Annotated in this window: 46 protein-coding genes and 1 tRNA gene (1 of these 47 cut by a window edge); 10 read left to right on the forward strand and 37 right to left on the reverse strand. The window is 73.1% G+C overall.

What is annotated here, in order from left to right; all coding sequences use genetic code 11:
• The 10 genes from nrdE to ABD254_RS01080 all read right to left on the reverse strand — a co-directional run.
• The coding region (gene nrdE / locus ABD254_RS01035; RefSeq protein WP_344245230.1) for a class 1b ribonucleoside-diphosphate reductase subunit alpha at window positions 1-1661 on the reverse strand (1661 nt) is incomplete at its 3' end.
• A gap of 98 nt (window positions 1662-1759) precedes the next feature.
• Window positions 1760-2191, reverse strand: coding sequence for a class Ib ribonucleoside-diphosphate reductase assembly flavoprotein NrdI (gene nrdI, locus ABD254_RS01040; protein ID WP_344244763.1), 432 nt, complete (start codon window positions 2189-2191; stop codon window positions 1760-1762).
• 133 nt (window positions 2192-2324) lie between these two features.
• Complete coding sequence (nrdH, locus tag ABD254_RS01045; protein ID WP_344244765.1) at window positions 2325-2564, reverse strand: glutaredoxin-like protein NrdH; 240 nt, start codon at window positions 2562-2564, stop codon at window positions 2325-2327.
• Window positions 2565-3161: 597 nt separating this feature from the next.
• Entirely contained in the window at window positions 3162-4589 is a 1428-nt protein-coding gene (locus tag ABD254_RS01050) for a serine hydrolase domain-containing protein (RefSeq protein ID WP_344244767.1), read from the reverse strand.
• Window positions 4590-4646: 57 nt separating this feature from the next.
• A complete protein-coding gene (locus ABD254_RS01055; protein ID WP_344244769.1) occupies window positions 4647-6125 on the reverse strand; it encodes a GH1 family beta-glucosidase in 1479 nt (492 codons plus the stop codon).
• 130 nt (window positions 6126-6255) lie between these two features.
• Entirely contained in the window at window positions 6256-8562 is a 2307-nt protein-coding gene (yicI, locus tag ABD254_RS01060) for an alpha-xylosidase (RefSeq protein WP_344244771.1), read from the reverse strand.
• Between the two features lie 58 nt (window positions 8563-8620).
• Complete coding sequence (locus ABD254_RS01065; RefSeq protein ID WP_344244773.1) at window positions 8621-9538, reverse strand: carbohydrate ABC transporter permease; 918 nt, start codon at window positions 9536-9538, stop codon at window positions 8621-8623.
• On the reverse strand, window positions 9538-10497 hold the full coding sequence (locus ABD254_RS01070; protein ID WP_344244775.1) for a carbohydrate ABC transporter permease: 960 nt from the start codon (window positions 10495-10497) through the stop codon (window positions 9538-9540). Before ABD254_RS01070 ends, ABD254_RS01065 begins: the two co-directional genes overlap by 1 nt.
• Window positions 10498-10592: 95 nt before the next feature.
• Window positions 10593-11924 (reverse strand): ABC transporter substrate-binding protein, encoded by a 1332-nt coding sequence (locus ABD254_RS01075; RefSeq protein ID WP_344244777.1) that lies wholly within the window; start codon window positions 11922-11924, stop codon window positions 10593-10595.
• Window positions 11925-12018: 94 nt separating this feature from the next.
• Window positions 12019-13077, reverse strand: a complete 1059-nt coding sequence (locus ABD254_RS01080) for a LacI family DNA-binding transcriptional regulator (protein WP_344244779.1) — start codon at window positions 13075-13077, stop codon at window positions 12019-12021.
• A 376-nt stretch (window positions 13078-13453) separates the two neighbouring features.
• Here ABD254_RS01080 and ABD254_RS01085 point away from each other — a divergent pair, with 376 nt between their 5' ends.
• Both ABD254_RS01085 and ABD254_RS01090 read left to right on the forward strand, forming a co-directional pair.
• Window positions 13454-16516, forward strand: a complete 3063-nt coding sequence (locus ABD254_RS01085) for a glycoside hydrolase family 3 protein (protein WP_344244781.1) — start codon at window positions 13454-13456, stop codon at window positions 16514-16516.
• 94 nt (window positions 16517-16610) lie between these two features.
• Entirely contained in the window at window positions 16611-18053 is a 1443-nt protein-coding gene (locus ABD254_RS01090) for a sulfatase family protein (RefSeq protein ID WP_344244783.1), read from the forward strand.
• Window positions 18054-18155: 102 nt separating this feature from the next.
• On the opposite strand, the gene ABD254_RS01095 is transcribed toward ABD254_RS01090, so the two are convergent.
• From ABD254_RS01095 to argS, 23 genes are all read right to left on the reverse strand, one after another.
• Window positions 18156-19436 carry an N-acetylglucosamine-6-phosphate deacetylase gene (locus tag ABD254_RS01095; protein WP_344244785.1) on the reverse strand — a complete coding sequence of 427 codons (1281 nt, stop codon included), beginning with the start codon at window positions 19434-19436 and terminating at the stop codon, window positions 18156-18158.
• 72 nt (window positions 19437-19508) lie between these two features.
• Entirely contained in the window at window positions 19509-20204 is a 696-nt protein-coding gene (gene nucS / locus ABD254_RS01100; protein ID WP_344244787.1) for an endonuclease NucS, read from the reverse strand.
• A 58-nt stretch (window positions 20205-20262) separates the two neighbouring features.
• Window positions 20263-20682 (reverse strand): DUF2550 domain-containing protein, encoded by a 420-nt coding sequence (locus tag ABD254_RS01105; RefSeq protein ID WP_344244789.1) that lies wholly within the window; start codon window positions 20680-20682, stop codon window positions 20263-20265.
• Window positions 20683-20693: 11 nt separating this feature from the next.
• The gene (locus ABD254_RS01110; RefSeq protein WP_344244791.1) at window positions 20694-20978 is read right to left on the reverse strand and encodes a F0F1 ATP synthase subunit epsilon; all 285 of its coding nucleotides are present in this window, start codon (window positions 20976-20978) and stop codon (window positions 20694-20696) included.
• Between the two features lie 116 nt (window positions 20979-21094).
• Window positions 21095-22576, reverse strand: a complete 1482-nt coding sequence (gene atpD, locus ABD254_RS01115) for a F0F1 ATP synthase subunit beta (protein WP_344244793.1) — start codon at window positions 22574-22576, stop codon at window positions 21095-21097.
• A gap of 67 nt (window positions 22577-22643) precedes the next feature.
• Complete coding sequence (locus ABD254_RS01120) at window positions 22644-23543, reverse strand: F0F1 ATP synthase subunit gamma (RefSeq protein ID WP_344244795.1); 900 nt, start codon at window positions 23541-23543, stop codon at window positions 22644-22646.
• A 2-nt stretch (window positions 23544-23545) separates the two neighbouring features.
• A complete protein-coding gene (gene atpA, locus ABD254_RS01125; protein ID WP_344244797.1) occupies window positions 23546-25174 on the reverse strand; it encodes a F0F1 ATP synthase subunit alpha in 1629 nt (542 codons plus the stop codon).
• 84 nt (window positions 25175-25258) lie between these two features.
• Window positions 25259-26074 (reverse strand): F0F1 ATP synthase subunit delta, encoded by an 816-nt coding sequence (locus ABD254_RS01130; protein ID WP_344244799.1) that lies wholly within the window; start codon window positions 26072-26074, stop codon window positions 25259-25261.
• Window positions 26074-26688, reverse strand: coding sequence for a F0F1 ATP synthase subunit B (locus ABD254_RS01135; RefSeq protein WP_344245232.1), 615 nt, complete (start codon window positions 26686-26688; stop codon window positions 26074-26076). The genes ABD254_RS01130 and ABD254_RS01135 overlap by 1 nt, the downstream gene beginning before the upstream one ends.
• Before the next feature lie 2 nt (window positions 26689-26690).
• The gene (locus tag ABD254_RS01140) at window positions 26691-26921 is read right to left on the reverse strand and encodes an ATP synthase F0 subunit C (RefSeq protein WP_344244801.1); all 231 of its coding nucleotides are present in this window, start codon (window positions 26919-26921) and stop codon (window positions 26691-26693) included.
• 103 nt (window positions 26922-27024) lie between these two features.
• A complete protein-coding gene (gene atpB, locus ABD254_RS01145; RefSeq protein ID WP_344244803.1) occupies window positions 27025-27816 on the reverse strand; it encodes a F0F1 ATP synthase subunit A in 792 nt (263 codons plus the stop codon).
• Between the two features lie 260 nt (window positions 27817-28076).
• The gene (locus ABD254_RS01150; RefSeq protein WP_344244804.1) at window positions 28077-28544 is read right to left on the reverse strand and encodes a Cg1360 family ATP-synthase-associated protein; all 468 of its coding nucleotides are present in this window, start codon (window positions 28542-28544) and stop codon (window positions 28077-28079) included.
• Complete coding sequence (locus tag ABD254_RS01155; protein ID WP_344244805.1) at window positions 28541-29761, reverse strand: glycosyltransferase family 4 protein; 1221 nt, start codon at window positions 29759-29761, stop codon at window positions 28541-28543. The genes ABD254_RS01150 and ABD254_RS01155 overlap by 4 nt, the downstream gene beginning before the upstream one ends.
• Window positions 29758-30561, reverse strand: coding sequence for an L-threonylcarbamoyladenylate synthase (locus tag ABD254_RS01160; protein WP_425553603.1), 804 nt, complete (start codon window positions 30559-30561; stop codon window positions 29758-29760). Before ABD254_RS01160 ends, ABD254_RS01155 begins: the two co-directional genes overlap by 4 nt.
• The gene (gene prmC / locus ABD254_RS01165; protein ID WP_344244807.1) at window positions 30558-31679 is read right to left on the reverse strand and encodes a peptide chain release factor N(5)-glutamine methyltransferase; all 1122 of its coding nucleotides are present in this window, start codon (window positions 31677-31679) and stop codon (window positions 30558-30560) included. Before prmC ends, ABD254_RS01160 begins: the two co-directional genes overlap by 4 nt.
• On the reverse strand, window positions 31672-32763 hold the full coding sequence (prfA, locus tag ABD254_RS01170; protein ID WP_344244809.1) for a peptide chain release factor 1: 1092 nt from the start codon (window positions 32761-32763) through the stop codon (window positions 31672-31674). The genes prmC and prfA overlap by 8 nt, the downstream gene beginning before the upstream one ends.
• Window positions 32764-32893: 130 nt before the next feature.
• The gene (gene rpmE / locus ABD254_RS01175) at window positions 32894-33109 is read right to left on the reverse strand and encodes a 50S ribosomal protein L31 (RefSeq protein ID WP_344244811.1); all 216 of its coding nucleotides are present in this window, start codon (window positions 33107-33109) and stop codon (window positions 32894-32896) included.
• A gap of 169 nt (window positions 33110-33278) precedes the next feature.
• Window positions 33279-35330: a transcription termination factor Rho gene (rho, locus tag ABD254_RS01180; protein ID WP_344244813.1), complete on the reverse strand. Its 2052-nt coding sequence runs from the start codon at window positions 35328-35330 to the stop codon at window positions 33279-33281.
• A gap of 262 nt (window positions 35331-35592) precedes the next feature.
• On the reverse strand, window positions 35593-36552 hold the full coding sequence (gene thrB, locus ABD254_RS01185; protein WP_344244815.1) for a homoserine kinase: 960 nt from the start codon (window positions 36550-36552) through the stop codon (window positions 35593-35595).
• Between the two features lie 25 nt (window positions 36553-36577).
• Window positions 36578-37672, reverse strand: coding sequence for a threonine synthase (gene thrC / locus ABD254_RS01190; RefSeq protein WP_344244817.1), 1095 nt, complete (start codon window positions 37670-37672; stop codon window positions 36578-36580).
• Between the two features lie 2 nt (window positions 37673-37674).
• Window positions 37675-38970 carry a homoserine dehydrogenase gene (locus tag ABD254_RS01195; RefSeq protein ID WP_344245236.1) on the reverse strand — a complete coding sequence of 432 codons (1296 nt, stop codon included), beginning with the start codon at window positions 38968-38970 and terminating at the stop codon, window positions 37675-37677.
• A 151-nt stretch (window positions 38971-39121) separates the two neighbouring features.
• The gene (lysA, locus tag ABD254_RS01200; protein ID WP_344244819.1) at window positions 39122-40528 is read right to left on the reverse strand and encodes a diaminopimelate decarboxylase; all 1407 of its coding nucleotides are present in this window, start codon (window positions 40526-40528) and stop codon (window positions 39122-39124) included.
• Complete coding sequence (gene argS, locus ABD254_RS01205) at window positions 40525-42192, reverse strand: arginine--tRNA ligase (RefSeq protein ID WP_344244821.1); 1668 nt, start codon at window positions 42190-42192, stop codon at window positions 40525-40527. Before argS ends, lysA begins: the two co-directional genes overlap by 4 nt.
• 101 nt (window positions 42193-42293) lie before the next feature.
• Between argS and ABD254_RS01210 the strand changes: the two genes are divergently transcribed.
• Window positions 42294-42369 (forward strand) — tRNA-Arg (locus ABD254_RS01210).
• Between the two features lie 101 nt (window positions 42370-42470).
• Here the strand turns inward: ABD254_RS01210 and ABD254_RS01215 are convergent.
• Window positions 42471-43994, reverse strand: a complete 1524-nt coding sequence (locus ABD254_RS01215; protein WP_425553604.1) for an MFS transporter — start codon at window positions 43992-43994, stop codon at window positions 42471-42473.
• Window positions 43995-44388: 394 nt separating this feature from the next.
• Here ABD254_RS01215 and ABD254_RS01220 point away from each other — a divergent pair, with 394 nt between their 5' ends.
• The 4 genes from ABD254_RS01220 (at window position 44389) to ABD254_RS01235 (ending at window position 48783) form a co-directional block, all read left to right on the forward strand.
• Window positions 44389-45906, forward strand: coding sequence for an MmgE/PrpD family protein (locus ABD254_RS01220; RefSeq protein WP_344244825.1), 1518 nt, complete (start codon window positions 44389-44391; stop codon window positions 45904-45906).
• A gap of 11 nt (window positions 45907-45917) precedes the next feature.
• Window positions 45918-46853: a methylisocitrate lyase gene (gene prpB, locus ABD254_RS01225; RefSeq protein WP_344244827.1), complete on the forward strand. Its 936-nt coding sequence runs from the start codon at window positions 45918-45920 to the stop codon at window positions 46851-46853.
• A gap of 75 nt (window positions 46854-46928) precedes the next feature.
• Complete coding sequence (locus ABD254_RS01230) at window positions 46929-48095, forward strand: bifunctional 2-methylcitrate synthase/citrate synthase (protein ID WP_344244829.1); 1167 nt, start codon at window positions 46929-46931, stop codon at window positions 48093-48095.
• Window positions 48096-48141: 46 nt separating this feature from the next.
• The gene (locus ABD254_RS01235; protein ID WP_344244831.1) at window positions 48142-48783 is read left to right on the forward strand and encodes a CYTH domain-containing protein; all 642 of its coding nucleotides are present in this window, start codon (window positions 48142-48144) and stop codon (window positions 48781-48783) included.
• 42 nt (window positions 48784-48825) lie between these two features.
• Here ABD254_RS01235 and ABD254_RS01240 read toward each other — a convergent pair whose 3' ends face one another.
• From ABD254_RS01240 to ABD254_RS01250, 3 genes are all read right to left on the reverse strand, one after another.
• A complete protein-coding gene (locus tag ABD254_RS01240; protein WP_344244833.1) occupies window positions 48826-49518 on the reverse strand; it encodes a M15 family metallopeptidase in 693 nt (230 codons plus the stop codon).
• 368 nt (window positions 49519-49886) lie between these two features.
• Window positions 49887-50930: a hemolysin family protein gene (locus ABD254_RS01245; protein WP_344244835.1), complete on the reverse strand. Its 1044-nt coding sequence runs from the start codon at window positions 50928-50930 to the stop codon at window positions 49887-49889.
• Complete coding sequence (locus ABD254_RS01250) at window positions 50927-52279, reverse strand: hemolysin family protein (RefSeq protein ID WP_344244837.1); 1353 nt, start codon at window positions 52277-52279, stop codon at window positions 50927-50929. The genes ABD254_RS01245 and ABD254_RS01250 overlap by 4 nt, the downstream gene beginning before the upstream one ends.
• A gap of 214 nt (window positions 52280-52493) precedes the next feature.
• Between ABD254_RS01250 and ABD254_RS01255 the strand changes: the two genes are divergently transcribed.
• The 3 genes from ABD254_RS01255 to ABD254_RS01265 all read left to right on the forward strand — a co-directional run.
• The gene (locus tag ABD254_RS01255) at window positions 52494-53267 is read left to right on the forward strand and encodes a response regulator transcription factor (protein WP_344244839.1); all 774 of its coding nucleotides are present in this window, start codon (window positions 52494-52496) and stop codon (window positions 53265-53267) included.
• A gap of 1 nt (window position 53268) precedes the next feature.
• Window positions 53269-54363: a sensor histidine kinase gene (locus ABD254_RS01260; protein WP_344244841.1), complete on the forward strand. Its 1095-nt coding sequence runs from the start codon at window positions 53269-53271 to the stop codon at window positions 54361-54363.
• A gap of 334 nt (window positions 54364-54697) precedes the next feature.
• Window positions 54698-57671, forward strand: the 5' portion of a protein-coding gene (locus tag ABD254_RS01265) for a multifunctional oxoglutarate decarboxylase/oxoglutarate dehydrogenase thiamine pyrophosphate-binding subunit/dihydrolipoyllysine-residue succinyltransferase subunit (protein ID WP_344244843.1). 803 nt of this gene lie beyond the right edge of the window; the window shows 2974 of its 3777 coding nt (coding positions 1-2974); its start codon is at window positions 54698-54700; the stop codon falls past the right edge of the window.

Here is a 57671-nt window from a genome sequence, read left to right on the forward strand (position 1 = left end):
TCCATGACGGACGCCTTGAGCGCGCGCCAGTCGTCCCGCGTGGGGATGCGCACCCCGGCGTCGGCGAACAGCTGCGCGACCCGCTCGGTCGCCGGCGCCCACTCGCGCTCGGTGTACTTGTCGAAGTACTCGCCGGTGGCGTACTTCGACGTCTCGAAGCTGCCGAACGCCCGGCCCCGCTCGATCGCGAGCCGGTTGGAGGCCGCGATCGCGTGGTACGCGACCGTGTAGAAGTAGAGGTTCGTGAAGTCGACGCCCTCGTCGGAGCCGTAGTAGATCCGCTCGCGCGCGAGGTAGCCGTGCAGGTTCATCTGCCCCAGGCCGATCGCGTGGCCGAGCTCGTTGGCCCGCTTGACCGACGGTACCGACTCGATGCTCGTCTGGTCGGAGACCGCCGTGAGCGCGCGGATCGACGTCTCGATGGTCTTGCCGAAGTCGGGCGAGTCCATCGTCCGCGCGATGTTCAGCGAACCCAGGTTGCACGAGATGTCGCGGCCCACGTGGTCGTAGGACAGGTCCTCGTTGAATGTGGACGGCGTCGAGACCTGCAGGATCTCCGAGCACAGGTTCGAGTGGGTGATGCGGCCCTCGATCGGGTTGGCCCGGTTCACCGTGTCCTCGAACATCACGTACGGGTAGCCCGACTCGAACTGCAGCTCCGCGATGGTCTGGAAGAAGTCGCGGGCCTTGATCGTGGTCTTGCGGATCCGGTCGTCTGCGACGAGCTCGTCGTACTTCTCGCTGATGGAGACGTCCGCGAACGGCTTGCCGTAGACGCGCTCGACGTCGTACGGGCTGAACAGGTGCATGTCCGCGTTCTTCTTGGCGAGCTCGAACGTCACGTCCGGGATCACCACGCCGAGCGAGAGCGTCTTGATGCGGATCTTCTCGTCCGCGTTCTCCCGCTTGGTGTCGAGGAACCGCATGATGTCGGGGTGGTGCGCGTGCAGGTACACCGCGCCGGCGCCCTGGCGCGCCCCGAGCTGGTTGGCGTAGGAGAAGGAGTCCTCGAGCAGCTTCATCACGGGGATGACGCCGGACGACTGGTTCTCGATGTGCTTGATCGGCGCGCCGTGCTCGCGGATGTTGCTGAGCAGCAGGGCCACGCCGCCGCCCCGCTTGGACAGCTGGAGGGCGGAGTTGATGGAGCGCGCGATCGACTCCATGTTGTCCTCGATGCGCAGCAGGAAGCAGGACACGGGCTCGCCGCGCTGCGCCTTGCCGACGTTGAGGAAGGTCGGGGTGGCGGGCTGGAACCGGCCGGAGATGATCTCGGCGACGATGTCGCGCGCCGTCTGCTCGTCGCCGTCCGCGAGGCCGAGCGCGACCATCGAGACGCGGTCCTCGAAGCGCTCGAGGTACTTCTTCCCGTCGAACGTCTTGAGCGTGTACGACGTGTAGTACTTGAACGCGCCGAGGAAAGAGTCGAACTGGAAGTCCGCCGCGTAGGCGAGCTGGAACAGCTCCTTGACGAAGGCACGGGAGTACTTGGCCAGGACCGTCGGGTCGTAGTACTTGTTCTCGACGAGGTGGTCGAGCTTCGCATCGAGGGTGTCGAAGCCGATGGTGTTCGGCTCGACGTGCTGGCGGAAGTACTCGCGCGTGGCCTCGCGGTCCTTGTCGAACTGGATCTTGCCGTCCGGTCCGTACAGGTTGAGCATCGCGTTGAGCGCGTGGTAGTCGAGCTGCAGGCTCTGCAGCGGCACCGCGGTGGCCCCCGCGACCGGGCCTGCGCCCGCGTCGGTCGTACCAGCAGCGCTCACGCCGAGATCAGTGACTGTCGTTGCCAAAATCGTCCCAATCCGTCACGGACGCGGCGGGCGTCCTCAGCTGTCCCCAGAAGTTCGAAGGCGTACAGGTAGGGCACCTGGCACTTCGCGGAGATGATGTCGCCGGCGATGCAGTAGGCAGCGCCGAAGTTGGTGTTCCCCGCGGCGATCACGCCACGGACGAAGGACCGGTTGTGCGGGTCGTTCAGGAACTCGCGCACCCTGCGCGGCACCGCACCACCCTCGTTGCCCCCGCCATAGGTGGGAACCATGAGGACGTACGGTTCGTCGACCCGCAGCATGTCGTCCGACTTGCGCACGGGGATGCGGGAGACACCGATGCCCCGCTCCTCGAGGCCGAGGCGCTGGACGAAGCGGTGGGTGTTCTCCGACACGCTGGAGAAGTAGACGAGAGAACTCATGCTCCCCCTCCCCCGGATGCTGCTTGCGTGACCGGCGGCGACTGGTGCCGCCGGAGAAGGCACGGCGCCCCGGGTCGGGAATCGAAGCCCGGGGCGCCGGCTGCGTGGGGCGTGCGGACCGCGGCCCGCGACGTCAGGCCGAGACGGCCTGTGCCGCGACGGCGCTGATCTGGTCCGGACGGAAGCCCGACCAGTGCGTGTCGCCGGCGACGACCACGGGGGCCTGCAGGTAGCCGAGCCCACGGACCATCTCCAGCGCCTCGGCGTCCTGGGTGATGTCGACGACGGTGTACTCGACGCCCTTGCGGTCGAGGGCGCGGTAGGTCGCGTCGCACTGCACGCAGGCCGGCTTGCTGTAGACCGTGATGCTCATGTCCGTCTCTCCCCTTCTCCGCGCCCCGTGGGGGCGTCGTCCGAATCGCGGCCGGCCCTCGGACCGTGCCGCCGGCCAGTCCTCGAAAGGGGCCCGACCAGGCACGACACCCGTGGAACTACGCCGGTGTGCTTTACGTGGAGGCCTGCGCCCCTCGCGTGCTCCAAACACTACACCTAGTGGTCAGCGCTCGCGCGGCACCGACATGTTGTGGTTGACACGCGTGTCATTCGCCTCCGCGAGGACGCCGATCGACCTCCGGACGAGCCATGGAACCAGCCTCCCACGGGGGTCCGACACGACTGTCCACACCCCCCGTGCACGCCGCCGCCGCCGTCCCGCCGCGCCGTTCCGCGCCTCCCGCCGGATGTCCACAGGCGGTGGGCGACGGACGTCCACAGCGTGTGCGCGACCGGTCTCAAGCCCCGCCCGAGCCGGCCGGGGGCGCGGGCGGACCGCCCGCACCTGCCCGCCCCGGGCCCGAAGTTCGGACATTCCCGGCGATCCGCGATCGAGAATTCTCGTCATCCCTCGGCGTGTCGTGCCGCGCGGGCGTGTCGCACACGCCCGCAGACGCTGTGCGGGTCACCAGGCAGATCACCAGGCCGCGACCGGCCGCCAGCCGCGCCCGTCCACCCCTCCCGGGACCGCCGTCGCCGGGTCGTAGGGCGTGCGGGTGAGGTGGAACGTCCCGACGTCGAGCGCGACCGGTCCGCCCTCGGGGCCGACGGGCCGCAGCCGCTCGGCCCACCAGTACCCGCCCTCGACCCCGAACCAGTCCCCGCCGGCGCCGTCCGGCCGGGCGAACACCGTGCCCCGGCCCGTGTCTCCCGCCGTCCGCAGCACGAGCAGACCGTCGGGACGGACCGACACGACGTGCGGCATCGGCCCCCAGTACCAGGTCCCCGTCAGCGCGAGCGTCGAGTCCGGCACCTCGACGGGGCCCGCCACCGGCCTCCGGGGCGGCAGCACGTCGCGGAGCGGGGCGTCGTCCCCGAACCCGGCGGTCGAGCTGCCGCACACGGCGACGACGTCGCCCGTCACGGCGTCGGCACGCACGGTGGCGGTGAACCCCGGCACGGAGCCGCCGTGCCCGACCGTCTGCGTCGCGCTCCCGGGAGCGCCGACCGGGTCCGGCCGGCGCACCGAGACGCCGAGCGCCCAGGCCGACAGGGGCGCGCCCGGCTCGTCCACGACGACGCGCGGCGCGACCATCCGACGCCGCCACGCCATGGGGAGCGCGCGGTCGTCGTCGGCCCACGGCCCCGCGCCGACGAGCCACGAGCCGAACGCCACGAGGTCCGCCGGGGTCGACCAGACCTCGCCCGCGGGGCCCATCGCGCCGTAGCCGGCGACCGGCTCCACGAGGACGGCGTCGGCGTGCGGGTGCACGGCGTACCCGGTCGCCGTCGCACCCCCCGGCACGCGGCCCGTGCCCGACATGCCGAGCGGCTCCCACACCTCGTCGCGCAGGACCTCGTCCCACGGGCGGCCGTGGGCGGTCTCGACCAGGCGGCCCAGGACCGCGTACCCGACGTTCGAGTAGTGGTGCCGCTCCCCCGGCTCTGCGACGGGCAGCACGCCCGAGCCCACCAGCTCCTCCCAGGCGCCCGCGCCGTGCCGCTCCCACCACGGCCCCGGGGGCTCCGCCGGGAGCCCGGCCGTGTGCGTGAGGTGCTGCGCGACCGTGGCGGCCGGCGCGGGCGCGTCGGGCAGGTGCCTGCCCACCGGGTCGTCCAGCCCGACGCGCCCGGACGCCACGAGCCGCAGCACGGCGACCGCCGTCATCGGCTTGCTGATCGAGCCGACGCGGAAGGCGGTGGAGGTGGTGACGGGCACGGGGGCCGCGTCGTGCCCGAGGCGCGCGTCGCCCACGGCGTCGGCCCACGCGAGCACGCCGTCGCGCGCGACGGCGCCGGACAGCGCCGGGACGCGGCGCGCCCGTCGCAGGTCGTGCAGCGCGGCGCTCAGCGCCTCGCCGGTCCCGGGAGGCAGCGGCGACGGTCGGTCGGGTGCGGCGGTCATGGGCGCACGCTAGCGGCCGCCGCGGCCGGCAGGACGACACCGGACAGGCGGGTCAGGTCAGCCCTCGACGTCCGTCACGGCGGGCAGCGCGCCGGTCGTCACGAGCCGCCGGTACCAGCGGGCGGAGTCCTTCCAGGTGCGCTCGCCCGTCGCGTAGTCGACGTGCAGGATCCCGAACCGCTTGGAGTACCCGTAGCCCCACTCGAAGTTGTCCATGAGCGACCACGCGAAGTACCCGCGCACGTCGGCGCCGGCGTCGAGGGCCGCGCCCACCGCGTCGACGTGGTCGTGCAGGTAGGACACGCGGCGCTCGTCGTGCACGCGCCGCTCGCCGCCGGCGACCACCAGCTCGTCGTCGAAGGCCGCGCCGTTCTCGGTGACGGCCAGCGGCAGCCCCGGGTAGGTGCGGTGCACCTCGAGGAGCAGGTCGGTGAGGCCTGCCGGCTGGATGTTCCAGCCCATGGCCGTGTACGGGCCGGCCTGCTGCACGAACTCGACGTCGGTGACGCCGATCCACGGGCTGTGGGTGGACGCGCCGTGGCCGTCGTTCTCGGCCCGCTCGCCGTCGCCCGCGAAGTGCCGCACGGTGACGGTCGAGTAGTAGTTCACGCCCAGCACGTCGAGCGGCTGGCGGGTCAGCTCGAGGTCGCCGTCCCGCACGAAGGACCAGTCCGAGACGTGGGCCGTGTCGGCCAGCAGGTCGGCCGGGTACGCGCCGTCGAGCAGCGGGCCGAGGAACGCGCGGTTCGCGAGGGCCTCGATCTTGCGCACGGCGTCCGCGTCGGCGGCCGACGCCGGGTCGTCGGCGCGGACGACGTGCAGGTTCAGCGTGACGGAGACCTGCGCGCCGGGGACCACGTCCCGGATCGCGCGGGCGGCCAGCCCGTGCGCGAGGTTGAGGTGATGGACGGCGGCGAGCGCCGCGGCGGGCTCGGTCCGGCCCGGGGCGTGCACGCCGGAGCCGTAGCCGAGGTACGCGGAGCACCAGGGCTCGTTGAGCGTCGTCCAGGCCTCGACGCGGTCGCCGAGCTCGGTGGCCATGAGCCGCGCGTACTCCTCGAAGGCGAGGGCGGTCTCGCGGTTCGCCCAGCCGCCGGCGTCCTCGAGCTCCTGCGGCAGGTCCCAGTGGTACAGCGTGACGAACGGGCGGATGCCGCGCTCGCGCAGGGCGTCGAGCAGCGTGCGGTAGAAGGCGACGCCATCGGAGTTGAGCGGGCCGCGGCCGCCGGGCTGGACGCGGGGCCACGAGATCGACAGCCGGTAGGCGCCCACGCCGAGGCGGTCCAGGTGGTCGACGTCCTCCGACCAGCGGTGGTAGTGGTCGCACGCCACGTCGCCGGTGTCACCGCCCAGTGTGCGGCCCGGGGTGCGGGAGTAGGTGTCCCAGATCGAAGGGCCGCGGCCGCCCTCGGCGGCGGCCCCCTCGATCTGGTACGCAGCGGTCGCGGTGCCCCACAGGAAGTCGGTCGGGAAGGTGCGGGTGGACGAGGCGGCGGGCGCGGCGTCGCCGCGCGTGCGGGGCGTCGAGATGCTCACGTGAAGTCCTTCGGCGTTGCGGGCGGGAGTCCGGGTGGGAGCGCTCCCACGATCGGATCGGAAGTCTAGCGCCCCGCGCCCCGCCCCCGCTGGGGACGGGCGCGCGGCGGGGGGGGCGCGGGGATCGGTCTCAGACGGCGAGCGTCACGGCGCCTGCACCCTGGGCGGACGCCCACCGGTCGCCGGCGCGCACCGACCACGCGCCGGGCGCGTCGCGCGACGAGACCTCGACCTCGTCGCCGGTGCGCCGCACGCGGAACCGCGCGACGGACCCGTCCGCCTCCCCGGTGGGCACCTCCGTGACCGCGTCGTACCCGTCGGGCAGCCCGAACAGGCGCAGCTCGACGCCGTCGGCCCACGCGTAGTCGGGCCGGTCGGTGCGGGCGCCGACGGGCAGCACCGTGCCGGGCCGGACCAGGACCGGCAGCGAGTCGAAGCCGTGCGTCTCGGTGACCCAGCGCGGCCCGGTGACGGTGCGCTCGTGGCCGCCCGCGCCGTCGTCGAGCAGCCGGGTCCACGTGCCCTCGGGCACGTAGTACTCGACGATCCCGTCGGGCGTGAAGACCGGCGCGACGAGCAGCGCGTCGCCCAGCATGTACTGGGTGTCGACGCCGAACGTGCCGCGGTCGGCCGGGAACTCCAGCACCATGGACCGCATGATCGGCGTCCCGTCGCCGGTCGCCTGGCGGGCCGACGCCGCGAGGTACGGCATCAGCGACAGCTTGAGGTGCGTGAACCGGCGCGCGACGTCGACGGCCTCGGGGTCGAACGCCCACGGCACGCGGTACGAGCCGGACCCGTGCAGGCGCGAGTGGCTGGACAGCAGCCCGAAGGCGAGCCAGCGCTTGAAGACCCCGGCGTCCGGCGTGCCCTCGAAGCCGCCGATGTCGTGGCTCCAGTAGCCGAAGCCCGACATGCCGAGCGACAGGCCGCCGCGCAGCGACTCCGCCATCGACGCGTAGGTCGAGTCGCAGTCGCCGCCCCAGTGCACCGGCATCTGCTGCCCGCCGGCGGTCGCCGACCGGGCGAACAGCACCGCCTCGCCCCGCCCGCGGCGCCGCTCCAGCAGGCCGAACACGGCCTCGTTGTAGAGCTGGGCGTAGTAGTTGTGCATCTGGCGCGGGTCGGAACCGTCGTGCCAGACGACGCCCTCGACGGGGACGCGCTCGCCGAAGTCCGTCTTGAAGCAGTCGACGCCCTGGTCGAGCAGCCGCTCCAGGTGGCCCAGGTACCACGCCGTCGCGTCGGGGTTGGTGAAGTCGACCAGCCCCATCCCGGCCTGCCACAGGTCCCACTGCCACACGCCGCCGTCCGGGGTGCGCAGCAGGTAGCCCCGCGCGGAACCCTCCGCGAACAGCGGGGAACGCTGGCCGATGTACGGGTTGATCCACGCGCTGACCTTGAGCCCGCGCTCGTGCAGGCGGGCCAGCATCCCCTCCGGGTCGGGGAAGACGCGGGGGTCCCACTCGAAGTCGCACCACTGGTACTCGCGCATCCAGAAGCAGTCGAAGTGGAAGACGCTCAGCGGCAGGTCGCGCTCGGCCATCCCGTCGACGAAGGACGTCACGGTGGCCTCGTCGTAGTCGGTGGTGAACGACGTCGACAACCAGAGCCCGTACGACCAGGCCGGCACCGCCGGCGGGCGGCCCGTGAGGCCGGTGTACCGCCGCAGCACGTCCTTGGGCGTCGGGCCCGCGACGACGTAGTACTCCAGCGCCTGCCCCTCGACGGAGAACTGCACCCGTGTGTTCACCTCGGACGCGACCTCGAGCGAGACCTTCTCCGGGTGCGCGACGAAGACGCCGTAGCCCTTGCTCGTGAGGTAGAACGGCACGTTCTTGTACGCCTGCTCGCTCGACGTGCCGCCGTCCTCGTTCCAGACGTCGACGCTCTGGCCGTTCTTGACGAACGGGCCGAACCGCTCCCCCAACCCGTACACGTGCTCGCCCGGGTCGAGCGAGAGCTGCTCGTGCACCCACGCGCCGCCGGCGGCCGGCCCGGACGACGACGTCATCGCGCCCACCGACTTCGGCAGGCTGGAGGTGAGGACGCGCCCGTCCTGCTCGAAGTCGACGCGCCAGCGCCCGCCGCGGTGCACGCGGACGCTGAGCCCGCCCGACTCCAGGACGCCCGCGGCCTCGTCGACCTTCACCACCGGGCGGAAGCCGGCCTCGCCGGCGACGGCGAACTCCGGGCCGCGGCGCGCGGCGCCCGCGAAGTGCTCCACCCGCACCTTGACGACGCCCGGCGACGGCGAGGAGTACGTGACGGTGAGCATCGGCCGGTTGAGGGTGTCGCCGCGGCCACGGATCACGGCCGTCGGCGCGTACACCGTCATCGTGCCCGCCGCCTCGTCCACGCGGACGTCGTCGACCTGGACCGCGTACAGCGGGTCGATGCCGGGGCGGGTCTGCCAGTAGCCGTCGGTGAACTTCATGAGGTACCTCGTCGGGTCGGGGTCGGTCGGGCGGGGGCCGCGGGCGGCCGGAGGAGCGTCACTTCACGGCGCCCGCAGTCACCCCTCGCGTGAGCGTCCGCTGGAAGATCAGGAAGAAGACCAGCGCGGGGATCAGCGAGACGAGGGCGCCGGCGTTCGTCGTCGGCGCGTCCATCATCCGGTCGCCCTGGAGGGACGCGAGGGCGATGGGGATCGTCTGCGTGTCGTTCGTCGTCAGCATGACCAGCGGGATGAAGAACTCGTTCCAGGTCCAGATGAAGAAGAAGATCACGAGGACCATGAGCGTCGGCCGGACGATCGGGAAGACGACCTGCCACAGGATCCGCCAGCGCCCGGCGCCGTCGAGCGCCGCCGCCTCGAGCAGCGCGGGCGGGAACGTGCCGAGCACGGACGCCAGCAGGTAGGTGCCGAAGGCCGACTGGATGACCGTGAAGATGATGATGACCGACCACTGCGAGTTGGACAGTCCCACCTGGCGGGCCATGTCGAACAGCGGGTAGATCAGGGCCTCCTGCGGGAGCATGTTCGCGAGCAGGAAGAGCAGGACGATCCCCAGCCGCCCCTTGATGCGCCCGACGCCGATGGCGTACGCGTTGAGCAGGGACAGCACCGTGCCCGCGACCGCCACGACCGCCGAGATGAAGAACGAGTTCCACAGCTTCACCGGGAAGTCGACGCGGGTCCAGAAGTTGACCACGCCGTCGAAGTAGAGCGACGTGGGGATGCTCAGCGGGCCGTTCTGCGAGTAGTCGGTCGGGGACTTGAACGCGTTGAGCAGCATGATCAGCATCGGCGCGAGGATCACCAGCGCCACCACGACGGCGCCGGCGAGCACGAACCAGCGGGCGGCGCCGCGCCGGTGGCGGGCGTCGGGGCGCGAGCCGCGCGGGTCCGGGCCGGGCGGCGGGGCCGCGACGCCCCGGCCGGCGGGAAGGTTCTCGATTGTCGTGGACATCAGCTGCCCACCCCCTCACGGCGCTCGGCACGCGCCTGCAGCGCGAGGATGATCACGGCCACGGCGATGATGACGACGGTCAGCACGGTCGCGACGGCCGCGCCGTAGCCGACCCGGGACTTGTCGAAGAAGTTGAGGTACGAGTAGTAGCTCGGCACGAGCGTCGAGCTCTCCGGCCCGCCGCGGGTGAGCACGTAGATCGGCCCGAAGACCTTGAGCGCCGCGACCGTGCACGTGAGCGTCACGACGAACGTCTCGGGGCGGATCTGCGGGATCGTGATCGCGCGGAACCGCCGCCACCAGCCGGCGCCGTCGAGCTCCGCCGCCTCGTACAGCTCGGGGTCCACCCGCTGCAGGGCCGCCATGAAGATCACCACCGGGTAGCCGATCTGCACCCAGATCAGCACGAGCATGACGCTCGGCAGCGCGAACGTCGGGTCGCCGAGCCAGTTCGGCGGGTTCTCGACGCCGAACCCGCGCAGGATCTCGTTGAGGGCTCCCGTCTGGGCGTTGAGGATCCAGTTCCACAGCACGCCGGCGACGGCGACGGGCAGGATCTGCGGCAGGTAGTACGTGGCGCGCAGCACGGACGCGGCGCGCCCGCCGAACCGGCGCCCCAGGTAGTCGAACAGCACGGCCGCGAGGATGAGGCCGATCGCCGTCGGGACGATCACCATCGCGACGATCATCCAGATCGAGTTCTGGAACGAGGTCCAGAAGTCCGAGTCCTGCCACAGCTCCGCGTAGTTGTCGAAGCCCACCCACTCCAGCGGCGCGAGGCCGCCCCGCCAGGAGAACAGGCTGATGTACACGTTGGTGACCAGGGGGTACCCGATGACGACGACGAACAGGACCGCGCCGGGGATCAGGTACGGGAGGTAGCCGGGCCATCCTGACCCGGATGCGGAACGGGATGCGGGCCGGCGCCGTCGGGCGCGCAGAGGCGTGGTTGCGCTCATGAACAGCTCCTTGGGTGGGCCGGGTCGGGAGCGGCCCGATGGGGGCCGTGCCGGGGGCGGGCCGCCGACGCGTGGGACGGCGGCCCGGCACCCGGTCACTCACCGAGCAGGTCGGCCTTGCCGTCGACGTACGCGGACTCGAGGCCGTCGAGCACCTCGTCGGGCGACTTCGACTGGTTGATCAGCGACTGCAGCTCGCTCACGAGCACGTCGTAGTACCCCGGCACCGGCCAGTCGGGGTAGAAGGCGAGCCCGTCCTCGTCGAGGATCGCCTGGAAGTTCTCGGTGAGCTCCTTGGTCTTCGGGTCCTCGATCGTCGACGCGTCGCCCGCGACGGGCAGGCCGCCCGTCTGCGCGAGCACCTCCTGCACCTCCGGGCGCAGCGTCGTGTCGATGAACTCGGTGGCCAGCGACGGCGAGTCGGCGTTGGTGGGCACCACCCAGAGGTTGCCCGACGAGCCGGCGTGCAGCGTGTTGCCGGGGAAGTTGAACTGCCCCCACTCGTCCTGCATCTCGGCGACGACACGGCCGAACCACCACGAGCCGGAGACCATCATCGGGTAGTCGCCCTTCATGAAGGCCACCCCCATGTCCTCGGCGGTGAGGCCCGCCGAGTCGGACGCGACGTAGCCCTCCTTGATCCACGCGTCGAGCTGCTCGGTGGCGGCCGTCATCTCGGGGCCGTGGAAGTCGACGTCGCCGTCGAAGAGCTGGTAGGAGTCCACGAACTCGCGGTCCGCGTTCGCGAGCACGAGCTCGTACCAGAGCTGGCCCATCGGGTACTCCGCGCCGGCCTCGGCGAGCGGGGTGATCCCCTCGGCCTTGAAGGCCTTCATCACGGCCTCGAGCTCGTCGAGGGTCGTGGGCACCTCGAGGCCGAGGTCGTCGAACATCTTCTGGTTGTAGTAGACCCCGACGAACTCGCCGTAGTTGGGCACGCCGTACCACTCGCCGGAGCCCATGAGCCCGTTCTCGTCGTACGTGGCGGTGGTCGCCAGCGAGCCGGCGAGCTTGTCGGCCCAGCCGTTCTCCTCGGCGGCGTCGGTCAGCGGCGCCAGCAGGCCCTGCGACGCGAGCTGCCCCGCGGTCGCGTTGCCCTTGTTGTACTCCATGACGTCGGGCACGTCGTCACCGGTGAGCACGATCTTGGCGTTCTTCTGGATCTGCTCGAACGTCTGCTTCTCGACCTCGACGGTGACGTCCGGGTGCTCGTCCTCGAAGATCTCGATGGCCTTCGCCCACGCCTGGCCCATGGCGGAGTCGTCGTTCTCGTAGTGCCAGATCGTCAGGGTCTGGTCGTCGGCGTCGCCACCGCCCTCCGCGGTGCTGCCGCCGCCACCGCTGCCGCCCCCGCCGATGCAGGCGGTCAGTGCCAGGGGCAGGACCGCCAGCGCGGCGATCATCGATGCCTTGCGGGTTCGCGTCATCGCGATTCCTCCTTCGTCGGCCCCGGCGCGGGTGCGCCAGCGCGCCGGGCTCTTGCGCCCGGACAGGTCGGTTTCTGGTTTCTGGTGCGCACCGTCAGGGACGGGGCGGGGACTGCGCGGCGCCGGACGCGGGGGCCGCGTCCCGCGCGGGCCCGACGCTCTGGCCGGGCTCGAGGGTGCAGCCGATGAGCGCGCCGGCCGCCGGAGAGCCCTCCCCCGAGACCTGCGAGAGCAGGTTGAGGACGGCGAGGCGGCCCAGCTCGGCGCCGGGGGCGTGCATGGTCGTCAGGGGCGGGTTGCTCATGTCGGCCACCCCGGGGGACGTGACGATCGCGAGCACCGACATCTGCTCGGGGACCCCGACGCCACGGTGCTGGAGCTCGGCGAGCACTCCGAAGGTGGCGATCTCGTTCATGGTGACCAGCGCGGTGGTGCCCGGCTGGTCGGCGAGGACGTCGGCGAGCGCCTCGCGGCCCGCCTGCGGGGACTCGTCGACCCGCCGGGTGAGCGGCTCGAGCCCGTGGCTCCGCATCGCGGCGGCGAAGCCCTCCTCGGCCCGGAACGTCGGGGCGTAGCCCTCCGTCGCGGTCGCCTCCGAGTGGTTGAGGAACGCGATGCGACGGTGGCCGAGCCCGACGAGGTGGTCGACGGCCTCGCGCGTGGTCCGCTCGAAGTCGACGTCCACGCTGGGCAGGCCCCCGACGTCGCGCGTCCTGCCGATCATCGTGAACGGCACCCCGGCGTCGCGGAGCGTGGCCACGCGCGGGTCGTCGAGGGTGACCTCCATGACGAGGACGCCGTCCGCCATCCCCTGGAGCACGAGGTCGCGCACCTCGTCGGCCTGGTTCGTCCGGAACGGCCACAGGACCAGATGGTGCCCGTTCTCCCGCGCGGTGTCGGCCGCGGCGGAGACGAACTCCGCCACCGTCCCGCCGAGCCCGCGCTCGGCGGCCGGGTAGACGAGGGCCAGCACCCGGCTGCGCCGGGACGCGAGCCCGCGAGCCATGGCGTTGGGCGTGTACCCGAGCTCCGCCATCGCCGCGGCCACGCGGTCCCGCGTCGCCGCGGAGACGCTGCGGGTGCCGGAGAGCGCGTAGGACACCGTGCTCAGCGACACACCCGCGCGCCGGGCCACGTCCTGCATCGTCGCCATCTCGCACCTCCCTGTGCCGTCCACCGTGCTGCGTGGGCTCCGTCGTCCGATCCGTCGAAGACCCTGATTCGAAGCGCTGGTCGAAGCGCTTGGTCGAAGCGCTTCGACGAACAGGATGGATGTGGCACGCGTCACCTGTCAAGGGGTTCGACGCTATTTAGTTCATCCATTGCCACATCGCCTCGATCCGGGCTAGCGTCGTGGGCAGGCAGCGGGTCGAAGCGCTTCGACGATGATCGTTTCGCAGGCCGCAGGTCCTCACCAGGCTCGGGGCCGCTGCCCGGCGCCCGGCCCCGTCCGGCGCCGCCCCGGTGAGGTGCTCGTTCCGTCCCCAGCGGCCGGCCGACGTCGGCCGGCCCCGAACCGAGGGAGCACGATGAGTACCCCCACCCGCCGCTGGACGCGCCACTGGACCCGGCAGGGCATCGCCGCCACCACCGCTTTCAGCGTCCTCGCCCTCACGCCCGCCCTGGCATGGGCGTCCGCCTCCGCCCCGCCCGGCACGGCCGCCGCCGCCGCGACGGTCGCCGGCCTCGACGACCTGCCGTTCCGCGACCCCGACCTGCCCGTCGACCAGCGGGTCGACGACCTCCTGGGCCGCCTCACCGAGACCGAGACGATCTCCCTGCTGCACCAGTTCCCCCTGCCCGTCCCCCGTCTCGGCATCGGGCAGTTCCGCAGCGGCACCGAGGCGCTGCACGGCCTCGCCTGGACGACCTCCCACGTCGACGGCGCGGTCCACACCGCCACCGCGACGACCTTCCCGCAGGCGGTCGGGCTGGCCAGCACGTGGGACCCCGGCCTCATCGAGGACGTCGGCGCCGTCGTCAGCGACGAGGCGCGCGGCTACCACGCGCAGGACCCGGCGCTGTGGGGGCTCAACCTCTGGGCGCCTGTCGTCAACCTGCTCCGCGACCCCCGGTGGGGGCGCAACGAGGAGGGCTACTCCGAGGACCCGACGCTGTCCAGCGAGATCGCGACGGCCTACGGGCACGGACTCACCGGCGACGACCCCTTCTACCTCAAGACCGCGCCGACGCTGAAGCACTACCTGGGCTACAACGTCGAGACGAGGCGCGACACGGTCAACGCGGTCCTGCCGCCCCGCGTGCTGCACGAGTACGAGGAGCAGGCCTTCGAGCCGGTGATCCGCGCCGACGCCGCGACCGGCGTCATGACCGGGTACAACCTCGTCAACGGGCGCCCCGCCACGGTGGACCCGAGCCTGGACGACACCGTGCGGTCGTGGACCGACAAGACGCTGTTCAACGTCTCCGACGCCGCGGCCCCGCTCAACCTGGTGAACTCCCAGCAGTACTACGCCACCCAGGCCGAGGCGGACGCCGCGCTCGTCAGGGCGGGCCTCGACTCCATGACCGTGAACGACAACAACCCCACCCCGACGATCACGGCCGTGCAGGAGGCCCTCGACCAGGGCCTCCTGGACTGGTCGGACGTCCGCACCGCGGCGTCCCACGGCCTGGAGCTGCGGTTCCGGCTGGGTGAGTTCGACCCCGACGGCGGGCCGTACGGAGACATCGGCGCGGACGCCGTCGACACGGACGCGAACCGCGCCCTCGCCCGGGAGACGGCCGCCGCCGCCCAGGTGCTGCTCAAGAACGACGGCGAGACACTGCCCCTCGACGCGGGGACGACGGACGAGGTCGCCGTCGTCGGACCGCTCGCCGACACCCTGTACACGGACTGGTACGGCGGGAAGCAGCCATACTCCGTGACGCCCGTGGACGGGATCACGGCCCGGCTCGGCGACGGCGGCGAGGTCGCGACCACCGAGGGCGTCGACCGCATCGCGCTGCGGGACGCGTCGACCGGCCACTACCTGGCGGGCGGCGAGGGCGCCGAGGGCGCGCGGCTCACGGCGACGTCCGACGACGCCGGCCCGGCGGCGCAGCTCGACGTCTTCGACTGGGGCGAGGGCGTCGTCACGCTGCGTAGCGCCGCGAACGGCAAGACCGTCGGCCTGTCCGGTTCCGGCTTCGCCAACGACCAGGACCAGCCGAACGGCTGGTTCGTCCAGCAGCTGTTCCGGATCGAGGAGCGGCCCAGCGGCAACGTCGTCCTGCGGTACGCGGGCTACGACTCCACCGAGTCGTGGTCGCCGTCGTTCCGCACGCCGTACCTGACGATCGACGACTCCGGCGCGCTCGTGCTCGGCGCCGCGACCGCCGACGGCGCGACCGAGTTCGTCCGCGACGTCGTCGTCGACGGAACGGCGCAGGCCGTCGAGGCCGCCGCGGGTGCGGACGCCGCCGTCGTCGTGGTCGGCACCATGCCGTTCATCAACGGGCGCGAGGCGCACGACCGGACCGAGCTGGACCTCGCCGCCGGGCAGCAGGCCCTGGTCGAGGCGGTGCGCGAGGCGAACCCGAACACGGTCGTCGTGCTCACCTCGAGCTACCCGCAGACCATCGGCGACCTGCAGGACTCGGTCCCGGCGATCCTCTGGACGACGCACGCCGGCCAGGAGACCGGGAACGCCGTCGCCGACGTGCTCTTCGGCGACACCAACCCCGCCGGGCGCCTCACGCAGACCTGGCCCGCGTCGATCGACGACCTGCCTGCTGAGCTGGACCGGTACGACATCATCGACACCGGCCAGACGTACCTGTACGACGAAGACCACGACCCGCTGTACGAGTTCGGCTACGGCCTGTCCTACACGTCGTTCCGGTACTCCCACCTGCGGGTCGACGACAGGTCCGTGCGGCGGGGCGACACGATCCGCGTCTCGGTGGACGTCACCAACACGGGCGACGTCGACGGCGACGAGGTGGTGCAGCTCTACACGCACCAGCGCTCGTCGCGCACCGACCAGCCCGTCCGGCAGCTGCGGGACTTCGAGCGCGTCCGCGTTGCGGCCGGCGAGACGGAGCGGGTGCGGCTCGAGGTGCCCGTGCAGGCGCTGCGGACCTGGGACGTCACCCGCAGCCGGTGGGTGGTCGAGGCGAGCACGCACGACCTGATGGTCGGGGCGTCGTCCCGGGACGTGCGGGAGCGGTCGTCCGTGCACGTCGCGGGCGAGCGCGTGCCGGACCGCGACCTCTCCCGCACCACCGAGGCGCAGAACTTCGACGACTACTCCGGGGTGACGCTGGTCGACACGTCGAAGGAGGCGGGCACGTCGGTGGCCTCGGGCGAGGCCAGGTCGTGGGTGGCGTTCGAGGACGTCGACCTCGGCAAGGGCGCGCGCACGTTCGCCGCGGCGGTGGCCCGCGCGGAGACCGGCGACGCCCGCGTCGAGGTGCGCCTCGACTCGCCGCGAGGCCGGCTGGTCGGCGCCGCCGAGGTGCCGAGCACCGGCGACGCCTACGCGTACGCCGACGTCACGGCGCGCCTCGACCGGGCGCGGGGCCACCACGACGTCTACCTCGTCTTCGACGGGGAGGTCCGGCTCTCGACGTTCCGTCTGGCACCGTAGGCCGGTGGGGAGGCGTGCCCGGGTGCGTCCTCGGGCACGTCTCCCCCACCGCCGGCCGCCCGGCCGGCCCGACCGTCGACCCGGAGGCAGTCCCGTGACCTCGAGCCGCCCGAACGTCCTGCTCGTCCTGTCCGACGACCACGGTTACGCCGACCGCAGCGCGCTCGGCCTCGACCCCGCCGTCCGGACGCCGGCGCTCGATCGCCTCGCCGCCGAGGGCGTCAGCTGCAGCGACGCGTACGTCACGGCGCCGATCTGCAGCCCGTCGCGCGCCGCGCTCATCTCGGGCGCCCACCCGGCACGCTGGGGGTCCACCTGGTTCGAGGACACCCGCTTCGACGAGTCGCGCACCACCCTCGCCGAGCGGTTCGCCGAGCTCGGCTACGCCACCGGGTACTTCGGCAAGGTCCACTACGGCCCCGAGCAGCCCGGCGACCGGGCCTGCCCACCCGAGCACGGCTTCTCCGAGTCGTACTACGGGCTCGCCGGCCGCCAGCAGGGCCGGCTGCACTACACCACCCACTCCCGGGCCGCCGTGGACGAGTACGGCCCGGAGGCGAGCTGGCGGATGGGCGTGCAGCCGATGTTCCACCACCGCGAGGAGGTCGAGCTCGAGGGCTTCCTCACGGCCGAGCTCGGCCGCCGTGCCCGCGAGTTCGTCGACGCCGCCGACCGCCCCTTCTTCGCCATGGTCGCGTTCAACGCCGTCCACAACTTCTGCTGGCAACTGCCGCCGGACGAGCTCGAGCGCCGGGGCCTGCCGGCCCGCGCCGACTGGGACGAGCACGGCGACCGGTCCTACGCGGACTGGTACGACGGCGCGATCTCGCCGCACCTGGAGCACGGCCGCGAGTACTACCTGGCCCAGCTCGAGCTGATGGACGCCGAGATCGGCCGGCTGCTCGACTCCCTCGACGCCTCCGGGCGGGCCGACGACACGATCGTCGTCTACCTCACCGACAACGGCGGCTCCACCTGCAACTACGGGAACAACGCGCCGCTCACCGGCACCAAGTACACGCTCGCCGAGGGCGGCGTCCGGGTCCCGCTCCTCGTGCGGTGGCCGGGCGGCGGTTGGTCCGGCGGCACGACCCGCGACGCGCTCGTGAGCTCGATGGACCTGTACCCCACGCTGCTGGCCGCCGCCGGCTACGACGTCGCCCGGCTGCGGGACGTCGACGGGATCGACCAGTCCGCCATGTGGCGGGGCGAGGCGGTCGGCGGCCACGACGAGCTGCACTGGGAGTGCGGCTTCCAGTCCGCGGTCCGCTCGGGCGACCTCAAGCTCCGGGTCGTGCACGGCGACGACCCGCGCGCCCAGGGGGTTCGCGTCGTCGAGCACACCGACCCGGGCGACGGGATCCACCTGCACGACGTGCGGTCCGACGTCGCCGAGGCCGACGACCTCGCGACCCGTCGCCCGGACGACGTCCGCCGGCTGTGGGAGCGCCACGCGGCGTGGCTGCGCGAGGTCGGGCGCGAAGACCTGGCCCACAAGCACGCGGCGCGCGTGGCGGAGGCGCTCGGGCACCAGTGACGGCGGGCAGGTGGCAGCGGGCCGTTGAAGGCGGGACGGTGACGGCCGGCCGGTGGCCGCAGCGTCGGGGGCCGTGCCCGGCGGGCGATCCGTGTCAGGTCGTCACGCGGGGACGCCGTCGCGCAGCACGCGGCGCACGCGCAGGTCGGCGTCGGTGACGACGACGTCGGCGCGGTGCCCGACGACGAGCCCGCCGACGTCGCCCAGGCCCAGCGCGCGGGCGGGGACCCACGACGCGGACCGCACGGCGTCCGCCAGCGGCACGCCCGCCGCGACGGTGCGGCGCACGACGTCGATCAGGTGCGCGGTGCCGCCCGCGATGGAGCCGCCGTCGGGGTCGTCGGGGTCGGTGAGCCGGGCGACCCCGCCCGTCACCGTCACGGCCATGGGCCCGAGCTCGTAGGACCCGTCGGCCATGCCGGTGGCGGCCATCGCGTCGGTCACGAGCGCGACGTTGTCGGCGCCGACCGTCGCGATCACGGAGCGGACGGTGGCGGGCGCGAGGTGCACGTCGTCGGCGACGAGCTCGACGACCAGGTCGCCGCGCGCGGCGGCGGCCAGGCAGGCCGCGACGGGACCCGGGGCGCGGTGATGCAGCGGCCGCATGCCGTTGAAGAGGTGCGTGGCGGTCATCCGTCGCGGCGGCTCGCCGCCTGCGGCCGCGGCGGTGAGGTCCGCCACGACCTGCGCGAGCAGGGCCTCGGCCTGCTCGGCGGTGGCGTCCGTGTGCCCCAGGGACGGGATCGCGCCGGCGGAGACCAGCGCCTCGGCCGCCCCGCCCCCGCCGACGACACCGTCGACCTCGGGGGCGACGGTCATCGTGCGTAGGTGCCCGCCCGCGGCCTCGGCGAGCTCGCGGACCAGGCCCGCGTCGCCGGTCAGGAGGTTCTCGGGGCTCTGCGCGCCGCGGCGCGCGTGCGACAGGAACGGTCCCTCGACGTGGATACCGGCGACCTCCCCGTCCTCGGCGAGCCCGGCAAGCACCTCCACGCGCGCCAGGAGCGTCGCCCGGTCGGCGGTGACCAGCGACGCGAGCATCGTCGTGGTGCCGTGCCGCCGGTGCTCGCGCACGGCGACCATCGTCGCCTCGGCGTCCCGGTCGTCGTTGAAGCTGGCCCCGCCGCCGCCGTGGTTGTGCAGGTCGACGAGGCCCGGCAGCACGAGCGTGCCGGGCTCGGGCTGCGGGGCGGCGGCCACCGCGTCGACGACCTCGCGCCGCGAGGCCGAGGCGGCCGCCGCGCGGGGGCCGACCCACACGACGCGCCCGCCCGCCAGGACCACCGCGCCGTCGTCGATCGCCTCGTCCGGGGTGACGACGCGACCGAGCAGCGCGACGTGCTCGGCCGGCGGTGCGGCGGGGTCGGTGGGCATGGCATCGCTCATGGCGCCATCCTGCCGCACGGGCGACCCGATAAGGAAACCCCGCTCACATACCCGCTCCGAGAGCGGGTGGGCTCAGAAGAGGCGTGCGGAGACGTCGTCGACGCCGCGCATGGCGTCGTAGTCGAGGACGAGGCAGCCGATACCGCGGTCCGTGGCCAGCACCCGGGCCTGCGGCTTGATCTCCTGGGCCGCGAACACCCCGCGCACCGGCGCCAGGAGGGGGTCGCGGTTGAGGAGCTCCAGGTAGCGGGTGAGCTGCTCGACGCCGTCGATGTCGCCACGGCGCTTGATCTCCACGGCCACGTGCCCGCCCTCTGGCGCGCGGGCGAGGATGTCGACCGGGCCGATGGCGGTCATGTACTCGCGGCGCACCAGCGAGTGCCCGGGGCCGACCAGCTCGACCTGGGCGGCGAGCAGCTCCTGCAGGTGGGCCTCCACCCCGTCCTTGACGAGGCCCGGGTCGACGCCCAGGTCGTGGGCGGAGTCGTGGTGCACCTCGTGCAGCTCGATCTCGAGCCGGTCGTCGGACTTCTGGTGCTGGACCGTCCAGACCTGGGTCACGCCGCGCCCGGCGGCCTCGTCGTCCGGCTCGCGCACGGCCACCGCGCACGGCGGGCTCATCCAGTTGAGCGGCTTGTACGACCCGCCGTCGGAGTGCAGCAGCACGCTGCCGTCGGCCTTCACGACGACGAGGCGCGTGGCCAGCGGCAGGTGGGCGGTCAGCCGGCCGGTGTACCGGGCCGAGCAACGGGCGACGACGAGACGCACGGAATCCCTCGAGTAGGTGCGGTCGGACAGGTCGTTCAGGTCTCGGACGGCGCTTCGGTCAGACGACGAGGTCGCGGCGGCCCGGCGGGGCCGACTCCAGCCACGACGCCAGGCCCGCGTACGCGCCGGACGACATCGACAGCTCGAAGTCGGTGCCGTCGTAGCGGCAGCGGACCAGGACCTGGTCGGCCTGGCCCGCCTGGTCGAGCGGCGCCCTGCCGGTGATGGTGAGGCGGCCGCGTTCCCAGACCCGCGCCGGGCGCGGGGCCAACGACCAGCCGCGCCACCAGTCGATCCGGCCCACCGCGTAGTGCGCGATGCCGACGACCCACGGTGCGTGCGGGTCGTCGGCAGGGCGGGCCTGGCACGGGAACGAGCCGACGCGACGCGAGAGCGTGCGCAGCCGGGACGCCCCCGCCGCGAGCACGAGTGCCAGCACGACGACGAGCGCGATCGCGACCCAGACGACGAACGGCACCGTGCCCGGCCTCAGCGCAGCGCCGGCTCGCGGCCGGACAGCTCCGAGACCTCGTCCACCACGATCGTGACGAGGTCGCCGTCGACGGAGACGAAGCCCCCGGTGACCTTCGCCTCGACGGCGGTGGTCCGGCCCGTCGACACCTTGACGGTGCCGGGGCGCAGCACCGCGAGGAGCGGTGCGTGGCCGGCGAGGATGCCCACCTGGCCGTCCACCGACGGGGCGCTCACCTCGCGCGCCGCGCCCGACCAGACCTTGCGGTCGGCCGCGACGAGGACGACGTTCAGCTCTGCCATCTGATGCTCCATCTTTCAGATCGTGCCGGAGTTCGTGCTACCGCGTCGTCCCGCCGGGGAGGCCGGGACGGCCAGCCCCCGACGGGACGACGCGGCGCGGGACGAGTACGTGACCGTCAGGCCCCGTACTCCTTCTGGATGCGGGCCCAGTTCTCCTCGAGCATCTCCAGGCCACCGATGTTGTAGAAGGCCTGCTCGGAGATGTGGTCGAACTCGCCCTCGGCGATCTTCTTGAACGCCTCGATGGTCTCGCTCAGCGGCACCGTCGAACCCTCGACGCCGGTGAACTTCTTGGCCATGTAGGTGTTCTGGGAGAGGAACTGCTGGATGCGGCGCGCACGCGCGACGACCGTCTTGTCCTCCTCCGAGAGCTCGTCGACGCCGAGGATCGCGATGATGTCCTGCAGCTCCTTGTTGCGCTGCAGGATCGACTTCACCTGCGTCGCCACGTCGTAGTGCTCCTGGCCCACGTAGCGCGGGTCGAGGATGCGCGACGTCGACGTGAGCGGGTCGATCGCGGGGTAGAGACCCTTCGACGCGATCTCGCGGGAGAGCTCCGTCGTCGCGTCGAGGTGGGCGAACGTCGTCGCGGGCGCCGGGTCGGTGTAGTCGTCCGCCGGCACGTAGATCGCCTGCAGCGAGGTGATCGAGTGGCCACGCGTCGAGGTGATGCGCTCCTGCAGCACACCCATCTCGTCGGCCAGGTTCGGCTGGTAGCCCACCGCGGAGGGCATGCGGCCGAGCAGGGTCGACACCTCGGAGCCCGCCTGCGTGAAGCGGAAGATGTTGTCGATGAACAGCAGCACGTCCTGCTTGCTCACGTCGCGGAAGTACTCCGCCATCGTCAGCGCGGACAGGGCGACGCGCAGACGCGTGCCCGGCGGCTCGTCCATCTGGCCGAAGACCAGGGCGGTCTTGTCGAAGACGCCGGCCTCCTCCATCTCCGCGATGAGGTCGTTGCCCTCACGGGTGCGCTCGCCGACGCCGGCGAACACGGAGACGCCGCCGTGGTCCTGCGCGACGCGCTGGATCATCTCCTGGATGAGGACCGTCTTGCCGACGCCCGCACCGCCGAAGAGGCCGATCTTTCCACCCTGCACGTACGGGGTGAGGAGGTCGATCGACTTGATGCCGGTCTCGAACATCTGGGTCTTCGACTCGAGCTGGTCGAAGGCCGGGGGCTTGCGGTGGATGGGCCACCGCTCGGTGATCTCGATCTTCTCGCCCGGCTCGGCGTTCAGCACCTCGCCGGTCACGTTGAAGACCTTGCCCTTGGTGACGTCGCCCACGGGCACGCTGATCGGCTCGCCGGTGTCGGTGACGGCGGCGCCGCGGACGAGGCCGTCCGTCGGCTTGAGCGCGATCGCGCGGACCAGGGAGTCGCCCAGGTGCTGGGCGACCTCGAGCTTGAGGGTGAACGACTTCTCACCCTCGCCCTGCGTCGACAGGTCGATGTCGACCTCGAGGGCGTTGTAGATGTCGGGGATCGCGTCCTCGGGGAACTCGATGTCGACGACGGGGCCGATCACGCGCGCGACACGGCCCACGCCGGGTCCGCTCTGGTGCTCGACCGGGGCTTCCACGGTGGTGGCGGTCATTGCTTGCCTCGCTTCGAAAGGAACGTTTCGGGTGTCAGTACGTGCGGTCGCGACGTCAGGACCGGGGTCATGAGGCCGCGAGGGCGTCGGCACCCGAGACGATCTCGCTGATCTCCTGGGTGATGTCCGCCTGGCGAGCCTGGTTCGCCAGGCGCGTGTAGGTGCGGATCAGGTCCTCGGCGTTCTCCGTGGCCGTGTGCATCGCCCGCTGGCGCGCGGCCAGCTCGGACGCCGCCGCGTCCAGCATGAAGCTGAAGATGCGGCTGCGCACGTAGCGCGGGAGCAGGGCGTCGAGCACGACCTCGGGCGACGGCTCGAAGTCGTAGAGCGGCAGGACGTCGTTCTCGCCGGGGACGGCGACGCCCTCGACGACCTCGAGCGGCAGCATCCGCACGACGCGCGGGCGCTGGGTGACCATGTTGACGAACTGCGTGTACACGACGTGCAGCTCGCCGACGCCGCCCTCGGCCGCCGGCGCGAGGAACGCGCCGAGCAGGGTGTCGGCGATCTCCGCGGCGACGTCCGCCTCGGGTCGCTCCGACCCGTACGACCACTCGCCCGCGAGCTCGCGCTTGCGGTAGCGGTAGAAGGCGAGGGCGCGCCGGCCCGTGGCGTAGAGGTCGACCTCCTTGCCGTCGGCCTTCAGCTGGGCGACGAGCTTCTCGGTCTCCCGGAGGAGAGACGACGTGTACGCGCCGGCCTGGCCACGGTCGGCACCGAGCACGAGCACCGCGACGCGGTTCGTGTCGCTGCGCTCGCTCGTCAGCGGGTGCTTCGTCGAGGTGTGCGTGGCCACGGCCGAGACGGCGCGGGTGATCGCCCGCTCGTACGGCGTGGCCGCCGCCGTCCGCGCGCGGGCCTTGCCGATGCGGGAGGCCGCGATCAGCTCCTGCGCGCGGAACATCTTCTTCAGCGACTGCGTCGACTTGATCCGCTGCTTGTAGACGCGCTGGGATCCTCCAGCCATGCTCAGGCCTTCTTCTGCACGACGAGCTGCTCCTGCTCGACGTCCGCGGCCTCGCCCTCGGCGTCCCCGCCGACCAGCGGGGAGCCGTCGGCCTTGAGGAAGCCGTTGCGGACGTCCTCCACGGCGGCGGCGAGCGCGTCCTCGGTGTCCTGCTCCAGCTTGCCGGTCTCGGCGATCGTGGAGAGCACCGAGGTGTTCCGGCGGAGGTGGTCGAGCATCTCCGACTCGAACCGCTTGACGTCCTCGACCGGGACGTCGTCGAGCTTGCCCTTGGTGCCGGCCCAGATCGCCGCGACCTGGTCCTCGACGGCGTACGGCGTGTACTGGGGCTGCTTGAGCAGCTCCATGAGCACCGCACCGCGGGCGAGCTGGCCACGCGACGCCGCGTCGAGGTCCGACGCGAACATGGCGAAGGCCTCGAGCGAACGGAACTGGGCGAGCTCGAGCTTCAGGGTGCCGGAGACCTTCTTCATCGCCTTGACCTGCGCGTCACCGCCGACTCGCGAGACGGAGATTCCGACGTCGACCGCGGGACGCTGGTCGGCGTTGAACAGGTCGGACTGGAGGAAGATCTGCCCGTCCGTGATGGAGATGACGTTGGTCGGGATGTACGCCGAGACGTCGTTCGCCTTGGTCTCGATGATCGGCAGGCCGGTCATCGAGCCCGCGCCGAGGTCGTCCGAGAGCTTGGCGCAACGCTCCAGCAGGCGGGAGTGCAGGTAGAAGACGTCGCCGGGGTACGCCTCGCGGCCCGGCGGGCGGCGCAGCAGCAGCGACACGGCACGGTAGGCCTCGGCCTGCTTCGACAGGTCGTCGAAGATCACCAGCACGTGCTTGCCCTGGTACATCCAGTGCTGGCCGATGGCCGAGCCGGTGTACGGGGCGAGGTACTTGAAGCCCGCGGGGTCGGACGCCGGGGCCGCGACGATCGTCGTGTACTCGAGCGCGCCGGCCTCCTCGAGGGCGCCGCGCACCGACGCGATGGTCGAGCCCTTCTGGCCGATGGCGACGTAGATGCAGCGGACCTGCTTCTCCGGGTCGCCGGACTCCCAGTTGCCCTTCTGGTTGATGATCGTGTCGATCGCGATCGCCGTCTTGCCGGTCTGGCGGTCGCCGATGATCAGCTGACGCTGACCGCGCCCGACGGGGATCATCGAGTCGATCGCCTTGATGCCGGTCTGCAGCGGCTCGTGCACCGACTTGCGCTGCATGACGCCGGGCGCCTGGAGCTCGAGGGCGCGGCGGCCCTCGGTCTCCACGTCGCCCAGCCCGTCGATCGGGTTGCCCAGCGGGTCCACGACGCGGCCGAGGTAGCCCTCGCCGACGGGGACCGAGAGGACCTCGCCCGTGCGACGGACCTCCTGGCCCTCCTCGATGCCGGTGAACTCGCCGAGGACGACGACACCGATCTCGCGGACGTCCAGGTTCAGCGCGAGGCCGAGCGTGCCGTCCTCGAAGCGCAGCAGCTCGTTCGCCATCGCGCCGGGGAGGCCCTCGACGTTCGCGATGCCGTCGCCGGCGAGGGTGACGCGGCCGACCTCCTCGCTGACCGCGCCCTCGGGCTCGTAGGACTTCACGAAGCTGTCCAGTGCGGCCCGGATCTCCTCCGGCCGGATCGTCAGCTCAGCCATTGCTCTCTCCTGTCGTGGCCGCGCCTCGCGCGACCTCACGTTCTGCGGGTGCCGGCCGAAGCCGGCGCTGGGCCTGGGAAGGGTCTAGCCGGCCAGCCGGCGACGAGCGTCGGCCAGGCGGGACAGCACGGTGGAGTCGACGACGTCGGCGCCGACCTGGATGCGCAGGCCGCCGATCACGGTCGGGTCGACCGTGACGTTGAGCTGCACGGGGCGGCCGTAGGCGCGCTCCAGGAGCGCGCCGAGCCGGTCCTCCTGCGCCTCGGTGAGCACGGAGCCGCTCGTGACCGCCGCGACCAGGCGCTTGCGGCGCTCCGCGGCGATCTCGCCGTACCACGTGAGCGTGGCGACGAAGCGGCGGCCGCGAGGGACGGTCGTCGCCCGCCGGGCCAGGGCCTGGGTGACGGCGTCGACCTTGCCCGCGACCAGGGCGTCGACGAGCTCGGCCCGGCGCTCGGGAGCGCTCGAGACGTCCGACAGCGCTTGGCGCGCCTCGCGCTGGCCGACCAGCGCCCGGGTGAGCCGGAAGAGCTCGTCCTCGACGGTCTCGAGGACGCCCCGCGACTCGGCCGAGGCCAGGACGGCGTCGACCCCGAGCCGCTCGAGGGAGTCGACGAGGTCGGCGTCGCTCGACCACCGCGACCGCGCGACCCCGGAGACGAGGTCGACGACACGCTCGTCGAAGCCACCGGCGAGGATGCGGGCGGCCAGGGCCGCCTTGTCCTCGGCGCCCCGGGAGGGGTCGGCCAGCGAACGACGCAGCGCGCCGGAGGAGTCGAGCGCGCCCACGACGGCGAACAGCTGCTCGCCGAGCGCCTGCGCGTCGGCCCCGGCGGACCGCAGCACCGGCTCGAACCGCTCCTGGGCCGCCGCGAGGGAGGCTGCGCTCGTTCCCCGCATCAGCCCTCCTTGCCGACCGGGCTGCCGGCCGACGCGGTCTGCGCCGATCGGGACTCGCCGGCCTCGGTGGCCTCGAGCTCGTCGAGGAACCGGTCGACCACGCGCGACTGCCGGGCGGAGTCCTCGAGGGACTCGCCGACGATCTTCGACGCGAGCTCGGTGGCCAGCGCGCCGACCTCGGCACGCAGCGAGACCGCGGCGGTCTGGCGCTCGGCCTCGATCTGGCGGTGCGCCGTCTCGACGATGCGCGAGGCATCCTCCTGCGCCTTGGTCTTCAGCTCCGCGACGATGGCCGTGCCCTCGGCACGCGCCTCCTCGCGGGTCTTCGCGGCGTCGGCGCGAGCCTCGGCGAGCTGCTGGTGGTACTCCGCCAGCGCAGCCGCGGCCTCCTCCTGAACCTGCTCCGCCTTGGCGAGGCCGCCTTCGATCTTCGCGGTGCGCTCGTCGAGCACCGCCTGGAACTTCGGCAGGACGTACTTGTAGAAGACGAGACCGACGATCACGACGATCACCAGCGACCACACGATGTCGTACGTGTGCGGCAGCAGGAGGTTCGCGGTGGTCTCCTCCTCGGCGGCGAGGACGTCCGCGTCGGGGGTGCTGAGGGGGCTCATCATCACGGGACGATGAAGCCGGCGACCAGGCCGAGGAGCGCGAGCACCTCGACGAAGGCAACACCGATGAACATGGTGGTACGGAGCTGGCTCGAGACCTCGGGCTGGCGCGCCATGCCCTCGATCGTCTTGCCGATGAGGATGCCGAGGCCGATGCCCGGGCCGACCGCCGCGAGGCCGTAACCGACGGTGCCGATGTTTCCGGTGACCTCGGCGAGGGTGGTGACGTCCACTGGATTTCCTTCCGTTGGGCGCCGGACCTCGGTGGCCCGGGCGTCGCGTTGATGGTTCTGATGTGAAGCTGAGGCCGGCCTCAGGCCGGGTCCCGCCAGGCGGTCAGTGCTCCGCCTCGACGGACAGGTTGAGGTAGACGGCGGTGAGGATCGCGAAGACGTAGGCCTGCAGCGCCGCCACGAAGATCTCGAAGAAGAAGAACGCCGAGCCGGCCACGAACGTGCCGACGCCGAAGAGCTTCATGCCCCCGGAGGCGTCGAACAGGAAGAACGACGTGGCGGCGAAGCAGATCGCGAGCATGAGGTGCCCGGCGACCATGTTGGCCATGAGTCGGATGGCGAGCGTCGCCGGCCGCAGGATGAAGACCTGGAGGAACTCGATCGGGACCAGCAGGAGGTAGAGCGGCGCGGGCACGCCCGGCGGGAACAGCGAGTTCTTGAGGTACCCGCCGAAGCCGTGGGCCTTCACGCCGGCGCCGAGGTACATCACGTACGTCCAGAGCGCGAGCACGATCGGCAGGCCGATCACGGACGACCCGGCGATGTTGAGGAACGGCACGACGCCGGTGATGTTCATGACCAGGACGGTGCAGAAGATCGTGGCGAGCAGCGGGAAGTACTTGCGGCCGTTCTCCTTGCCGAGCACCTCCACCGCGATCGAGTTCCGGACGAAGTCGAGGATCATCTCGATCACGTTCTGGAACCGGCCCGGCACGAGCTTCGCGCGGCGGGCCGCGATGACGAAGACGGTCAGCAGCACCAGTGCGGCGATGACGCGCACCAGCATGATCCGGTTGAACTCGAAGGGAGTGCCCTCGAAGAAGATCGCCGGGGGGAAGAAGTCCGCGACGGTCGGCGCGTGGAACTCGCCGTCACCTTCAGCGGCGAGCAGCATGGACATCGCTGGCGTAGACAGGGGGACTCCCGGAGGTCGTACGGACCCGAGGCGCTCCACCGTAGGGAGGGCACGCCATCGGACCTGGCCGTCATGGATTCGCGCACAGCCTACTAGATGATCCCCCGTGGTCCGACACCCGGAATGCGAGGTAGCGGCCAGATCCCGCGGCTTGTGAAGAAGCGCACGATGTTGCCCGCGGCGACGGAATGTCGCCCGGCGCAAGCAGCCTGGTCAGGGCGCCGGCCGCCAGACGGCCGTCAGGGCTGCACGTAGGGCACGCGGCCGCTGTTGACGGCCCGGTAGTCGAGCAGGGCCGAGCCGATCGCGCCCACGCCGATGACGGCGATCAGCACCCACGGGTCGTAGAAGTCCTTGCCCTGGATCAGGGCGAGCACGACGATCAGCACGACGATCTTGGCGACCCAGGCCCCCATGACGAAGGCCGCCATCCGCGCCGGGCTCGAGCCCACGGTGCGCAGCATCGACCAGATCGTGGTGGCGCAGAAGAACGCGACGAGGGCGGCGCCGACGAGGGCGCCCCAGACCCCGGCCATGCCCGCGACGAGCGCGCCGATGCCGCCGCCGAGGACCACGAGCGCCCCGACCAGGATCAGCGTGTCCCGCAGCGCGGTGCGCAGCACCCGGCGCTCCGCGACGGTGGCCTCCGAGTCGCCGGTCGCGGGGTCGGGCTGCTGGTCGGGCTGCGGCGTGGGGGGCGTCGTCATCGGTGGCGTCCTTCGTGCGGGGTCGGGATCGGGGCGGCAGGGGCGGTGCGCGACGTGGCGGCGACCTTCGGGACGGCACCCGTCGCGACGTCGTCGTCGAGGAAGCGGCCGCGCGTGCGCAGCGGGCCGAGCGTGAGCAGCAGCGCCACGACGACAGCGACGGCGAGGCCGGCGAGCACCGCCGTCCAGTCCCACCAGAACAGGGCGGCGGCGCCGTACGAGAACACGGCCGCCCACACGTACAGGATGAGCACGGCGCGGCGGTGGGAGTGGCCGAGCGCCAGCATCCGGTGGTGCAGGTGCATGCGGTCGGGGTGGAACGGCGACTTGCCGGCGGCGACGCGGCGCACCACCGCCAGCGCCATGTCGAGCAGCGGCAGCAGCACGACCGCGACGGGCAGGAGCAGCGGGATGAACAGCGGCACCCGCTGCGCCCCGGTCAGCTCGTCGCCCGTCACGGTGGGGTCGATGTTCCCGGTGATCGTGATCGTCGCCCCGGCGAAGACGAGGCCGAGGACCATCGACCCGGAGTCGCCCATGAAGATGTGGGCGGGGTGGAAGTTGTGGGGCAGGAAGCCCACGCAGACGCCCACCAGGACCGCCATCATCATCGTGGCGAGGCTCGAGTAGTCGAACGGGTTGGCCTGCTGCGTGAGGCTGTAGGTGTACAGGAAGAAGGCGGAGCCGCCGATCGCGATGAGCCCCGCCGCCAGGCCGTCGAGGCCGTCGACGAAGTTCACGGCGTTCATCGCCACCACGATGACGAGCACGGTCACGATCAGGGACAGCCGGGACGACGGGATGTACAGGCCGTCCGGGGTCGGCAGCCACGTGAGCTGCACCTGCTGCCACGCCATGAACCCGCCGGCGAGGACCTGCCCCGCGAGCTTGGTCATCCAGTCCAGGTCCCACACGTCGTCGGCCCAGCCCAGCAGGCACACGATCGCGGCGCCGCCCAGGATCCCCCAGGCCTGCGGCCCCGTCTGCGGCTCCGTGAAGACCCCGGACAGGAATGTCATCTGCGAGGCGAGGACCACGGCGACCGCGAGTCCCAGCAGCATCGCCAGGCCGCCGAGGCGCGGGGTGGGCTGCACGTGCACGTCGCGCGCGCGGACCGCGCTGATCGCGTTCGTGCGGCGCGCGACCCACCGGGCCCCCGGGGTGGCCAGGTACGTCACCGCCGCCGCGACCAGCATGAGGAGCAGATATGCCCTCACCCGGCGGTCCTGCCCTGCTCGTCGTCCGGCGCGGCCTGCTCGACCTCCGAGGTGACGGGCGCGGCCGGCGCGTCGTCCGCTCCGGGGTCGGCGGCGTCGTCCGCTGCGGCGTCGGCGGTGTCGGTGGTGTCGTCCGCGGGGGTGTCGTCGGTGTCGTCGTCCGGGCCCGCGACCGGCGCGACGGCACGGAGCTGCTCGAGCGAGATCGCGCCGGTCCGCACGACGCGGAGCCGCTCGCCCGTGGCGTCGACGATCGTCGACGCCACACCGCCCGGGGCGGTGCCGCCGTCGAGGTAGGTGCTCACGGCGTCGCCGAGCTGGTCGCGAGCGTCGGCGGCGTCCAGGGCGGCAGGGCTCCCCGTGCGGTTCGCGCTCGAGACCGCCATGGGACCGGTGCGGCGCAGCACCGCGAGGGCGGCCGGGTGGTCGGGCATGCGCAGGGCGACGGTGCCGTGCGTCTCCCCCAGGTCCCACTGGAGGGACGGCTGGGCGCGCAGGATGATCGTGAAGCCGCCGGGCCAGAACGCCTCGACGAGCTTGCGCGCGTCGTCGGGCACCTCGGTGGCGAGCCCGTCGAGGGTGCGCACGTCGGGGACGAGCACCGGCGGCGGCATCTGCCGGCCGCGGCCCTTCGCCGCGAGCAGTGCGGCCACGGCGTCGGCGTCGAAGGCGTCCGCCCCGATGCCGTACACGGTGTCCGTGGGGAGCACGACGAGCCCCCCACGCGAGATCGTGTTGACGGCCTCGTCGATGGCGGGGCCCCAGGTGTTCGGGTCGGTGACGTCGTGCACGCTGCTCACGGGCCCAAGTCTGGCACGGCCGACGACGCGTCCGGCGCGCCGTCCGCGGCCTCGACCGTCGCCGTCGCCGCCGTGGAGGCCGGCGTCGTGGTCGCCGAGCGCCGCCGGGCGACGACCATCCGCGGGCGGCCCGTCAGGTCCTCGACCGTGCGCGCGTCGGTGAAGGCCCGGGCACCGCCCGCCTCGGCCGCGTCGACCATCGCGCGGGCGGCGGCGTCCTGCACCTCGGCGTGCTCCATGACGTACAGGCCTCCGGGCCGCAGCAGGCGGGCCGCCGCCGCGGTGACGCCGCGCGGCACCTCGAGCCCGTCCGGTCCGAGCCCGTACAGCGCGACGGCGGGGTCGTGGCCGGCGACCTCCGGCTCGCGCGGCACCGCGTCCGGCGGCACGTACGGCGGGTTGGAGACGACGACGTCGACGGTGCCGTCCAGCTCCGCCAGGGCGCGTCGCGCGTCACCGCGCACGAGGCGCACGACGGGTGCGGGCGCCCCCGCCGCGCCCGTCACGGCGGCGACGTTGCGCGCCGCCCACGCGTGCGCGGCGGCGTCGAGCTCGACCGCGTGCACCTGCGCGCCCGGCACCTCGGTCGCGAGGGCGAGCGCGATGGCCCCCGACCCGGTGCAGAGGTCGACCACGACCGCGTCCCCCCGCGCGGCGACCACGCGGGCCGCCTCGTCGATCCCGGCCTGGGCGACCTGCTCGGTCTCCGGCCGCGGCACGAACACGCCCGGACCCACCTCGAGCTCCAGGTGCCGGAACGGCGCGGTGCCGACCAGGTGCTGCAGCGGCTCGCGCGCGGCCCGCCGCGCCACCAGGGCGGCGAACCGGCCGGCGACGTCGCGCTCCCCGTCGCCGCCGCCGGTCGTGTCACCGCCCGTCGCGCCGCCGACGGCCTCGGCGCCAACCGTCGGCGCGCCCGGCATCGCGGCGTCGAGCACGGCGAGCCGGCGCACCTCGCCGCGGTCGAGCCCGAGCACGTGGGCGAGCAGCAGCTCGGCGTCCACCCGGGGGCTCGGCACCCCCGCCCGGGCGAGCGCCGCCGTCGCCCACCGCAGGCCGGCCCCGACGCGGGCGAGCCGCTCGCCGTCGGACCTCTCGCCCGACGGCGCGTCAGGCATCGGTCCCGGCGGCGGCGAGCCGCGCCGCCTCGTCGGCGTCGATCGCCGAGCGCACCACGGGGTCGAGCTCGCCGCCGAGCACGTGGTCGAGGTTGTACGCCTTGTACCCCGTGCGGTGGTCCGCGATGCGGTTCTCCGGGAAGTTGTAGGTGCGGATGCGCTCGGAGCGGTCGACGGTGCGCACCTGCGTGCGACGGACGTCCGCCGCCGCGGCCGCCGCCGCCTCCTGCTGGGCCGCCAGCAGCCGCGCGCGCAGCACGCGCATCGCCTGCTCCTTGTTCTGCAGCTGGGACTTCTCGTTCTGCATCGACACGACGATGCCGGTGGGCAGGTGGGTGATGCGCACGGCCGAGTCGGTCGTGTTGACCGACTGCCCGCCGGGGCCCGACGAGCGGTACACGTCGATGCGCAGGTCGTTCGGGTCGATCTCGACCTCGCCCGGGTCGTCGACCTCGGGCAGCACGAGCACGCCCGCGGCCGAGGTGTGGATGCGGCCCTGCGACTCCGTGACCGGCACGCGCTGCACGCGGTGCACGCCGCCCTCGTACTTGAGGCTCGCCCACACGCCGTCGGCGGGGTCGCTGACGCTGCGCGCCTTGACGGCGACCTGCACGTCCTTGTACCCGCCGAGCCCGGTCTCCGTGGCGTCGAGCACCTGCGTGGACCAGCCGCGGCGCTCCGCGTACCGCAGGTACATGCGCAGCAGGTCGCCCGCGAACAGCGCGGACTCCTCGCCGCCCTCCCCCGCCTTGATCTCGAGGATGACGTCGCGCCCGTCGTCGGGGTCGCGCGGCACCAGGACGCGGCGCAGCCGCTCCGCGGCGGCGTCGGCCGTGGCCCGCAGGTCGGGCAGCTCGGCGGCGAACGACTCGTCCTCGGCGGCGAGCTCGGCGGCCGCATCCGCGTCGTCGGAGGCCTGCTCCCACGCCCGGTACGCCGACGCGACCTGGTTCAGCTCGGCGTAGCGGCGGCCGAGGGCGCGGGCCCTACCGGCGTCGGCGTGCACGCCCGGGTCGGCGAGCGCGCGCTCGATCTCGGCGTGCTCGTCGAGCAGCGGCCGCGCGGCGGCGAACGGGTCGGTCATGGCATCTCCATCCGGCGAGGCAGCGCGCCTGTCCGGGCGGGCCGGCGCGGACAAAGCAACGGCGCCGGTGGTCCGTCGACCGACTGCCCCTGGAGAGGTTGTCGGGCGGACCACCGGCGCCGCAGGGTCGCTACTTGCCGGACTTCTTGCCGTAGCGCTGCTCGAACCGGGCCACGCGGCCACCGGTGTCGAGGATCTTCTGCTTGCCCGTGTAGAACGGGTGGCACGCGCTGCAGACCTCGACGTTGATCTTGCCGGAGGTCGCGGTGCTGTGCGTGACGAAGGTGTTGCCACAGGTGCAGGAGACCTCGGTGGCGACGTACTCGGGATGGATACCGGACTTCATGATGCTCCTAGGTGTGATGCCGCCGGGTCGCCCCGCAGGACAGCGGGCCGTGAACCGGCAAGGCCGACGAACCATTGTGCCAGAACGCCGTGGCGCCCCGGAAATTCCCCGCCGGTCGAGCCCGTCGAGACCGCGGACCGGGTCTCGACGAGCTCGACCGGCGAGTCGATCAGATCGTCTCGCCCGGGTTCTCGTCCGAGAGCCCGGCCGGCGTCGTCTTCTGCACGTGCAGCAGGAACTCGACGTTGGTCTTGGACTTGCGCAGCTGGCCCAGCAGCAGCTCGATGGCCTGCTGCTGGTCGAGCGCGCCGAGCACGCGACGCAGCTTGTAGACGATCGAGAGCTCGTCCTTCGCCATGAGGATCTCCTCGCGGCGCGTGCCGGACGCGTTGACGTCCACGGCCGGGAAGATCCGCTTGTCGGCGAGGTTGCGGGACAGGCGCAGCTCCATGTTGCCCGTGCCCTTGAACTCCTCGAAGATCACCTCGTCCATCTTCGAGCCGGTCTCCACGAGAGCCGAACCCAGGATGGTCAGCGAGCCGCCGTCCTCGATGTTGCGCGCCGCGCCGAAGAACTTCTTCGGCGGGTACAGCGCCGCGGCGTCGACACCACCCGAGAGGATACGACCGGAGGCCGGCGCGGCGAGGTTGTAGGCGCGCGACAGGCGGGTGATCGAGTCGAGCAGCACCACGACGTCCTGGCCCAGCTCCACGAGGCGCTTGGCGCGCTCGATGGCGAGCTCCGCGACGATCGTGTGGTCGGACGCGTGCCGGTCGAACGTCGAGGCGATGACCTCGCCCTTGACCGTCCGCTCCATGTCCGTGACCTCTTCGGGCCGCTCGTCCACGAGCACCACCATGAGGTGGACCTCGGGGTTGTTGGCGGCGATCGCGTTGGCGATCTGCTGCATGATGATCGTCTTGCCGGCCTTGGGCGGCGAGACGATGAGGCCGCGCTGGCCCTTGCCGATCGGCGCGACGATGTCGATCACGCGCGGCGTGAGGCGCGTCGCCTCCGGGTTCTCCAGGCGCAGCCGCTCCTGCGGGTACAGGGGCGTGAGCTTGGTGAACTCGGGCCGCTGGCGCGCCTCCTCCGGCGTCATGCCGTTGACGGAGTCCAGGCGGACGAGTGCGTTGAACTTGCCCCGCGGGTTCTTGCTGCTGCCGACCGCCGGCGGCTCCTCGCCCTCGCGCGGCTGGCGGATGGCGCCGACGACGGCGTCGCCGCGGCGCAGGCCCGACTTCTTGACCTGGTTGAGCGACACGTACACGTCGTTCGGGCCGGGCAGGTAGCCGCTGGTGCGCACGAAGGCGTAGTTGTCGAGGATGTCGAGCACGCCGGCGACGGGCAGCAGCACGTCGTCCTCGCGCACCTCGACCTCGTTGTCGAGACCGGCGACGTCGGGCCCGCCCGGGCCGCGGGTGCGGCCGCGCTTGCGGTCCCGGCCGCGGTCGCGCCCGCGCCGACGGCGCGAGCCGGAGCCGTCGTCGTCGCGACGGTCGTCACGGCGGTCGTCGCGGCGGCGCTGCTCGTCGCGCTGACCGTTCGGCGCGGCGTCGCCCGAACGCGCCTGACCGCGGTCGCCGCGCTGGCCGTCGCCCTCGCCCTGCGCGCGCTCGCCGGTGTTGTCCCCGGAGCGCTCCCCGCCGCGGCGGGAGCCGCGCTCGCGCGGCGCGGCGACGGCGTCGGCGAGCTGCGCGAGGCGTGCCTCGCGGTCCGTGTCCGACCCGGACGCGTCGGCGGCGCGGTCGCCCCCCTGGCGCTTCGCCTCGCCGCGCCCCGCACCGCGGGGCTCGTCACGACCCGAGTCTCGACCCGAGTCTCGGCCGGAGTCGCGGACGGCGGTTGCCTGGCCGGTGGTCTCGGTGGCACCGCCGGCCTCGGTGGTGCCGGCGGTCCGGGTGGCCCGGCGTGCGCGTCGGGGCGCGTCGGCCTGGCGCTCGGCACCAGCGACGTCCAGCGTGGGCTGGGAGGACGTCCCCGCCGGCGCGTCGCTGCGGACGGCGGGAGCGGCGGCGCTGGCCGCGGCGACGGGAGCGCTCGCGGTGCGCGCGCCGGAGCCGCGCTGGGACCGGATGGCGTCCTGCAGGTCGCTCTTGCGCATGCGGGACGTGCCCTTCACGCCCAGCTGCGAGGCCAGCGCCTGGAGCTCGGCGAGACGCAGCGAGCTCAGGTTCCCGGACGCGGCTGAGCCGGTCGGGCTGTCGGTGGTGTTCGTCACGAAGGACCCTTCCCCCTCGTATGCGGCCCTCAGATGTCACGGGCCGGGGTGGCGGGCGTCCAGGCGCTGGGCACCGGGACGCGTGGAACCTCGCATCAGTGGTACGACGACGTCGGCTGGCGGGGTTGTATCGGCCTCCGCGCGGGACGGCCACGACGGGCCGAACGCCGCGGCGGACGACCCTGGGCACAGGCTCCGTCAAGCACGCACGAGATGACCCGCGGTGGGAGTGGAGGGTGCCTCGGTGGTCGATCCCGAAGGCTCACCGCATCTTACCACCACGCGCACCCCGCTCGGCAGGCGCGACGCGCCGTGCGCTCGCGCCGTCGAGATCGATGCCCGGCCGGACCGCGTGCCACCCGGCGACGTCGTCGACGAGCCCCGCCAGCACCCCGTCCAGGCGGTTCGTGCCCTCGCCCGAGGTCAGCACCAGGACCGTGGGCCCGGCCCCGGAGACCGTGGCCGCCAGGCCCTCGGCGCGCAGCGCGCGCAGCAGCTCGGCCGACGCGGCCATGACCGGTGCCCGATAGTCCTGGTGCAGCCGGTCCTCCGTCGCGTCCAGGAGCAGCTCGGGACGCCGCGCGAGCGCCTCGACGAGCAGGGCCGCCCGGCCCGCGGCGAACGCCGCGTCCCGGTGCGGCACCTGGTCGGGGAGCACGCCGCGGGCGCGGCTCGTGGCGAGCCGCACGTCCGGGACCAGCACCGTCGCCGTGATCCGCTCGTCGACGTCGAGGTCCACCGCGCGTGCGCCGTCGCCCGACAGCCAGGCGAGCGTCGCGCCGCCGCGGATCGCCGGGGCGGCGTTGTCGGGGTGCCCCTCGAACTCGGTCGCGATGCGGAGCACCGCCGTCGCGTCGAGCACGTGCGGGTCGGCGAGCAGGGCCCGCGCCGCGACGACGCCGGACACCACGGCCGCAGCGGACGAGCCGAGCCCGCGGCCGTGCGGGATGCGGTTCGCGCAGCGCAGCCTCAGGCCGGTGCGGGGCGCGCCCGCGAGCTCGAGCGTGTGCCGCAGGGCGCGCACGACAAGGTGGTCCTCCCCCGTCGGCACCTCCCCCGCACCCTCGCCGCTCACCTCGACGACGACGTCGTCGGTGGCGAGCAGCTCGACCTCGAGCTCGTCGTGGATCCCCAGGGCGAGGCCCATCGCGTCGAACCCCGGCCCGAGGTTCGCGCTCGTGGCCGGGACGCGGACGACCACATGGTCGGCGCCGAGCTGCATCGTGGTCCCCTTCCCTGGCCAGCAGTCAGTCGAGGCCGAGCGCGTCCGCGATGGACATGACGTCTGCGCTGACGCGGGTCGGGGTGACCTCGTTCCCGTCGGGCGTGCGCAGCGCCCACTGGGGGTCCTTGAGGCCGTGACCCGTCACCGTGACGACGACGCGCGCGCCCACGGGCACGAGGCCCTGCTCCGCCCGGGCCAGGAGGCCGGCGACGCCTGCCGCGGAGGCGGGCTCCACGAAGACGCCCACCTCGGCGGACAGGATCCGGTGCGCGGCGAGGATCTGCTCGTCGGTCACCGCCTCGATGACCCCGCCGGAGGCGTCGCGGGCGTCGGTCGCCTGCTCCCACGACGCCGGGTTGCCGATGCGGATCGCGGTGGCGATCGTCTCCGGCTGGTCGACCGGGTGGCCCTTGACGAGGGGCGCCGCGCCCGCCGCCTGGAAGCCCCACATCCGCGGGGTCCGGGTGGCGACCGCCGGAAGCGGCTCGCCGTCGTCGAGGCCCGCGTACTCGCGGAAGCCCTTCCAGTAGGCGGTGATGTTGCCGGCGTTGCCCACGGGCAGGCAGTGGATGTCGGGCGCGTCCCCGAGCGCGTCGACGATCTCGAACGCCGCGGTCTTCTGCCCCTGGATGCGGTCGGGGTTGACGGAGTTCACCAGCTCGATCGGGGACACCTCGGCGAGCTTGCGCGCCGCGACGAGGCAGTCGTCGAAGTTGCCGTCCACCTGCAGCAGCCGCGCGCCGTGCGCGATCGCCTGGCTGAGCTTGCCCATCGCGATCTTGCCGTCCGGCACGAGGACGGCGCAGGTCATGCCGGCGCGGGTCGCGTAGGCGGCGGCGGACGCCGACGTGTTGCCTGTCGAGGCGCACACCACGGCCTTGGCACCGCGGCCCGCCGCCGCGGAGATGGCCGCCGTCATGCCGCGGTCCTTGAACGACCCGGTGGGGTTCATGCCCTCGACCTTGACGAACACGTCGGCGCCGGTGCGCTGGGACAGCGCCGGCGCGGGCACCAGCGGCGTGCCGCCCTCGCCCAGCGTGACGACCTTCTCGTGCAGGTGCGCGGGCAGACGGTCGGCGTACTCCGCGATGACGCCCCGCCACTGGTGTGCCGGCATTCTCAGACTCCCTCGACTCGCAGGACGGACGTGATCTGGCGCACCGGCTCGAGGTCGCGCACGGCGGCGACGGTTGCCGCGAGCGACGCCTCGCGCGCGGCGTGCGTCGTGATGAGCAGCTGGGCGGTGCCGGCGCCGCCGTCGGCGGCGGGCTCGTCGGCCGTCTGCCGCACCGTGTCGATGGACACGCCGTGGTCGGCGAGGACGCCCGCGACCTGCGCCAGCACGCCCGGGCGGTCGGCGACGACGAGGCGCACCTGGTAGCGCGTGACGGCGGCGTCGGCGGGCAGCACGGGCAACGACGCGTAGGCCGACTCGGACGGGCCCTTGCCGCCCGACAGGCGGTCGCGAGCGGCCGAGACGAGGTCGCCGAGCACGGCCGAGGCGGTGGGCCGCCCGCCTGCGCCCTGGCCGTAGAACATGAGCGGGCCCGCGCCGTCCGCCTCGACGAAGACGGCGTTGAAGGCGCCGCGCACCGCGGCCAGCGGGTGGGCCGCCGGCACCAGGGCGGGGTGCACGCGCGCCGAGACTCCCTCGGCGGTCTGCTCGGCGATCGCGAGCAGCTTGACGACGTGCCCGGTCTGCGCGGCGGCGGCGACGTCGTCCGCCGTGACGCCGGTGATGCCCTCGCGCGCGACCTGGTCGATCGAGACGCGCGTGTGGAAGGCGAGGGAGGCGAGGATCGCGGCCTTGGCGGCGGCGTCGAAGCCCTCGACGTCGGCGGTCGGGTCGGCCTCGGCGTACCCGAGGCCCTGCGCCTCCTTCACGGCCTCCTCGAGGTCGAGGCCGTGCGTGGCCATCTGGTCGAGCACGTAGTTCGTGGTGCCGTTGACGATGCCGAGCACCCGGCGCACGTGGTCGCCGGCGAGGGACTCGCGCACCGGCCGCACGATGGGGATCGCGCCCGCGACGGCGGCCTCGAAGGACAGGTCGACCCCGGCGGCATCGGCCGCCTCGAAGAGCTCGGGCCCCTGCGCAGCGAGCAGCGCCTTGTTGGCGGTCACGACGCTCGCCCCGCCCGCGACCGCGCGGAGGATGAGCCCGCGCGCCGGCTCGATGCCGCCCATCACCTCGACCACGAGGTCGGCCGCGTCGACCAGCCTCTCGGCGTCCTCGGTCAGCAGGTCGGCCGGGACGACCGTCCCGAGGCCCTCTCGCGGGCGCGACGCGTCGCGCACGGCGATGCCGACCAGCTCGAGGCGGGCGCCGGCCCGGGCGGCGAGGTCGTCGGCGTGCTCGACGAGCGCGCGCGCGACCTGCGACCCCACGACGCCGCAGCCGAGCAGGGCGACGCGCAGCGTGCCGGGGGTGCGTCCGGTCGGTGCGGCCGAGGGGTCAGGGGTGAGCCCGGGGACGGGCGCTGCAGGCACGGATCCACCTTCGTTCGGGTCGGCGGGACGAGGGCCAGAATAGCCGCGGCCGGGCGGCGGCCGGGGCGCCGTCCACGCCTCAGCCGAGGTCGAGGGCGAGCAGGTCGTCGAGCGTCTCCCGGCGCACCAGGACGCGGGACGCGCCGTCGGCCACGGCCACCACCGGGGGGCGCGTGAGCAGGTTGTAGTTGGACGCCATCGAGCGGCCGTAGGCGCCGGTCGCGGGGACGGCGAGCAGGTCCCCGGCGCGCACGTCGCCCGGCAGCATGACCTCGTGCACGACGATGTCGCCGCTCTCGCAGTGCTTGCCCACGACGCGCGCGAGGACCGGCTCGGCGTCCGACGTCCGCCCCACGACGTCCGCGTGGTACTGCGCCTCGTACAGGGCGGGCCGGATGTTGTCGCTCATGCCGCCGTCGACGGAGACGTACGTGCGCACCCGGCCGTCGTCGAGCGCGACCGGCTTGACCGTGCCCACGGTGTACAGCGTGAGGCCGGCCGGGCCGACGATCGCGCGCCCCGGTTCGATGGAGATCCGTGGCAGCGGCGTGCCGTGCTCGGCGCAGATCGCGGCGACCGCGCTCGCGACGTCCTTGGCGATGCGGTCCGGGTCCAGCGGCACCTCGCCCGGCAGGTACGCGATGCCGTAGCCGCCGCCGAGGTCCACCTCCCCGACCAGGACGCCGGTGCGCTCGGCCAGCTCGGCCCGCAGCCGCAGCACGACGCGGGCGGCGGCCTCGAAGCCCGCCGGGTCGAGGATCTGCGAGCCGATGTGGGAGTGGATGCCGAGCAGGTGCAGCTCCGGGCGCGCGACGACGGCGAGCAGCGCGCGCATCGCCGGCGGGTCGCCGCCGTCGCCGTCCAGCACCCCCGGGTTCACCGAGAGGCCGAACTTCTGGTCCTCGTGCGCCGTGGAGATGTACTCGTGCCCGCCCGCGTGCACGCCGGTCGTGACGCGCACCATGACGGGCGCGACCACGCCCCGGGACGCAGCGAGGTCCGCGACCCGGTCGATCTCGACGAGCGAGTCGACGATGATCCGGCCGACGCCGGCGTCGAGCGCCGCGAGGACCTCGGCGTCCGACTTGTTGTTGCCGTGCAGCCCGAGCTCCGCGCCCGGGACGCCGGCGCGCAGCGCCACGGCGAGCTCTCCGCCGGACGCCGTGTCGACGCGCAGCCCCTCCTGGCGGGCCCAGCGCGCGACGGCGACTGTGAGCAGCGCCTTCCCCGCGTAGTAGACGTCGACGCCGGTGCCGACCTCGGCGAACGCCGTCGCGAACGCCGTCCGGTAGGCGCGGGCCCGGGCGCGGAAGTCCGCCTCGTCGAGCACGTACGCGGGGGTGCCGTGCTCGGCCGCGAGTTCGCGCACGTCGACGCCGGCGACCTCGCAGGCGCCGTCGTCGCCCCGCCGGACGCCGGTCGACCAGGGCACGCCGAGGACGCCGGTCACCGGCGCTTCCGGCGCGGTGCCGTCGGGCGTGGTCACATCCGCTCCGGGGCGCCGACGCCGAGCAGGTCGAGGCCGTTGGCGAGCACCTGGCGCACGGCGTCGTTGAGCCACAGGCGCGTGCGGTGCGTGTCCGTGACCTCCTCGTCCGGGTACGGCGTCACGCGGCACTCCGAGTACCACTTGTGGTAGTCGGCGGCCAGGGACTCGAGGTAGCGCGCGACCCGGTGCGGCTCGCGCAGCTCGGCCGCCTGGCCGACGATCCGCGGGAACTCGGTGAGGCGCCCGACCAGCGCGGCCTCGGTCTCGTGCTCCAGCAGGGACGGGTCGAAGGCGTCCGAGCCGTCCTCGCGAGTGCGGGCGACGGCGCGGTCCGCGGCGTTCCGGTCGACGGCGCACGTGCGCGAGTGCGCGTACTGCACGTAGAAGACGGGGTTGTCGTTGCTCTGCTTGAGCATCTCCTCGCCCGACAGCGACAGCGGGGTGTCCGCGGGGAACCGGGCGAGCGAGTAGCGCAGCGCGTCGGAGCCCAGCCACTCGATGAGCTCGTCCATGTAGAGAGCGTTGCCGCGGCGCTTGCCCATCCGCTCGCCCGCGATGTTGACCAGCTGCCCGATGAGCACCTCGATGTTCGCCTCGGGGTCGTCGCCCGCGCAGGCCGCGATGGCCTTGAGGCGGTTGATGTAGCCGTGGTGGTCGGCGCCGAGCAGGTAGATCTTGCCCGGGAAGCCGCGGTCCTTCTTGGACAGGTAGTAGGCGGCGTCGGCGGCGAAGTAGGTGGGCTCGCCGTTCGCCCGGATCATCACCCGGTCCTTGTCGTCGCCGAAGTCCGTGGTGCGCAGCCACACCGCGCCGTCGACGTCGAAGACGTGCCCCTGCTCGCGCAGGCGGGCGACCGCCTGCTCCACGGCGCCGGACTCGTGCAGCGTGCGCTCCGAGAACCAGACGTCGAAGTGCACGCCGAAGCCGTCGAGGGTGCGCCGGATCGCCTCGAGCTGCGCCTGGTAGCCGAGCTCGCGGGCGAGGGCCGCGGCCTCCTCGTCGGGCAGGTCGAGCAGACCGGGCTCGGCCTCGAGGACCTCGGCGGCGCGCTCCTTGACGTACTCGCCCGGGTAGCCGCCCTCGGGCACGTCCTCGCCCTTGGCCCGGGCGAGGACCGAACGACCGAACTTGTCCATCTGGGCGCCGGCGTCGTTGATGTAGTACTCGGCGGTGACGTCGGCCCCGGCGGCCCGCAGGATGCGTGCGAGGGCGTCGCCCAGCGCGGCCCAGCGGGTGTGGCCGATGTGCAGCGGGCCGGTGGGGTTGGCCGAGATGAACTCGAGGTTGTGCACCTGGCCGGCCAGCGTGTCCGTGCGGCCGTAGGCGGGGCCCGCCGTCACGACCGTGCGGGCGAGCTCGCCGGCGGCGCCGGCCTCGAGCGTGATGTTGAGGAAGCCGGGGCCGGCGACCCCGACAGTCTTGACGCCCGGGGTGGCCCCCAGGCGGGAGGCCAGGTCCTCGGCGAGCGCGCGCGGCGTCGTGCCGGCCTTCTTGGCGAGCTGCAGCGCGACGTTGGTGGCCCAGTCGCCGTGCTCACGCTGCCGGGGTCGCTCCACGTGGACCGACGCCGGGACGGCGTCGGCGGGCAGTGCGAGGGTGCCGTCGGCCACGGCCGCGGCGAGGGCAGCGCTGAGTGCTTGCGAGAGCTCGTCGGGGGTCACCGGGCGATTCTACTAACGGTGCGTGTGCTTCCCGCCCCCGAGGTGCTGGTAGTCTCGTGCACCGTGCCGACGGCTTCGCTCTGGCGATCGTGTCGGCGCCCGCGCCTGTAGCTCAGTGGATAGAGCGTCTGCCTCCGGAGCAGAAGGTCGGGGGTTCGAATCCCTTCAGGCGCACCAACCGAACGAGGGCGGGTCCGCGACGGCGGACCCGCCCTCGTTCGTCTTGCCAGGCACTCGCTCGCCGGCGCTCCCGCGGAGGACCGACACGGCGCCGCGCGTCAGCGGGCCCCGACCGGCTCGCGGTCGAGCGGCAGCGTGTCGAGGTCGAGGTCCGGGTTGTCGTCCTGGGTCGCGACGAGCTCGACCGCCTCGGCGCGGGTGTCGACGGACGGCATCGCCCCGGGCAGGGGCTGCCCGGCGCTCTCGCGCAGGAAGAAGACGGTGACCGCCCCGACGACGGCGAAGCCCATGAGGTAGTAGGCCGGGGCCAGCGACGACCCGGTGGCCTGCGTCAGCGACTCCACGAGCAGCGGCGTCGTGCCGCCGAACAGCGCCAGCGAGACGTTGTAGGCGAGGCCCATCGAGCGGTAGCGGACCGCCGTCGGGAACATCGCGGGCAGGGTCGCCGCCTGCACGCCGACCATGCACGCGACGGGCAGCGCCAGCAGCACGAGACCCAGCAGCGTGGACCAGACGTGGCCGAGGCCGATCAGCAGGAAGGCCGGCACGGACAGGACGAGCATGGCCCCCGCGCCGATCCACATCAGCGGCTTGCGCCCGACGCGGTCGCTCACCGGGCCGGCGACCAGGATGAGCCCCGCCATCAGCACGAGCACCGGGACGGTCAGGAGCGTGCCGTCGACCGCGTCGTACCCGAGGGTGTCGGTCAGGTAGGTGGGCATGTAGCTGGTGAGGGCGTACGCGGCCGTGTTCGCGACGGCGACCAGGATCATGGCGACCACGAGCAGCTTCCACTGGGACCGGAGCGTCGGGGTGGCCACGGCCGGCTGCAGGGCGGCCCCGCCCTCGCCCTGCTCGGCGGCGGCCTGCTGCGCCTGGAACGCGGGGGTCTCCTCAATCTTCAGGCGGAACCACACGGCGAACGCGCCGATCGGGCCGGCGATGAGGAACGGGATCCGCCAGCCGCCGTCCAGCATCGCCTGCTGGCCGAGGACGAGCTGCAGCACGGTCACCACGACGGCGCCGGCGGCGAACCCGAGGTAGCTGCCGAAGTCAAGGAACGACGCGGCCCAGCCGCGGCGGCGGTCGGGGGCGTGCTCGGCGACGAAGGTCGTGACGCCGGCGTACTCGCCGCCGGTGGAGAACCCCTGGAGGAGCTTGAGCACCACCAGCAGCAGGGGGGCGGCCACGCCGATCGCGCCGTACGTGGGGAGCAGGCCGATCAGGAACGTGGAGGCGGCCATCATCGTCAGGGTGAACGACAGCACCTTCTGCCGCCCGATCCGGTCGCCGATGCGCCCGCAGACGATCCCGCCCAGCGGTCGGGCCACGTACGTGGAGGCGAAGACGCCGAGCGAGAACAGGACCTGGACGCCGGCGGAGGCCGTCGGCAGGAACACCGCGCCCATCGTCACGGCGAGGTAGCCGTAGATGCCGACGTCGTACCACTCCATGAGGTTGCCGACGGCGGTGCCACCGATGGTCTTCTTGAGCATCGCGCCGTCGACGACGGTGATGTCGGCCAGGCGCAGCCGGCGGCGGCGCGTCGGCCGGGCCTGCGGTGCGCTCACGCCGGCCGTGCTCGGACGTCCGGAGGGTGCGGGGCTGGTGACGGCGGTCATGTTTCCTTCCGTGGCGGAGTCCGTGACACCCGTGCGGCGCCCCGTCCCCTCCGCCCGTGAATGGCGGCCGGAGACACCCCGAAGGTGTCCCCGGACCCGAACATGGGCGGCCACGTTACTGACGCTTGACCGAAGTTCAAACTTCAACCGGCCGACGTGGCGTTTTCATGACACGAAGGGCAGCTCGCTCACCTGCGCCGATACCACCGCGAGGGCCGCTCTTCGTGACCTGGGTCACCGCGGTCCGCGGAGGGCGTCCATCCGCCCCGCGGCCCGGCCCGACCGGCTCGCTGGACCGCGCGTCCGCCGGGCGTTACGTTCCTTGAGCAGCCCGGACGACGGGCGGCGACGACGCCCCCACGATGCCCCCACCCGGCCGGAGGACAGCCCCCGCATGATCGACCACACCGTCCGCGTCTACCGCTCCGACGAGCCCCTGGCCCGCGACGAGCAGCTCGCCTGGAAGATCGCGGAGGTCGCGGCCGAGCAGCTCGACCCGACGCCGGAGGTCGCCGACATGGTGATCAACCGCGTCATCGACAACGCCGCCGTCGCCACGGCGTCGCTCGGCCGGGCGCCGATCCTCGCGGCCCGCGCCCAGGCCGAGGCACACCCGGTCTCCCGGCACGGCCGCGGCGCGACGGTCGTCGGCTCGCCCGAGCGCACCAGCCCCGAGTGGGCGGCCTGGGCCAACGGCGTCGCCGTGCGCGAGCTCGACTACCACGACACCTTCCTGGCGGCCGAGTACTCCCACCCGGGTGACAACATCCCGCCGATCCTCGCCGTCGCGCAGCACCTGGGCCGCAGCGGCGCCGAGCTGCTCCGCGGGATCGTCACGGGGTACGAGATCCAGGTGGACCTGGTCAAGGGCATCAGCCTGCACGCGCACAAGATCGACCACGTGGCGCACCTCGGACCGTCCGCGGCCGCCGGCATCGGCACGCTGCTCGGCCTGGGGCCCGCGACCGTCTACCAGGCGGTGGGCCAGGCCCTGCACACCACGACGGCGACGCGGCAGTCCCGCAAGGGCGAGATCTCCACGTGGAAGGCGCACGCCCCCGCGTTCGCGGGGAAGATGGCGGTCGAGGCGGTGGACCGCGCGATGCGCGGGCAGACCTCCCCGAGCCCGATCTACGAGGGCTCCGACGGCGTCATCGCGTGGCTGCTGGACGGCCCGGACGCCCGCTACACGGTGCCTCTGCCGGGACCCGGCGAGGCCCGCCGCGCCATCCTCGACACCTACACCAAGGAGCACTCGGCCGAGTACCAGGCGCAGGCGTGGATCGACCTGGCCCGCCGGCTGGGCCGCGAGCGCCCGGAGCTGCGCGACCCCGCGAACGTGAGCGCCGTCGTGCTGCACACCAGCCACCACACGCACCACGTCATCGGCTCCGGCGCCGGCGACCCGCAGAAGTACGACCCCACGGCGAGCCGCGAGACGCTCGACCACTCGATCCCGTACATCTTCACGGTCGCGCTGCAGGACGGGGCGTGGGACCACGTCGACAGCTACGCCCCCGAGCGGGCCGCGCGCCCGGACACCGTCGAGCTGTGGCGCACCGTCACGACGGCCGAGGACCCGGAGTGGACCCGGCGCTACCACTCGCACGACCCGGCCGAGAAGGCCTTCGGCGGCCGCGTGGAGATCGAGCTCGCGGACGGCTCGCGCGTCGTCGAGGAGATCGCCGTCGCCGACGCCCACCCGCTCGGCGCCCGCCCGTTCGCCCGCGAGCAGTACGTGGCGAAGTTCCGCGCGCTGGCGGCCGGCGTGCTGGCCGACGAGGAGACCGAGCGGTTCCTGGACGTCGCCCAGCGCCTGCCGGAGCTCACGGCCGACGAGCTGGACGGTCTCACCGTCACGCCGCTCACCGACCCCGCGGCCGCCCACCCCGTGGCCCCCGGCATCTTCTGAGGAGCGAGACCGTGCTCTACTCCACGACGACGCCGGCGGCGAAGCGGGCCGCGTTCCGCGAGCGCCTGCGCTCCGGCGAGCTGCTACAGCTCCCGGGCGCGTTCAACCCGCTGGCCGCGCGGCTCATCCAGGACAAGGGGTTCGACGGCGTCTACGTTTCGGGCGCGGTGGTCTCCGCCGACCTGGGGCTGCCCGACGTCGGCCTGACCACGCTGAGCGAGGTCGCGACCCGAGCGGGGCAGATCGCCCGCATGACCGACCTGCCCACCCTCGTGGACGCCGACACGGGCTTCGGCGAGGCGATGAACGTCGCGCGGACGGTCCAGACGCTCGAGGACGCCGGCGTCGCGGGGCTGCACGTCGAGGACCAGGTCAACCCCAAGCGGTGCGGCCATCTCGACGGCAAGCAGGTGGTCGACGACGCCACCGCGCTGCAGCGCGTACGGGCCGCGGCCGCCGCCCGCCGCGACGAGAACCTGCTGATCATGGCCCGCACCGACATCCGCGCCGTCGCCGGCCTCGGCGCCGCGATCGACCGTGCGAAGGCGCTCGTCGACGCCGGGGCCGACGCGGTCTTCCCCGAGGCGATGCGCGACCTGGCCGAGTTCGAGGCCGTCGCGAGCGCCCTCGACGTTCCGGTCCTGGCGAACATGACGGAGTTCGGCAAGAGCGAGCTCTTCACCGCCCGACAGCTCGCCGACGCCGGGGTGGCCCTCGTCATCTACCCCGTCTCCCTGCTCCGGCTCGCGATGGGCGCGGCCGAGCGCGGCCTGGACGCCCTGCGGGCCGAGGGGTCGCTCGCCTCCCAGGTCCCATCCATGCAGACACGGTCGCGCCTGTACGAGCTCGTGGACTACGCGGGGTACGGCGACTTCGACGCGGGGGTGTACGACTTCTCCCTCGACGACCACCACCACGGGGAGCGCCCCGACCGGCACCGCGGATAGCGTGGCGCACGCCGCCGCGAGGCCCGCCCTCGACCGGGCGCCACGGAGCAGCCACCATCGACGCGAAGGAGCACGATGACGATGAACACGTCGCAACCGGACGACGGCGGGCAGGCGGAGGTCCGCAAGGGCCTCGCCGGGGTCGTCGCGGACGTCACGGCGATCTCGAAGGTCGACCCGGAGACGAACTCGCTGCTGTACCGCGGCTACCCGGTCCAGGACCTGGCGGCGACCCAGCCGTTCGAGGCCGTCGCCTGGTTGCTGTGGCACGGCGAGCTGCCCACCGCCGACGAGCTGGCGGGGCTGCGCGCCACCGAGCGCGAGCACCGGGCGCTCGCGGACGACGTGCGCGCCGCGATCGACCTCCTGCCGGTGTCGGCGCACCCGATGGACGAGCTGCGCACCGCGGTGAGCGTCGTCGGCGCGCGGGAGGTCGCCGGGCTCTCCGCGCTCGACGCCGCGGCCGACCCCGAGGAGACGGTCGCGCGTGCCGGGCGGCTCTTCGCCGCGCTCCCCGCCGTCGTCGCCTACGGACAGCGCCGCCGGCGGGGCCTGGACGTGGTGGAGGCCAGGGACGACCTCGACTTCTCCGCCAACCTGCTGTGGATGACGTTCGGCACCGAGCCGGAACCCGTCGTCGTCGACGCCTTCAACCGGTCGATGATCCTGTACGCCGAGCACTCGTTCAACGCCTCGACGTTCACCGCGCGGGTGGTGACGTCGACCCTCGCGGACGTGCACTCCGCCGTCGTCGCGGCGATCGCGGCACTCAAGGGTCCGCTGCACGGCGGAGCCAACGAGGCGGTCATGGAGACCCTCGCCGAGATCGGCGCCGCGGACCGCGTGGCCGCCTGGCTCGACGACGCGCTGGCCCGCAAGCGGAAGATCATGGGCTTCGGTCACCGCGTCTACAAGCACGGCGACTCGCGCGTGCCCACGATGAAGGCCGCCCTCGACACGCTCGTCGAGCACTACGACCGACCCGACCTCGGGGACCTCTACGCCGCGCTGGAGTCCGAGTTCGTGGCGCGCAAGGGGATCTACCCCAACCTCGACTACCCGTCCGGCCCGGCCTACCACCTCATGGGCTTCGACACGGCGACGTTCACGCCGCTCTTCGTCGCCGCCCGCGTCACGGGCTGGACGGCGCACGTCGCCGAGCAGCAGGCGGCGAACTCGCTCATCCGGCCGCTGTCGGAGTACGTGGGCCCCGCACGCCGCGAGGTGCCGCGCAGGCTCTGACGGGGCAGAGGCCCTGACGACCGGGGCGCTCGGTACGCTCGTGACCATGACCGAGGACACCACCGACGCGACGTACGCCGACTTCGAGTTCGAGCGCCGCTTCCTCGTCCGGGAGCTGCCGGACGCGCTGCGGGACGCCCCCGCGCTCATCGTGCAGTCGTACTTCCTGTCCGACGGCGGGTACGCGCTGCGGGTGCGCGTGCAGGCCACGGGCGTCGAGCCGCGCCTGGCGCCCGACAGCGACGCGCGGGAGGTGCTCGAGCTGTACCGCGGGCAGGTCGACTTCGCGGCGGTGACCGTCAAGGGCCCGTCGGTGGGCGGCACCCGGTACGAGGCGGAGCGGCAGCTCGACCCGCTGGTCGGCGTCGAGCTGGTGCGCCGCGGCGGCGCCCAGGTGCTCAAGACCCGGTACGCGGTCTGGCTCGGCGCGGACGGCTGGTCGGTGGACGTGTTCGGCGGGACCAACCATCCGCTCATCGTCGCCGAGTGCGAGCGGTCCGGGCCGGTCACGGACCTGCAGATCCCGGACTTCTGCGTCACGGAGCTGACCGACGACCGGCGGTTCTCCAACGAGTCGCTCGCCGTCGACCCCTACCGCGGCTGGGCGGCGTCGTACGCGCAGGAGCTCAACGCGCAGGGCCCGAAGTTCCGCGACGACTTCGGCGGCAACTCGACGCTCACGACCTGACAGGCCCGGACGCGACCACGGTCCCCAGAGGCACGGCGAACGTCAGTGCCAGTACGAGACCTCTTCGACGCCCGGTCGGTACTCGAAGTGCCAGGGCTCGTAGTTGCCGGACCCGCCACGCTGCGCCCACGGCGGGTTCTCCCAGCCGTAGGCCGCACCGTTCTCCCACAACCAGCCGTAGACCTCGCTGGACGTGTACTCCTCGGAGCAGAGGTCGATCGCCAGGCCCCAGCCGTGCATGGAGGCGCCGGGGACGGCGGCGAGGTAACCGCGGCTCGCTTTGACGGCGTACTGGGAGTCGAGCGTGCGGTAGCTGTCGACGAGGCACAGATCCCGGCCGAAGCGGGCCTTGAAGCCCTCGTTGAGCGCGCTGAGCGCCACGGCGGCGTCCGCGCGGAGCCGCTCCCCCGGCTGCCAGACGTCGCACAACGAGTGGTCGGCGAGGGTGCCGTTGCCACCCTCGATCGGGGCGTCGGCGTCACAGCCCGGCAGCGGGCTGCGTTCGGCGGTGCGGCTGGCGGCCCCCGCCTCCACGCGGACGTCGCGCGGCGCGGCCGCGATCGCGGCCGACGTCCGCGGCGTGTCGACGCCGGCCTTGAGGAGCGCGAGCGTGGACGGGCCGGTCGGCTGGGTGTCGAGCTCGAAGGGCGAGCCGTCGCCGCCCTGAGCACCGTTCGCGAGCGGGACGGCGATCGTCGCGGCCGCCAGCGAGCCCAGCACGGCGACCCTGGTCACCCAGGCGTGCCCCGCGGGCGCAGCGTGGCGCCCCTGGGAGGACGACGATGACGGGGCCCGTTTCCGGGGCTTCTTGCCGGCCTTGGCGAGCTCGGCCTCGCGGATGGCCCGTCGCGAACGGAGCGCGGGTGCGTCACCCTGCGACGTCGCCTCCACAACACCTCCGTGTGCACGACCGCACGGCCCGCCCGGCCGCTGGTCTCCCCGAATCTCGATGCTCGATCTGCGTCCCGACCTGCGACGCGTGCCCCCGCACGCGACCGCACGACCGGTCCGTCACGGAACCATAACGGTGACCGGCGCCACGGCCAAGCCCGGTCCGGCCACGGCCCCCGCCACGCGGCGGCCACCGGTCGTTCACCCACCGGTCATCGGCGTCGCTGCATCGCGTCGCGCACCTCGCCCACGAGCTCCTCGAGGATGTCCTCGAGGAAGACGACCCCCAGCACGCCGCCTGGCCCCTCGACGCGTGCCAGGTGGGCGCCGGAGCGCTGCATGGTCCGCAGCGCGTCCTCGACCTCGTCGTCCGGTCCCACGGACGCGAGCGCCCGAACCCTCCAGCCGGGCACCGGCTCGAACCGGTCGCCGTTCGACGCGTAGAGCACGTCCTTGAGGTGCAGGTAGCCGTCGAACGACGCCTCGCCGTCCTCGGCGCGGACGGGGAAGCGGCTGAACCCCGTGCGGGCGACCAGGTGCTCGACGTCGTCGGGCGTGACGCCCGGAGCGACCGCCACCAGGTCGTCGCGCGGCACCATGACGTCGCCGGCGGTGCGCGAGGAGAACTCGATCGCGCCGGTGAGCAAGCCCTGCTCGTCGCGCAGCACACCTTCCGCCTGGGAGTGCTCGACGATCGACTGCACCTCCTGCGCCGTGTACGCCGAGGCGACCTCGTCCTTCGGCTCGACCCCGGCCAGACGCACCGCGTGGTTCGCCACCCAGTTCAGCGCGGCGATCACCGGGCGGACCGCGCGGGCGACCAGCACGAGCGGCGGCGCGAACCACAGCGCCGCCGTCTCCGGGCCGGCGACGGCGAGGTTCTTCGGCACCATCTCCCCCAGCACGACGTGCAGGTAGACCACGACGGCGAGCGCGAGGACGAGTGCCACCGGGTGCACCAGCGACTCGGGGACGCCGAGCGCCGCGAACGGGCCCTCGAGGAGGTGCGCCAGGGCCGGCTCGGCCACGATGCCGAGGCCGGTGGAGCACACGGTGACGCCGAGCTGGGCGCACGCCAGCATCAGCGAGACGTGCTCCATCGCCCACAGCACGGTCTGCGCGCGCCGCTCCCCCGCCTCGGCGCGCGGCTCCATCGAGGAGCGGCGCGCGGAGATGACGGCGAACTCGGCGCCGACGAAGAACGCGTTGCCGGCGAGCAGGAGCAGACCGACCAGCAGGGCGGTGCCGGTGCTCATCGACGCACCTCCGCGCCGCGCACCCGGACCCGTTCGACCCGTCGCGAGTCCATCGCCTCCACGCGCAGCCGCACCCCGTCCACCTCGACCTCGTCGCCCGCCGCGGGCACCCTGCCGAGCACGGCCATGACCAGGCCGCCCAGCGTCTCGTACGCGGGCGCCTCGGGGACGTCGATCCCCGTGCGCTCCGCCAGCTCGTCCGGCCGCAGCACCCCCGGGACCACCCAGGACCCGTCGGCGCCGCGCACGACGCCCGCGCGCCGCGGGTCGTGCTCGTCCGCGACGTCGCCGACCAGCTCCTCGACGACGTCCTCGAGCGTGACGATGCCCGACGTCCCGCCGTACTCGTCCACCACCACGGCCAGCTGAAGGCCCAGCCCGCGCAGCTCCACCAGCAGCGGGCCGAGCCGGACCGTCTCGGGCACCCGGGGCGCGTCGACCATGAGCGCGGCCGCGGGCACCTCCGCGCGCCGGTCGTGCGGCACGCCGACCGCGCGGCGCAGGTGGACGAGGCCCACCACGTCGTCGCGGTCGTCGCCGATGACGGGGAACCGCGAGTGCCCCGTGCGCCGGGCGAGCGCCACGACGTCCGCGGCCGTGGCGTCGCGCTCGACGACGGACATGCGCAGCCGGTCGGTCATGACGTCGCGCGCCGAGAGCTCGTCGAGCTCCAGGGAGTTCGCCAGGAGCGTCGCGACGGACTGCTCGAGCGTGCCCTCCTGTGCGGAGCGGCGCACCAGCGACACGAGCTCGGACGCCGAGCGGGCCCCGGAGAGCTCCTCGCGCGGCTCGACCCCCACCCGGCGCAGCAGGGCGTTCGCCGACCCGTTGAGCACCGAGATCACCGGGCGGAACAGCGTGGTGAACACCCGCTGGACGGGCACCACGGCGCGCGCGGTGGCATGCGGGGCGGAGAGGGCGAAGTTCTTCGGGATGAGCTCGCCGAAGAGCATGGAGAACGCGTTGACCACGACGAGCGCCAGGACGCCGGCCAGCACGCCCGCCACCCCCTGCCCGAGGGCGGTGGAGGCGAAGGCGGCGGAGAACAGCGACAGGAGCGCCGGCTGTGCCGTGTAGCCCAGCAGGATCGTCGTCACGGTGATGCCGACCTGCGCGGAGCTCAGCTCCGTCGACAGGTGCTTGAGCCCGGCACGCACGGCGCGGTCCCGCCGGTCCGGCGGGCGCCCCGCCCACGGTGCGTGGCCGGGCGACGGACTGTCGCCCTCCTCGTCGTCGGCTCCGACGACGGCGGGATCCAGGGTGACGAGGGAGAACTCGCTCGCGACGAACACGGCCGTCCCGGCCGTGAGCAGGACGCCGAGGGCCACCATGAGCACGTCGCCTAGCACGATCGACCTCGCTGGCCGGGGGACGGGTACGGGCTGGAATGTCGAGGATCGTCCATCGTGCTCCGATGCTAACGGGCAGTCCCGGCCCCGTCGCGAACAGGTCGCGGCCAGGTCGCGGGGACGTCGCGGGGACGTCGCCGGCACGTGGCGGCCAGATGGCCGCGAACAGCGTGTACACAGCGCGTTATCAGCCGGTGCGTGCAAGATGGAGGCCATGACCACCGCGACCCCTCCGAGCGTCCCGGGAGGCGGCCCCGCCGCGGGCGGGACTCCGAGCCCGGGCCCGTCGGGCCAGCCGAACGCCACCGTGCTCGTCGTCGAGGACGAACCCGCGATCGCCGCGGCGATCGCGCAGCGCCTGTCCGCCGAGGGCTGGCGCGTCGAGGTCGCGCGTGACGGCCTCGCCGGCGTCGACGCCGCGGCGCGGCTGCGGCCCGACGCCATCGTCCTCGACGTCATGCTCCCCGGCATCGACGGGCTCGAGGTGACACGCCGGATCCAGGCCGACCACCCCGTCCCGATCCTCATGCTCACGGCGCGCGACGACGAGACGGACATGCTGGTCGGCCTCGGCGTGGGCGCCGACGACTACATGACGAAGCCGTTCTCGATGCGTGAGCTCGTCGCACGCGTGAAGGCGCTGCTGCGGCGGGTCGAGCGAGCCACGCAGGCCGCGGCGACCGTCCCGTCCGACCCGCCCATGGTGATGGGCGACGTGTCCATCGACCGGGCGCAGCGACGCGTGCACCGGAGCGGCGAGGAGGTGCATCTCACCCCCACCGAGTTCGAGCTGCTCGTCATGCTGGCGAGCTCGCCCAAGACGGTCCAGACGCGCGAGAAGCTGCTCGCGGAGGTCTGGGACTGGGCGGACGCGAGCGGCACCCGCACCGTGGACTCGCACATCAAGGCGCTGCGCCGCAAGCTCGGCCCCGACCTCATCCGGACGGTGCACGGCGTGGGGTACGCCTTCGAGCCGCCGGCGGACTGACGTGCCCACCGGCCCGTCGAGCGGCGCCCCGCACCACCACCGGCTCCCCGACGTCCGGCCGCTGGACCCCCTGCGCTCCCTCAAGACCAAGCTGGGCGTCCTCGTCGTCGCGACGGTGACGTTCGCCGTCTTCGTCACCTGGATCGGGTTGCAGAACCAGTTCGGCCCCACCCGGACGCTGCCGCTGGCGATCTTCCTGTCGCTCGTGATCACGCAGATCCTCGCGCGCGGGATGACGTCGCCCTTGCGGGAGATGACCGCGGCGGTGCAGGCGATGGCGGCCGGCGACTACTCCATCCGCGTCCGCGCGACGAGCCGGGACGAGGTCGGGCAGCTCGCGGAGGCCTTCAACGTCATGGCCGCCGACCTGGACGCGTCCGACCGGGTGCGGCGCGAGCTCATCGCGAACGTCTCGCACGAGCTGCGCACCCCGGTGGCCGCGCTGCAGGCCCAGCTCGAGAACATGGTCGACGGCGTCACCGAGCCGACCCCGGCCGCGCTGGAGCTGTCCCTCGAGCAGACCGAGCGGCTCACCCGGCTGGTCACGTACCTGCTCGACCTGTCCCGCGTCGAGGCCGGCGCGTCCGCGCTCGTGCTCGACGAGTTCTCCGTGGGCGACTTCCTCGAGGAGACGGCCCAGGCGATGTCCATGGTCGAGGCCGCCAAGGGGCTGAGCTACGTCGTCGACGTCACGCCCCCCGACCTCGTGCTCGAGGCCGACGTCGAGCGGCTGCGCCAGGTCGTCACCAACCTGCTGCAGAACGCGATCCGGCACTCCCCGCACGCCGGGACGGTGCGGCTCGACGCCTACCCCGTCGACGACGAGGTCGTCATCGAGGTGAGCGACGAGGGTCCCGGGATCGCCCCCGAGGACCGGGACCGCGTCTTCGAGCGCTTCACCCGGGCGACGGGGACGTCCCGGCAGCCCAGCACGACGGGCGGCACGGGCATCGGGCTGGCGATCGTCCGCTGGGCCGTGGACCTGCACGGCGGCCACGTCCAGGTGGCCGACACGAACCGCGGGGCCACCATGCGGGTGACCCTGCCGGCGCAGGCCCGGCCGGCGCCGGGGGTGACGACGGAGTCCGAGACGTGACCCCCGCGCCAGGATGGGATCGCGTGACGTTGGTCACAGTCCGGCCGGAGGGATTCCGGGCGGATGGTGCGCTCATGGCGAGCCTCGACGCATTCCACGGGACGTCCGGGTGTGCCGTTGCCCCCCGCATTACCGGACGCCCGCCCGGGGCCCGCCGGAGCCCCGGAACGGCCCGATCCCGCCAGTCCGGTGCCGCGGCGGGTCGGTGCCGAGGGCATAGGCTTGGAGGCACGCACCGGCACCGCCGGGCGTTTCCGATCGAACAAGTTGCAACGGTGTGAAAGTGGGCGATCCGCGCGTGGTGTCCCCGAAGGACGGGTCAGAGTCGATCAGCGTGGCGAGCGCGTTCGGAGCCAACGAATGGCTTGTCGACGAGCTCTACGAGCAGTACCTCAAGGACAAGAACGCGGTAGACCCCGCGTGGTGGGACTTCTTCGCCGACTACACCCCGGGCGAGGCGCCGGGCGGCGCCACGGACGGCCAGGCCGCACCCGAGCCCGCCGCGAAGCCCGCCCCGGCCCCGGCCGCGAAGCCGGCACCGGCCCCCGCGGAGCCCGCCGCGAGCGCGCCCGCCAGGCCCGCGTCCGGCACCGCGGCGGCCGAGGACGCCCGCCGGGCCTCCTCCGCGCCGGTGCCCGCGGACCCCGAGATCGCGTCGGCCCCGCCCGTGGCGGAGGCGCAGCCGTCCACCGCGCCGTACGCGGAGGTCGCCAAGGCCTCGCCGAAGAGCGCCGAGGACGAGGCCACCGACGACGTGCAGAAGCTCCGCGGCCCCGCGGCGCGCGTCGTGACGAACATGGAGGCGTCGCTCGAGGTCCCCACCGCCACGTCGGTGCGCGCGGTGCCCGCCAAGCTCATGGTGGACAACCGCATCGTCATCAACAACCACCTGGCGCGCGGCCGCGGCGGCAAGATCTCCTTCACCCACCTCATCGGGTTCGCCCTCGTCGAGGCGCTGGCCGACATGCCGGTGATGAACGCGCACTACGAGAGCGTCGACGGCAAGCCGCACGTCGTGCAGCCCGCGCACGTCGGCTTCGGCCTGGCGATCGACCTGGCCAAGCCGGACGGCTCGCGCCAGCTCCTGGTGCCCAGCATCAAGAAGGCCGACGAGCTCGACTTCGCCGGGTTCTGGGCCGCGTACGAGGAGCTCGTGCGCAAGGCCCGCGGCGGCAAGCTCGGCATGGACGACTTCGCGGGCACCACGATCTCGCTGACCAACCCCGGCGGCATCGGCACCGTGCACTCCGTGCCGCGTCTCATGGCCGGCCAGGGCACGATCATCGGCGTCGGCGCCATGGACTACCCGGCCGAGTTCGCGGGGGCCTCCGAGGAGCAGCTCGCCCGCATGGGCATCTCGAAGGTCATGACGATCACGTCGACCTACGACCACCGCATCATCCAGGGCGCACAGTCCGGCGAGTTCCTCAAGATCCTCGCGAGCAAGCTCCTGGGTCTCGACGGCTTCTACGACCGGGTCTTCGCGGCGCTGCGCGTGCCGTACGAGCCGGTGCGCTGGGTGCGCGACAACACGGTGGACGGCGAGGTCGAGGCGGCCAAGCCGGCCCGCATCGCGGAGCTCGTGCACTCCTACCGGTCGCGCGGCCACCTGATGGCGGAGACCGACCCACTCGCCTACCGCCAGCGCAAGCACCCCGACCTGGACATCCAGAACCACGGCCTCACCCTGTGGGACCTCGACCGGGTGTTCCCCACCGGCGGCTTCGGCGGCAAGCCCAAGGACACGCTGCGCGACATCCTCGGCCTGCTGCGCGACTCGTACTGCCGCACCATCGGCGTCGAGTACATGCACATCTCCGACCCGGCCCAGCGGCGCTGGCTGCAGGACCGGCTGGAGCACGGGTACGCCCGCACGCCGCGCGAGGACCAGCTGCGCATCCTGCGCCGCCTCAACTCGGCCGAGGCGTTCGAGACGTTCCTGCAGACCAAGTACGTCGGCCAGAAGCGCTTCTCGCTGGAGGGCGGCGAGTCCGTCATCCCGCTGCTCGACGCCATCCTGGGCCGGGCCGCCGAGAGCGGCCTCGACGAGGTCGGCATCGGCATGGCGCACCGCGGGCGGCTGAACGTGCTCGCGAACATCGCCGGCAAGAGCTACGGGCAGATCTTCAAGGAGTTCGAGGGCCAGCTCGACCCGAAGAGCGTCCAGGGCTCCGGCGACGTCAAGTACCACCTGGGCACCGAGGGCGTCTTCACCGCCGAGTCCGGCGCGACCACCAAGGTCTACCTCGCCGCGAACCCCTCGCACCTCGAGGCCGTCGACCCGGTGCTCGAGGGCATCGTGCGGGCCAAGCAGGACCGCATCGACCTGGGCGGAGACGGCTTCTCCGTGCTGCCGATCCTCCTGCACGGTGACGCGGCCTTCGCGGGCCAGGGCGTCGTGCCCGAGGTGCTCAACCTCGCCCAGCTGCGCGGCTACCGCACCGGCGGCACGATCCACGTGATCATCAACAACCAGGTCGGCTTCACCACCGGCCCGTCGTCGTCGCGCTCGACCACGTACGCGACCGACGTCGCCAAGGGCTACCAGATCCCCGTCTTCCACGTGAACGGCGACGACCCGGAGGCCTGCGTGCGGGTCGCGGAGCTGGCCTTCGCCTACCGCGAGCAGTTCGACCGCGACGTCATCATCGACATGGTCTGCTACCGCCGCCGCGGGCACAACGAGGGCGACGACCCGTCGATGACGCAGCCGCTGATGTACAACCTCATCGAGGCCAAGCAGTCGGTGCGCAAGCTGTACACGAAGAACCTCGTGGCGCGCGGCGACATCACGGTCGAGGAGGCCGAGCAGGCGCTGCAGGACTACCAGCAGCAGCTCGAGCGGGTCTTCACCGAGACCAAGTCCGCCGGCGGCGACGCCCGTCCCGACGGCGACGACGAGATCCTCGGCCTGGAGCGGCCCGAGTCCCAGCGCCCCGGGGCCGGCGACATGGTGGGCTGGCAGACGGCGGTGCCGCACTCGGTGCTCGAGCGCATCGGCGACGTGCAGGTCGCTCCGCCCGAGGGCTTCACGGTGCACCCCAAGCTCGCGCAGATGCTGGAGAAGCGCCAGCTCATGTCGAAGGAGGGTGGCATCGACTGGGGCTTCGGCGAGCTCACCGCCTTCGGTTCGCTGCTCATGGAGGGCACCCCGGTGCGCCTCGCCGGGCAGGACTCGCGCCGCGGCACGTTCGTGCAGCGCCACGCCGTGCTGCACGACCGCAACACCGGGGCCGAGTGGACCCCGCTGCTGTACCTCGCGGGCGACCAGGCGAAGTTCTGGGTGTACGACTCCTCGCTGAGCGAGT

It is taken from the genome of Isoptericola hypogeus, from assembly GCF_039531145.1.
Lineage (GTDB): Bacteria > Actinomycetota > Actinomycetes > Actinomycetales > Cellulomonadaceae > Isoptericola > Isoptericola hypogeus.

Coding starts and splice junctions, on each gene's coding strand:
- atpB (WP_344244803.1), bottom strand. CDS start 27,816: ATGCTGCTCGCCGCTGAAGGTGACGGCGAGTTCCACGCGCCGACCGTC.
- ABD254_RS01070 (WP_344244775.1), bottom strand. CDS start 10,497: ATGAGCGCAACCACGCCTCTGCGCGCCCGACGGCGCCGGCCCGCATCC.
- ABD254_RS01095 (WP_344244785.1), bottom strand. CDS start 19,436: ATGAGCGATGCCATGCCCACCGACCCCGCCGCACCGCCGGCCGAGCAC.
- ABD254_RS01245 (WP_344244835.1), bottom strand. CDS start 50,930: ATGAGCACCGGCACCGCCCTGCTGGTCGGTCTGCTCCTGCTCGCCGGC.
- thrC (WP_344244817.1), bottom strand. CDS start 37,672: ATGCCGGCACACCAGTGGCGGGGCGTCATCGCGGAGTACGCCGACCGT.
- ABD254_RS01075 (WP_344244777.1), bottom strand. CDS start 11,924: ATGACGCGAACCCGCAAGGCATCGATGATCGCCGCGCTGGCGGTCCTG.
- thrB (WP_344244815.1), bottom strand. CDS start 36,552: ATGCAGCTCGGCGCCGACCATGTGGTCGTCCGCGTCCCGGCCACGAGC.
- ABD254_RS01135 (WP_344245232.1), bottom strand. CDS start 26,688: ATGAGCCCCCTCAGCACCCCCGACGCGGACGTCCTCGCCGCCGAGGAG.
- ABD254_RS01065 (WP_344244773.1), bottom strand. CDS start 9,538: ATGTCCACGACAATCGAGAACCTTCCCGCCGGCCGGGGCGTCGCGGCC.
- ABD254_RS01120 (WP_344244795.1), bottom strand. CDS start 23,543: ATGGCTGGAGGATCCCAGCGCGTCTACAAGCAGCGGATCAAGTCGACG.
- prfA (WP_344244809.1), bottom strand. CDS start 32,763: ATGACCGACCCGTTCGCCGCCGCGCGGCCGCTGCTCGACGAGCACGCC.
- ABD254_RS01110 (WP_344244791.1), bottom strand. CDS start 20,978: ATGGCAGAGCTGAACGTCGTCCTCGTCGCGGCCGACCGCAAGGTCTGG.
- atpA (WP_344244797.1), bottom strand. CDS start 25,174: ATGGCTGAGCTGACGATCCGGCCGGAGGAGATCCGGGCCGCACTGGAC.
- prmC (WP_344244807.1), bottom strand. CDS start 31,679: ATGCCTGACGCGCCGTCGGGCGAGAGGTCCGACGGCGAGCGGCTCGCC.
- ABD254_RS01215 (WP_425553604.1), bottom strand. CDS start 43,994: ATGACCGCCGTCACCAGCCCCGCACCCTCCGGACGTCCGAGCACGGCC.
- ABD254_RS01130 (WP_344244799.1), bottom strand. CDS start 26,074: ATGCGGGGAACGAGCGCAGCCTCCCTCGCGGCGGCCCAGGAGCGGTTC.
- ABD254_RS01235 (WP_344244831.1), top strand. CDS start 48,142: ATGACCGAGGACACCACCGACGCGACGTACGCCGACTTCGAGTTCGAG.
- ABD254_RS01150 (WP_344244804.1), bottom strand. CDS start 28,544: ATGACGACGCCCCCCACGCCGCAGCCCGACCAGCAGCCCGACCCCGCG.
- yicI (WP_344244771.1), bottom strand. CDS start 8,562: ATGAAGTTCACCGACGGCTACTGGCAGACCCGCCCCGGCATCGACCCG.
- ABD254_RS01085 (WP_344244781.1), top strand. CDS start 13,454: ATGAGTACCCCCACCCGCCGCTGGACGCGCCACTGGACCCGGCAGGGC.
- ABD254_RS01050 (WP_344244767.1), bottom strand. CDS start 4,589: ATGACCGCCGCACCCGACCGACCGTCGCCGCTGCCTCCCGGGACCGGC.
- nrdI (WP_344244763.1), bottom strand. CDS start 2,191: ATGAGTTCTCTCGTCTACTTCTCCAGCGTGTCGGAGAACACCCACCGC.
- ABD254_RS01220 (WP_344244825.1), top strand. CDS start 44,389: ATGATCGACCACACCGTCCGCGTCTACCGCTCCGACGAGCCCCTGGCC.
- atpD (WP_344244793.1), bottom strand. CDS start 22,576: ATGACCGCCACCACCGTGGAAGCCCCGGTCGAGCACCAGAGCGGACCC.
- rpmE (WP_344244811.1), bottom strand. CDS start 33,109: ATGAAGTCCGGTATCCATCCCGAGTACGTCGCCACCGAGGTCTCCTGC.
- ABD254_RS01230 (WP_344244829.1), top strand. CDS start 46,929: ATGACGATGAACACGTCGCAACCGGACGACGGCGGGCAGGCGGAGGTC.
- nrdH (WP_344244765.1), bottom strand. CDS start 2,564: ATGAGCATCACGGTCTACAGCAAGCCGGCCTGCGTGCAGTGCGACGCG.
- ABD254_RS01080 (WP_344244779.1), bottom strand. CDS start 13,077: ATGGCGACGATGCAGGACGTGGCCCGGCGCGCGGGTGTGTCGCTGAGC.
- ABD254_RS01255 (WP_344244839.1), top strand. CDS start 52,494: ATGACCACCGCGACCCCTCCGAGCGTCCCGGGAGGCGGCCCCGCCGCG.